Consider the following 57,671-nt stretch of genomic DNA (forward strand, 5'->3'; position numbering starts at 1 on the left):
TACAAGTTATTTAATACACACACTTTTGGGGGTGGGTCAATTTAAACAAGAATAGGTGGGTCAGTTTAAATAGGATTTACTGGGTCAATATAATAGGAATAGGTGGGTCAGTTTGGCAAGAATTTCCAGATACAAAAGGCATTTTAAAAAATACGTTGAAGAAAACTATAAAAACCGTATTGATACGTCTGTAGAAATTATCCTTGATGAAAATTTTGTAAAGGCAAAAGACTTCACTTCTGAAACTAAAATAAACGGAACTGAACTTAAAGAATTAATTGAAACAAAAAACCATTTCTTTATAAAATTGACAACCGATTTATCACTTATAGTTCCAAAACATTCGATTAAGGATAAAGCTGAATTTAAAAGACGTCTGGCAGAATTGGGAACCGAATATATTGACGAACTAAATTGGGAATGGAAATAAAAAAGTACTAAGGATAATATACCGTTAGAATGAATCAAAGAACAAGCAACATACTTTTCAATATTGGAATTGCATTTCTAATATTAGGTGGAATTGGATTGACCTTTATGGCTTTTTTTACTTTTATCGGATTACCCATTTTTATTATTGGGATAATTCTCATTTCACTGAGTAAAAAAAAATTAAAAACAAAAATCATATGGATTTTTTCTATGATTACTCTTGTAATTTTATTTTGGCCCATTTGGATTAAAATTAATACTGAAAAACCAGAAACCTACCTCATACCAGAGAATTATTCTGGAAAAATAATAATAGTTTACGGAGAAGATTGTGGAATAGAACCTTTAATAGAAAATGGACGTCGAGTTTTAGAAATACCTAATAACGGAATTTTAATTATTAAGCCTGAATTTGAAGGCGGAATTATTGACCACAAATACTACTTTGTCAACAAAAATAAAGAAAGAACAAAAATTGAACGATATGAGAATGATTCAGATAGAACTCAACATGTTCCGGGAATTCGATTGATCGGTTCTGGAGGAATTGGCGGAATCATGATTGATGGAAGTTCTTCAACAGAATCACCTTTAGCAATACGTTATACAGAATTTGAAGTCTATCAAGACACTCTAACTGATTATAATTCTAAGGAAGAACAAAAGTTTGATTCTTTAATGAAAGATATTGTAAATGAGTGTCGAAACTAAAAATTTGGATATTCATGAATCATAAAAAGATTTACCGATATACTAATATTGAATTGTTTGACCTCATCAAAAATGGAGTCAATAAAAATGACGTTAAAAAAGCTGAATTAGAATTAGAAACTCGGAATCTGACTCAAAAACAGTTATCAGAAGTTGAGATTGGGTACATCAAGTATAAAAAATTCCAAAATGATCGCAAAACTGCTCCTTTGACAACGAGAGAATGGATTCCCCTTTTCTTTTTACCATTTTTTATTCTTATGCAAAGATGGAGAAAGTATGATCATTTTTCAACGTCAGAATTTGAACGATATGAAAAGTATGGATATGAAGAAAAGGCACGAGAAGCTAGAAAAGTTCGATGGTATGGAACTTTATTCTGGATTTTAATTATAATAAATATCGTGTTTATTCATAATTACCTCACAAGATAAAAAGAGGTAAAAAACACATAATATTGTCGCCAATTAAGTAACAATTTACACGACTACGACACATATATTAAACATTACCTGTACGCCATAAACCATTAATAAAGTTAAATGAAACAAGCAATTTTACTATTTACATACCTAATTATTTCAATCTCATTTTTATCATGTAAATCAGAATCAGAGAAAAAAGATAATCAAATAAGGCAATATACTCCAGCGAACAAGAATTTATTCAATGAAATATTAGCTATGGATAAAGAGTTTTTTGACGCCTACAATACTTGTGATTTAAAAAAGCAAGCAGACATTTATAGTGATGATATAGAATTCTTTCATGACAAAGGTGGATTAATGACCTCAAAACAAGATATTATTGATGGAACCAAACGTAATATTTGTGGAAAAGTAACAAGAACACTATTAAAAGAAAGTGTTGAGGTATATCCGATTCACGATTATGGAGCAGTACAAATAGGTTTTCATAAATATTACAACAATCAAGAGCCGGATGCTGAATCAATACCTATGAAGTTTATATTAATCTGGAATAATCAAAATGGAAAATGGAAAATTAAGAAAGTAGTAAGTCTTCATTAAGAAAACTAATTTTAAAAAAAACAGTGGGTAACAATGTATCAAAACACATAAGGTTTTTATACTTAATCTAAAATATATGAATAGAATTATAATCCTATTATCGTTTTTGACAATTGCATTTATATCCTGTAAAACTTCTAAAGAAGAAATTGATCAACTTGAAATTGCAAAGCAATACTTTAAGGTTCTTGACAATTCTGATTATACTGGAATAAAGATTTGGTTTGCAGATAGTTTAATTACCAAAGAAGGAGAATATAAACAGGTTTATTCTCAAAACGAATACCTGGAGTTTCTAAAATGGGATTCTGTTTTTGATCCTAACTATGAAATACTGGAAATAGAGCAACAAGACGGAATTATTAAAGCAAAGATTTCAAAAATGGATAAAAGAATCTTTTTCCTTCATGAAGAACCGTTTATAACTAATCAAAGTATAAGGTTTCAAAAAAATAAAATAGTTACTGTAGAAATAGATTACGTGAATTTTAATGAAAAAACTTGGGAGAAAAACAAAACTAAACTCTTAACCTGGATTGACGAAAATCATCCTGAATTAAATGGATTTATATACGACCAAACAGAAACTGGAGGAATAAAGTTCTTAAAAGCAATTGAACTGTACAAAAACAGAAAATAACGTCCTAAATTACTAGGTATTATGTCATAGTGATTAAGGGATAGCTAGATGTTTTTTGTATATTTAATATGATACTATGCTTGCAAAATAAAAGCTAGTGAGTAGAAAAATCTACTAATCTTACAAGAGATCGTTGATTAACAACAAAAAATAGATTCTAAATAAAAACGATTAAGAAAACATGACAAATTATATCGACGGATTCGCCCTTCCCATTCCGCAAAATCATCTGGACGAATACAAACATGTTGCCGAAACTGTTGCAAAGATTTGGAAAGAACATGGTGCACTAGCATATTTTGAGTATGTTGGTGAGGATTTAAAGTTTGAAGGGACACGTACTTTCCCAGAACTCTTAGATGCAAAAGAAGATGAAGTCATTGTATTTGGATGGGTTGTATTTGATTCAAAAGCAACACGTGACTTAGCAAATCAAAAGGTCGCTAAAGACCCGAGAATGAATAACTTAATTTCCCCATTAACAGATCCTTCAAAAATGATCTTTGATGCCAAACGAATGGTATATGGTGGATTTCAACCTCTCGTCCAATAGATTAACAAGGGGTCTTGATCAGTTATTGACAAAAAATTACAACCGATTTTCTATAACTCACCATGAACAAACTGTTATGTACATCGTCTTAAATTAACTGGTACTAAATGAATGATTTCACAAAAATTGATTATTTAAAATCTGGAAATAAACGTCAACGACAAGCTTATAAAGTGTTGAAAAAAATTAAGATTTTAGATCACCTTAGAAGTTATAACCCAATTTTAACAGGAACAATTCCAATTGATATTGATTTAACCAACAGCGACCTGGATATCATTTGTGAATGTAAAAATTATGAAGAGTTCTATATACTTTTAACTGAATTATTTGCAAACGAAAAGGATTTTCAAATCAGAACCATAAATTGTAATAATGTGAAATCAATACTAGCAAAATTTAGAATCGAAAGTTTTGAAATCGAAATTTTTGGGCAGAATATTCCTACTCAAGAACAAAACGCATATAAACATATGATGATTGAGTATAAAATTTTGAAAAAAATGGGAGCAAAATTTAAGACTGACATTAGGAAACTAAAAAAAGAAGGATTAAAAACTGAACCTGCTTTTGCTAAATTACTAGGGTTAACTGGTAATCCCTATGAAGAATTGTTAAAGGTTCAAATATAAAAACAAAGTATACAATAAGGAAAGTTTATAACCCTTAAAATAGTTCAGGATATTATTTCAAATTTTGTCACTCTTTGTCCTTTTTTGCTAACTTAGTTCACTAGCGTCATATGTCAAACACGAATATCTCATAACAACTTAATGAATACCTTAATCAACCACATCGTTGAACAACTAATTGAAGTCCAGAATGGAAAATTATGGATTGGGAATAATTTTAATACTAAATTGAATCAAATTGATGAAAATTTGTTTTTCACAAGACCAATAAAAGGTTTGCATAGTATAGCAGAAATAATTTCTCATTTAACCTTATGGAGACAAGAAACCATATTAAAGATTCGAACCGGAAAAGGAAGTAAAACAGACGATTGTGAAGAAAATTGGCTGAATAATCAAAGATTAGAACCAATGGGTTGGCAAAATATCATATTAAAATATAACAAAACCCTAACCGAATTAATAAACCTGCTAGAATCAAAAAGTGATACGTTTCTTGAGGAAGAGTACTATGATACAGATTTTAAAGATTATTATAAATATAGCTTTGTAATCAACGGAATGTTACACCACGATTTATATCATTTAGGCCAAATAGGAATAATCATCAAATATTTGAAAGAAAGTTACAACCAATGACTCATTGCATGTTGTTTACTTGTATGGGACTAAACCTTTATAAATTGAATTAAAAACAATAGAGTAAAAAAATAAACGTCATATTAATTAGAAAAAAAATGACAAAAAACATCTATTATGTTAGTGGATTAGGTGCAGATGAAAGAGTTTTTACTTTTTTAAAAATTGAAAATGCTAATGAAACTTTTATTAAATGGTTAGAACCAAATAAAAAAGAGTCACTTGACTCCTATTCAAAAAGGCTGATTGATCAAATTGATAGATCAAAACCAATTATACTTATTGGAGTTTCTTTTGGAGGAATTGTTGTACAAGAAATAGCTAAACATATACAGGTAGAAAAACTTATAATAATTTCAAGTGTCAAAAGTTTTAAAGACTATGGGCTTAATCTAAAGCTAGCAAGTTTTACGAAAATATATAAGATTGTACCTTCATTTATCCTCAAATGGTCTAATAAATTAACTGCCGATTATTATTTTGGTACAGAGTCAAAAGAAGAATCTAAACTATTAAATGCAATTATCAATGATACTGATGAAAGATTCATGGTCTGGGCTATTGATAAGATTATGCAATGGAAAAACTTCTCCCAGGCAAAGTATAATATTATACATATTCAAGGTAGTAAAGATAGAATTTTTACAAATAGAAATATAGATAATACAATTTGGATTAAAGGAGGTGGTCATTTTATGATCGTAAATAAAGCAAATGAAATATCTGATATTATTAATCAATCTCTAGCCAAGATGTAAAAACATGGTAAATATTAAGAAGTAAATGACTGAAGATTGAAAATAACTAAAGAACAATTTTATCTAAAAAAAGGAGATGAATCTAATAGAGATACCTCATTCTATTTCACTTTGATGAATGTGAATGAACAAGAATTATCATATTTAGTAATTTAAGTCAATAGGAACAATAAAATGGATTACAAAAACATTGCAAAAAGAATAATTGAATTAAAAAATGCGGACCTTGAACTTAGGGACAAGCTGATACAAACTGGACAACTCGATGAAGGATATAACAAAGAAATGGAGAAATTGCACAACAAAAATGCTGAAGCTTTAGATGAAATAATAGATGCAATCGGTTACCCTACAATTGATAAAGTTGGTAAAGAAGCCAATGAAGCAACTTGGTTAATTATACAACATTCGATCGGGCAACCTTCTTTTATGAAAAAGTGTGAGAAACTATTAGAAAAGGCTGTAAATGATAATAAAGCAAATCCAAAAAATCTAGCGTATCTAACTGACCGAATAGCTGTATTTGAAGGTAATCCACAACGTTATGGAACTCAATTTGATTGGGATAAAAACAAAGAGTTAAGTCCATATAATTTTGACGATTTGACCAAAGTAAATCAAAGAAGAAAATCAATTGGACTTAATACACTTGAAGAACAAACAGAAATTATAAGAACACAAGCTAAAAATGAAAATCAATCACCACCAATTGATTTTGAAAAAAGGAAACAAGAAATTAAAAAATGGCAAAAAAAGGTTGGATGGACAAAATAAAAACCATCAATAACCAACCTGTTTGAATTGAAAAAAGAAATAAGAGAAAATTACTGTTATGGTTTTAGTAGTAAAAGATTAAAAAGAGTACAGAAAAATCACTAAATGAGTAACGTTTTGCTTTGTTATTATACCTATTTATTATGAAATCTAAATTATATATGAAAAGATATTTTTTATTGGTCATACTCTCGTTGGGGTTCTTTCTTAATGTATCATGTCAAGAAACCACATATAAACCCGTTAAGTATCCAAATAATTATAAAGCCCAAATTGACGTAGTCTATACCAAAATAGAGCATTGGGAAGGTCGTATGGATATATATACTAATCCGATTTCAGAAAAACCAACTCCCATTGTTATTAATATTCATGGCGGAGGATGGAATCATGGTGTTAAAGAGTCACAAACTGGTTTTGGATATTTTTTTAAGAAAGGATTTGCTGTTGCCAATGTAGAATATCGTTTGGTAGACGTTTCTCCAGCCCCTGGAGCGATTGAAGACCTTCGATGTGCGCTAATATATTTGTATAAACATGCTAAAGCATTAAACATTGATACTAACAAGATCGTTGTAATGGGAGGTTCTACAGGAGGTCATTTGGCTCTTATGACCGGTTTATTGGGTAATAATAGAAAATTTGATACGAACTGTGAATATGATACTAAAATTAAAATAGCTGCAATTATTGATAAATACGCACCATCAGATTTAACATTAATGATAAAGGGATCTGTTAAAAGATGGCTGGGTGATGCTTATAAAAACAAAGAATTTATAGAATCTGTTTCACCATTTTATTATGTAGATAAAAATAGTCCCCCAATACTAATTATACATGGTACCAAAGATCCATATGTTCCATATCAACAGTCTGTGCTTCTTTATGAAAAATTAAAAGCAAATAACATTAAAACAGAATTAGTAACTATTGAAGGAGGAGGTCATGGAAAATTTTCAAAAGAACAAAGATTAATGTTAAATGAAAAAATATGGAGATTCTTAAACGAATTAGAATTGACAAAGGGCTAAGTGTAAATTAAATTTTAGTTGATCTCATAAATACAATTAAAAGTTTACTGCTTTAATCCTGTGCTAATATCATCGTCGAAATGTTGTAGATAATTTTAAATCTAAATAAAATTGAATATACGCAAAGCAACAGAGCTTGATTATAATCAAGTTTGGGATATCTTTTCAAAGGTTATTGCAACAGGAGACACATATGTTTTCGATCCAAAAACACCTAAATCTGATTTAAAAAAATATTGGTTTGCAGATTATATGCAAACTTTTATCATTGAAGAAAATAAAACTATTCTCGGAACATACGTTATCAAACCTAATCAAATAGGTTTGGGAAATCATATTGCAAATTGTAGTTATATGGTAAGTCCTAATGCTCAAGGAAAAGGAATTGGAAAAAAACTTTGTGAACACTCTATAAAAACAGCTAAAGAAAGTGGATATAAAAGTATTCAATTTAATATTGTTGTTAGCACAAACAAAGGTGCTGTAGAATTATGGAAACGATATGGATTTAAAATAATTGGAACTACTCCAAATGGATTTAGGCACTCAAAATTAGGATTTGTTAATACTTATATTATGTATAAAGATCTTAGCTAAGAACGAAAAGAAGCACATAAATATCAATATTAAGTGAAATTTAAAAAATTTTATAAAGTGTAGTTACTATACGTCCTTTATTGTCATCTAAAATAACAGACAATAATTGTTTTTCTTCTATTACTTTAAGATTAAATGGTGGAGCCAATAAGTCTAAGCCACTTTGCTTCTTCAGTCTAATTCCTTGTCCAGAAATAATTTCTTTATTAGGCACAAAATCTCCTTTAGGTAAATGTTCTGTTACAATAACATATTTATAATCGATTAATTTATTTACTATACTTTGTACTTCAGTATTGGATAAATGTTGTAGTACTTGTCTTAATAAAGCACAATCTCCAGAGGGTAAATCATCTTCTGCAAGATCCAAACAATAGAATTCTAAATTCGCATCTTTAAATCTTTCTTTATTATATTCTATCAGGTCTTCTACTATATCTACCGCAATATATTTTTTGGTATGCTTTACCAATTCTTTTCCTACATTAAAATCTCCACAACCTAAATCACATACCACAAGGTTTTTTTTGAAGGATGATAAGAATGATGTCAAAACATCAATATATGGATGTACCAATTCGGGGTGATGTGACCCCATACCCGAGTAAAAATTAGTTTTGTTATCACCCCAAAGTTTCATTTCATATACCTGTTCCATAGCATCTTTGGTTGGCCAGGGTTTCTTTATTCTTTTAGTCTCATTTTCTTTCTTCTTCATAAACACTCTATACAAGTTATAAAAGTATGATGATATGTATTCAGATGTAATTATAAAACAAACCTACAAATTATATGTAATAACAGATATTCAATTCTCTATAGCAATCTAATGTGATTTATCCTTTTTGAAGTCAGCAATCCGAATTTATTAGTATTTTAGATTATATAACTAACTGCATTGTTTTATGTACCGCACAAATTCTTACGTTAAGTTTTCAAACCTGAATAGATATGAAAGAACAGCAAAAAAATATGATTGAAAACTATGTTACATCATATAATGAGTTTGACATAGATGGAATGTTGAAAAATTTAGACAGAAAAATTGTTTTTGAGAATATGTCTAATGGAAAAGTGGATTTTAGAACTGAAGGAATACTTGAGTTTAAAAATCAAGCAGAATCGGCAAAACATTATTTTAAACAGCGTAAACAAATCATTCAGTCTTGGAAATTTGATAAACAAAATGTTACTATTGAAATTGACTATAAAGCAATTTTGGCTATAGATCTACCCAATGGATTAAAAACAGGAGAAATTTTAGAGGTGAAAGGCAAATCAGAATTTAAGTTCGAAAATGGAAAAATTAGAAGTATTACAGATAAAAGTTAAATACAAAACACAATAAAACGTATTATTAATTATAACAACGTTTTCATACTACAACAAGCTAAGTACAGTATCAAAAACTAACTGATATTAAGTATCTTTATCCCTGATAAATATTCTCTTATTTCCATTATTAATTCAATACAAATAGTTAAAATCGTATACAAAACATAGTTTTACTCTAAATGCAACACACAACACTTATTATACTCTATTCCATCATCTTTATTGTAAATCTAATTACTCTAAATGGTTTCACCCAAGAGATGAATCATAATGCATTGATGGACTCAATTACAAGATCAACAAAAAATGAAACAGAAACCCAGAAAATTGCAGTATTGATATATCAGGATGTAGTCTTACAAGATTTTGCCGGACCGATTGAGGTGTTTTCCAAAGCAAAAAAATTGACCAAAGGAAAATATGAAATATTTACAATTGCATTAGATACATCGATAATTCGAACAGAAAATAATACCATTAGATTAAAACCAGATTATAGTATTAAAGACATGCCAGATGCTAATTACCTAATAATTCCAGGAGCTAGTATGCCTGTTATTAATACTTTAGTCCAAAATAATACATTTACTAATTTTATAGCAGATTGGAATGCTAAAGAAAAGACAAAAACGGTCTCCATATGCACTGGTTCTTATTTATTAGCAAATACAAACGCCTTAGATCATAAAAAAGCTACTACTCATTATTTTGTAGCAGATGATTTTTCTAAACAATATCCGAAAATAAAGTTGATTAAAGATGTACGATTTGTAGATGAAGGTAAGTTGATTACTTCTTCTGGAATTACCTCAGGAATAGATGCAGCTTTACATATTGTTGGTAAGCATAGTGGAGAAAAGATAAAACAAATGATTTCAAGAGCTTTACAATATAAATTTCACGAAAAAGAAGATTGGCCAATAGCACCAAATGGTATGAAATATAGAAGAAAAACCAAAAGCATGAATCACTAATAATCGATTAGAAAATCTATGATGGGATTGAATAACCGAAGGTTGTCCTGTTTTCATTATGATTTAACAAAATTATCCATGGTAGGGTAACATTTTTCAAAGTTGAGATACATACTTATAACGTTAGTATTAATAAAACACACATGAGACAAATTATTTACTTAATTATTGCGATAACGACTCTAAGTTGTACAAATCAAGAAAAGAAATTACCAGACAACTTTGATTTTGGAAAAACCGAAAATGGTTCATATAAAAATGAATATTTTGATATGGAAATCTCATTTGACCCCAATTGGATTGTTCAAGACAAACAACAGATGAACAATATTATAGAAATGGGTAGTGAATTAACTACAGGAGAGGACAAAAACTTAAAAGCAATCGTTAAAGCATCACAGGTAAATACAGCCTACCTCCTAGCCGTTTTTAAACATGAAGTTGGTTCGGCAGTCGAATTTAACCCTTCATTCATGGTTGTTGCAGAAAATATCAATAATTTCCCTGGGATTAAAAACGGAAGTGATTATCTATTTCACGCAAAGAAGTTATTGGAACAATCTCAAATGTCATATTATTTTGAAAAAGAAGTGTATGAAAAAACAATCGGGAAATCTACTTTTTACATTATGGAAGCTAAGCTTGACCATATGAATAAAACAGTAATTCAACATTATATTTCTACAGTAACAAAAGGATTTAGTCTTTCGTTTATTGTTTCTTTCGCAACTGATAATGGAAAAAATGAGTTATATGAAATCATTGAAAAAATTAAAATATAAAGTGAATACCATTGTATGTAGTAAAAAATCATTCTATGGTTTGGAAGAATGTATTGCTGTTCACAAAATTTGTTAAACCTAAAAACTTATCGTCTTCTATTACCCTACTTGCTACGTACTAACTGCTATCAACAATTAAAATGACACATCCTCTTAGAAAACATATCGAAGAAATCATTAGCCTTACCGATGAAGAGTTTGATTTTGTTTTAAGTCATTTTGAGCAAATCAAAAAGCGTAAACATCAATATATTATTCAAGAAGGAGAGTTCGTTAATAAAGAATATTGGATTATTAATGGTTGTCTGAAAAGCTATTTCGTTGATGATAATGGAAAAGAACACATTATCCAATTTGGAATGGAAAATTGGTGGATTACGGATTATGAATCTTTTGTAAAACAAGTCGCATCTAAAACCTCTATCGATTGTATTGAAGATAGCGAACTTTTATATATCACATATGAAAATAGGGAACGATTAACTGCAGAAATGCATAAGATGGAACGTTTTTGGGCCAAAAAAAGTAAAATTGGTCGAATTGGACTTCAGAATAGAATTTTATCGCTTTTACAAAACTCTGCAAAAGAAAGATATAACTTACTTCTAGAACAATACCCTACCCTTTTACAGCGTGTTCCTAAAAAAATGATCGCAGCCTATTTAGGAGTTTCCAGAGAGACACTTAGTAGGTTAAACTCATAATTTTCTTTTCTTTTCACCTTCAAAATGTGATCTACATCACTTTAAAGAAGTGACATACCTCCTGTGTACTATTCTCATTACCTAGCACCTTTGTATGACTATTAATTTAATAAAAAAATTATGCCATACATTAATATTAAAGTTACTGATGAACAAGTAACATTAGAACAAAAACGTCAATTAATAGCTGGAGTTACTCAGCTACTGGTCGATGTTCTCAACAAAGATCCCAAAACCACTCATGTAGTTATTGACGAAGTACCCATCCAAAATTGGGGAGTTAATGGAAATCAATATTTAGGAACCAAAAAGTAAAGAAAATGAAAAATAAAACAGTAATTATAACAGGAGCATCCACAGGAATAGGTAAAGCAATTGCAAAGCACTTTATAGAAAGAGAAAGTAACGTTATTATGAATTCTTCTAATGAAGAAAACTTAAAAGCTGCGTACAAAGAACTTGGTTCTCCTTCTAATGCAATGTATTTATTTGGTGATATCAGCAAACAAGAAACAGGTAAAAAACTCATTGCTCTGGCATTAGATAAATTTAACGCTGTAGATGTGTTGATTAATAATGCGGGAGTATTTTCTCCAAAACCTTTTTTAGATGTTGAAGAAAAAGATTTAGACCTTTATTGGAATGTAAACCTAAAAGGAACTTATTTCACCTCACAAGCTGCTATTGCAGCAATGTTAAAGCAAAAAAGTGGTTCGATTATAAATATTGGAACTGTTTTGGTAGAACATGCTATAGATGGATTTCCTGCTACAGCACCATTAACAAGCAAAGGCGCAATACATTCTTTAACAAGGCAATTAGCCGCTGAATTTGGGAAAAACAATATAAAGATAAACACAATCGCTCCAGGAATAATCAGAAGTCCCTTGCAAGGAAAAATCGGAATTGAAGATGCTGACAGTTTAGCTGGATTACATTTACTAAATAGAATCGGAGAAGCCAATGAAATTGCCGAAGCAGCTTACTATTTAGCTACTTCAAATTTTGTAACAGGAGAAACAATTAATGTAGCAGGAGGACATACCGTTGGCCACGCTATCTAAAAAAAACAAACGATGTATAAAGAAAATATAAAACAAGTCGAAACTCTAATCGATAATTACTTTCAAGGCATTTTTAACGGAGATGTAACCAAGCTTGAATCTTGTTTCCACAAAAATGTAAATATATATGGAGATATCAATGGTGCTGATTATCTAAAAAGTATAAGCGAATATCTTGAAGGTGTAAAAAATAGAAAAAGTCCTAAAGATTTAAATGAAAGTTTAAAGATGAAAATCATAGGAATTGACATTATTGGTAAAATTGCCATGGTAAAACTACACGTTCCTATGTTAGGTTATAATTATTATGACTATTTATCTTTGACCAAAATCAATAATGATTGGAAAATTGTAAATAAACTATTTAATCATGTAGAATAAATAAGAAATTATCAATATTTATAAAAATTATAGCGGTTTGGATATTAGTTCAAACCGCTATTTTATCTTAATTTTCAAGCTTTAACATGAACTCTTTAATCTTTTCACCTATCAAATCAGGATTATCCTCCTGAATAAAATGAACTCCCTTACCAATATTCACAGACTCTAAATTTGGTATATTTTCAATAATCCAATTACGAACAGGCTCTGGCATAAATGCTCCTGGTTCTGCATAAAAAAAGAGTTTAGGAATTGAAGATTGTTGTAATTTTTCTCTATAATGTTGTACGATCGAAGCTGTCAATTCAGGTTTTCCGTTTAAGGGGACTTGGGATACAAACTTCCAAATTGGTTTTCTGCTTTCTACAGTCTTAAATGGAGCTTTGTATGCCTCCAACTCCTCTTCTGTCAAAATCCTGGATACCCAGGTAGGTAAAACTTCATTTAAGAATATGTTATCTTCTGCAATCATTTTCCATCCTTCTGGACCTCTTAATGTATTGAAAAACTCAATATTCTCTTTTGGAAAAAATGTTCCTATATCTTGGATTATCCCCTCCATAAAAACAATAGCTTTTACATTTTCAGGATGGTTCGCAAAGTAATTAAAACCAAGTCCAGAGCCCCAATCGTGTAGTACCAAAGTAATATCCTTTAGATTCAATATCGAAATAAGCTTTTCTATATAAGTATATTGCTCCATATACGTATAATCAATAGCTGGTTTATCAGATTTTCCCATGCCGATTAGATCTGGTACAATAATATGATATCCTGTTCCTTCTACATATGGAGTGATGTTTCTCCATAAAAAACTATTAGAAGGGTTGCCGTGTAGAAAAAGTATTGGACTTCCCTCTTCTTTTCCAGATTCGAGTACGTGCATCTTGCTGCCATATACTTTATAATAACTCGATCTTGTTTGACTTTGTTGTACCATTATTTGGATGTTATAGATTATCACTCAAAGGTATAATTCTTGATTATATGAAGAAAATGAATTAATTTTATCATTTCCATAAATTTACTGCATAATGGGTATTTCTTTAAGAAATTTGAAACTAGTTAACGTGATTGTAAAAGAAGGTTCTGTGACCAAGGCTTCAGAGAAATTATTCCTTTCCCAACCTGCACTAAGTCACCAGTTAAAAAAACTAGAAGAAGAAATTGGTTTAAAAGTATTTAATCGCCTGAATAAAAAATTAATACTCACAGAGACCGGACAAGTAATATTCAAAACCTCAGAGAAGCTATTAGCATCTATCGATCTACTTAACTCTGAACTGGATGAAATCAAAAAAGGTAAAAAGAAAAAAATCCGTTTGACTACAGAATGTTATACCTGCTACCATTGGCTTCCAAAAGTCGTTCAGGAATTTAGAAAGGATAACCCCGAAATCAATGTTCAGATCAATATTGAAGCAACAAAAGAACCTCTTCAATATCTCATAAAAGGTAAGATTGATATGGCAATTGTAAGCAATACAGCAAATAATCCATCTATCCATTTTGAACCATTGATTACTGATGAAATGGTTGTAATTCTTTCAAAAGAGAATGATTTGGGTGATTCTAAACATCTTGAATTATCCGATCTTAAAAATCAAAATTTAATTCTCTATGATATTCCCGAAGAAAAAAATTATGTTTTGACCAACATTCTACAAAATAATATCAGTTTGGTAAATTCTATTCAAAAAGTTCAACTAACCGAAGCCATCATAGAATTGGTAAGTGCTAATTTGGGTATTTCAGTTATGGCAAAATGGGCAGTTACTCCATTTTTACAGAATAAGCAGTTAAAAATAATTCCTTTTGAAGCAAATCAAGGGCAAAGAGATTGGTTTATTGCAAGTCTCAATAAAATTTCAGAAACAGAGAGTTTGTTTATCGAGCAAATCAAAAGAGATTTTAAACAATTAAAAAACATCAAACATGGGAATGATTGGAAATATCGTAAGAGTTAGTCAAAATGAATTAAATACATTTCTTGAAAACTCTGAGTTATTTGAAAACAAAATATATAGCGAGGAGAATTATGATGCAGAATGGAATCTTGATTTAGATAAATCGTGGGAAGGAATACAATATTTACTTACCGGAAAAGGAATGGCAGAATTAGAAGAACCAAATATCTTAACCAGAGCATTTTTTAGTTTTCAAATTTTGGATGAAGAACAAGATTTAGGTTATGGACCCGCTCAATATTTGACTTCTGAACAAGTAACAGAAACAAATTCTGAACTTCAAAAACTTGACATCGATAAACTTAAAAATAAGGTGAGTGGGACTGATATGATTGAAAAAGGAATTTATCCAGAAATTTGGACTGAAAGTGAAGCAATGGAATTCTTATTTGATACTTTTAAAGATTTTTTAGATTTTTATAAAAAAGCATCAGAAAATAACGAAGCTATTTTGTCATTTATCAATTAAATTACTCCATAATCAGGACCATGCTACAGCACTGAAGAAACAGTGTTGAAATATTATGATATCATGAAAAAATCCATAACATTTCTAATACTCATCTCTTCTTTTTTAGGATTAAATGCCCAAAATGAATATGATATTTTAATCAATCAAACATTCATTTCAAGTATTGGATCTGTTTGTGAAGAAACTCCAGAACCTGATCCATGTGCTGGTTTAGAAGTCTACTTAATTCTAAAATTCACTAAAGAAAACATTTCAATAGTAGAAAAAGAAATCTCAAGCTGTGGCTCTGAATATATTACCTCTAAGCTTGATTATCATTGGGAATTAATTCAAAATTCTGAAATTAAGGTACATAGTATCCCTAAAGAAATAGAATACAAATTCTTAAAAGATCTAGTCTTAAAAATGGAAAATGGAAAAATCATTGGATATAAAAAATTATGGAACAAAAAAACCAGCAGAATCGAATTTAAGAACACAAAATTGTTATGAAATAGACTTTATTTCTAATAAGAAGAGAATTGAAAAAATGGAAATAATTAATTTACCCGATGACTTAAGGCTACAAGGTTCCTCAACCTTTAAAGTATTTGATTATCAAACTTCCAAAGAATGTTTCAAACAAATGGTATCTCTACAACAGAATACATTTAGTTTTTTAATCGAGGGGAGTAAAGAGGTCTTTTCGGATACGACATCAATTTCAATAGAAAAATCAAACTTCTTATTAATGAAGATGGGGCACTGCTTAATGACAGAAAAACTTCCTAACGCTATAGACAATTATAGAAGTATTCTATTTTTCTTTTCAGATGAATCCCTTTTAGAATGTATCCAAAAGCATAAAATAGAAAATACTGGTAACTATAATCAAGAATCTATTTATTCCTTTCAATATGATGATTTTTTAAAAACGTTTGTAAAAGGGCTCATTGACATTAGTAAACTTAATCTTCAAATTCAGGCAAAACTGCTTAAAATAAAATTTGAGGAATTAATATTATATTTAATTCATATCAAAGGTCCTGATTTTGTTTTTTCATTAATTTCTGATGTTGATAGTCAACTACAACACTTTATTGAAATCGTAGAAACTAATAAATTAAATAAACTCACCATAAAAGAACTTTCATTTTTATCAAATATGAGTGTATCCACATTCAAACGAGAATTTGAAAAACATTTTCATAGTTCACCAAGTAAATGGTTTCAAGATAAAAGACTAGAGTATTCTGCTTTTCTCTTAAAAAACAAATCAAAACGACCATCTGATATATTCGAAGAAATTGGTTATGAAAGTTTATCCAATTTTATACAGGCATTTAAAGCTAAGTTTGGAATCACACCAAAACAATATCAATTAGATTGACCTTTTATCAATACTTTTTGAGCTTAATTACACACAGTATCTTTTACAGTTGTCAATAAATTTGTACTCATAATTAATTAAAAAACATTATGAAAAAAACAACTATTATTTTAGGAATCATATTGATGATATCGAGTGTCATGTTTGCTCAACATACGTTTACCTTAACTAGTAACGACTTGGGCGGGGAAGCAACTATCAACGAAGAGTTTAATGGTTTTGGTTGTACCGGAAAAAATCAATCTCCTCAATTATCTTGGAAAAATGCTCCAGAAGGGACAAAAAGTTTTGCTATAACAATGTACGATCCAGATGCTCCTACAGGAAGTGGATGGTGGCATTGGATTGTATTTGATATTCCATCTAATAAAAACGAATTGGTATCAAATGCAGGAAACCTTAAATTGAATTTAGCTCCAGAAGGTTCAATCCAAAGCATTACAGATTACGGAACAAATGGATATGGTGGACCTTGCCCTCCAGAAGGTCATGGTTTGCATCAATATATAATCACAGTCTATGCTTTAAAAACCAATAATCTTGGGCTAAGCAAAAGTACTAATCCAGCAGTAGTAGGATATTATCTATGGAATAATACGATAGCAAAAGCAAGTATAGTGACTTACTACAAAAGAAGTAAAGTATAACCTATTACTAACAATTATCAAATTAAACGCAAGTTCTTATTACTTGCGTTTTTTATATATTTTCTATTAAAACGTTAACTCATATAAAAAGTAAAAACCAATAAAACTTTACATATTCAGATGTTATGTTTGAATTTCATAACTTTAGAATATGAATAAAACGCTTAAACTACAAGAATTCTACTCTAAAAACTTAAATTGGATTCCTGATAATTTAAAAACTGAAATCGGACATTTTAATGTGTTTCAGACAGAAGAATTTTCTGGTCCAAATCCTAAACCTATGCCCTACAGCAGGAAGGATTATTATAAAATAAGCTTGATACTTGGTAAAAGTAAAGTACATTATGCTGATAAAGTTATAGAAATCAATAAACAAGGACTACTCTTTGCAAATCCTCAAATCCCGTACAATTGGGAACAAGTAGACAAACAACTAAAAGGATACTTTTGTGTTTTTACAGAAAGCTTTTTCAGCCAATTTGGTGACCTAAATAAATACCCTGTTTTTAAATCCGATGGTAACCCTATTTTTGACTTAACATCTGATAATATTACTGAATTTTCAAAAATATTCGAACGAATGTTTACTGAGATAAATTCTGATTATGAATTTAAATATGATGTTTTGAGAAATCTTGTCTTTGAGCTCATTCATTCTGCCATAAAATTAAAACCTACAAACCTTTCAATTAACTATCAATCCAATGCATCCGAAAGAATATCCTCTTTATTCTTAGAACTTCTGGAAAGACAGTTTCCAATAGAAAATGTAAGACAACAAATTAAACTACGAACAGCATCAGAATTTGCTAACCAATTAGGCATACATGTAAATCATCTCAATAGAGCATTAAAAGAAATTACAAATAAATCTACCACTACTATAATTGCTAACAGACTTTTGCAAGAAGCAAAAATACTTTTATCACATACTAATTGGAATATTTCGGAAATAGCAAATTGTCTTGGTTTTGAAGAGACGGCTCATTTTTCAAATTTCTTCAAGAAACATACAACATACTCACCTATTCGATTCAGGAAAGAGTTTATTATTTGATTTTTACAAATATCTATTTGAAACAGGTAACTTTTTCCTTCATATACTCTTGACCTTTGTACTATTAAATAATTAAAAAAACAGTACAAAATGAATCAAAGTAAAATAGCATTAGTAACTGGTGGAAGTAGAGGTTTAGGAAAAGATATGGCGATAAACCTTGCAAAAAAAGGACTGAACGTTATCCTTACCTTTCATTCAAACAAAACAGAAGCAGAAAAAGTAGTTGCTGAAATTCAAAAAATAGGTCAAAAAGCATTTTCTATACAATTGGATGTGTCAGACCACTCCCAATACAAAGCTTTTTTTAATGAAAAATTAACTTCAGTATTACGTAAACAATTTAATACAACCAAATTTGATTTTCTTATAAATAATGCTGGAACAGGAGTTTATGAACCTTTTCAAACCACAACCTTAGAGAATTTTAAAGATATGGTTCATATACATTTAATGGCTCCTTATTTTGTAACTCAAAGTGCTTTAACATATTTAAATGATGGTGGAGGAATCATCAATATTTCATCTGGTTTGACCCGGTTTACTCAAGATGGATTTTCGGCATATGCATCAATGAAAGGGGCAGTTGAGGTGCTTTCAAAATATCAGGCAAAAGAATTGGGAAGTAGAAAAATAAGAGTAAATATAGTTGCTCCAGGTGCTATAGAAACTGATTTTGGAGGTGGAATTGTAAGAGATAATAAAGAATTAAAAAGTTACATTTCGTCAACAACTGCATTAGGAAGAGTCGGTTTACCAACCGATATTGGTCCTGTAGTTGCCTTTTTGTGTACGGATGATTCTAACTGGATAAACGGACAAAGAATTGAAGTCTCTGGTGGAGTTAATCTGTAAAGTTTAGTACCACAGTCAAGAAAGTGCAAGCTTACTAGTTTAGCACTTTTTTAATATATTTATATGATCTGAAAATTTTACATTTATTAAATTTCATTTACAAAACCATAATAATAAGCTTGAAAAATAACTTATTTGGATAAAACGATTAAGAACTTGCATTTAGGTTTATCTGCTACTGTTGTTTTTGGAGCAGCTTTACTTTATGGTTTCAACCCTAATAAGATTCTTCCTTTGATTTTTGAATTTAAGGTAGATAATCTAGAGCTGAAAAACATTTTCAGAGCAATTATGGGACTGTACATTGCATTTGCCATATATTGGGTTATCGGAATCAGAAAATCAGAGCATTGGAGAAATGCTACACTTACTAACATTATCTTTATGGGAGGACTAGCGTTTGGAAGGTTAATAAGTACGATTCTGGATGGAATTTCAATCCAATATACCATCGGCATGATTTTGGAGTTAATTGTAATGATATGGGGAATATATAATCTAAAAAATGAAAGCTACAATGCATAATTAATTATCTATGTAACAATTATGATCTTTTCATCTTTATGAAAACAAAAATGAACTATAACATATTGACCTGTAACAATTTGACCTAAAACAACTCTTATATTTAATAGAATCTCTAAATATATAAGAATATGAATTCTTCAATCAAAAAAATCAAATCACCATCTTATTTACACTTATTTCTTTTCATCTTCTTAATTGCCTCTTCCACTACTCTTTTTGCTCAAAAAGAAGAACTTTGGTTTGGAACTTATACTGATGACAATGGAAAAATACTTCAAGGAAGGTATAACATCATCAAAAAAGGTAGAGCATTAACAAGTATCGTTCTGGCTCCATACGGAAAATCTCCTATAAAATTCACCGTAATCAAAAATGATACAATTCAAAGATTTGTCGAGATTTCGTGGCCAAATAAGCCCCATAGAGTTGCAACGCTTATTCAATATACTGATGGGTATTATGCCGGAAATTTTGAAGATGGAACAAAAATACTACCAATAGTCATTAAAGAATTTAACTTTCAAGATGCTCAATTACAAGGAAATTGGTTCAAACCGAATGAGATTGAAGTAAAAATTATTGATAACACTATTAAATTACTTGACTTTAATGATGATTGGAATAAAAATGATAATAGAATATGTAACTCTAATGATTCTTATAGTCTTTTCTGTGCACTATACACATCATCTATAAGTATGGATGGAGAATATCGGCACTTAAGACCTGCTGTAAAATTTGTTAGGGAAGCTATACAAGAAAAATATCCAAAAAAATACGATCATGTGCTTGTCGATTTCAATAACGCTAAAGAAATTACGCTAACAGAATTACATGGAGTTTTAGAATCAGCAAAAAAAAATCTGATTGCAGCAATGAAAAAAAATTAAAGTTTTAATTTATACTCACCAATAGAACAACTGCTAATCATAAAGTTATATTGTACACAAAATTTAGAGTAATTTAGTCGTAATTAAAAAACTCATGGAAATTGTATGTAAAGAATATAGCAATGAAAATATTTCTGATATCCTTCAAATGATGAAGGATATCAATACTATAGATAGTTACCCTTTTGACGCAAAAATTAGAGAAAAAAACCTAATCGAATTTACAAACAAGCAATCATTAGGGAGATTATATCTAATTAAAAATAGATATAATATCATCGGATACATCCTTTTAATATTTGGATTTAGCTTTGAATATGGAGGACACGATGCATTTATCGATGAATTCTACATTAAAGATGATTTTCGAAATCAAGGCATTGGTAAAATGGTATTAGAATTTATTGAAAAACAATCGCAAAACCTTAAAATTAATGCAATTCATCTGGAAGTAGAACATCATAATAAAAGTGCTAATCATTTATACTTAAAACAAGGGTTTAAAGATAATCAACGTGCACTATTAACTAAGAGAATAAAAACTAGTACTATTAATAATTAGAACCTTTAGATAATCAAAAGTAACATTGAGAGTAATAACAAAGAAATCTGAAATTAAGGAACTCCTTCAAAAATGTCTGTTAGAATATCACTCTGATGGATTAACACAATGTATTTCTAAGCTAAATACTCTAATTCTTTCAAATAAAGTTAAATTTCCATTGTTAGAATACTGCGCAGAAGAATTTTATAAAGAAGTTCCTCAAAATAAGCAGTTATCTTTTTGTGATAAAATTCAATCCCTAAAAACCGAAGGCGGAAATGTAATTTTAGGAATTATGTTACAAAAAAGATTACAGGAAAATTTTACAGAATCTATTAGTAAAGCCACTGCATACATTGCAGATGCAGATATCTGGTATGTTTGTGATATTATTGGAGAACGCGTTTTTGGATTTGCTTTATTACATCAACCAAAATCTACAATATCTCAAATAAAAAAATTATCATCTCATGAGTCCAATTGGGTTATACGTTCCTTAGGAGCAGGCATTCATTATGCGATTAAAAAGGGATTAGATAAAAAGAATGTAAAAACCGTTTTTACATTATTATTATCGATGGCAAATACAAAAGACAAAGAAATAAGACAAGGAGTAGGCTGGGCTGCGAAAACCACTGCAAAATTTCATCCAGATATTATTAAGTTTTATAGACATGAAATTGATAACCCCAATCAAGTGGCGCATTGGTTTAGAACCAAAATTTCAATAGGCTTAAACAGAAATAATTATGCCAAAAGAAATTAAAGTAAAATCGGTTTTAAACAAAACTAAGAGACGAGATTCTTGGTTTTTAGATGACTACACACTTAATCTATATAGTAGTTGTTCTTTCAATTGTTTATATTGTTATATTAGAGGAAGTAAATACGGGACAAATCTTGAAGAAAGCTTATCGGTTAAAACAAATGCAATTGAAATATTAGACCGTCAATTATTTAATCGGGTAAAAAAAGGTCAATACGGAATTATAGTACTCTCATCAGCAACAGACCCCTATCTTAAAGTAGAGAAAGAGTGTCAATTGACCAGAAGCGCTCTTAAAATAATTGCTAAGCATAAGTTTCCTGTACATATCATCACCAAATCTGATTTAATTGAAAGAGATTTTGATCTTTTACATCAAATAAACAAAACCGCTATTCTTCCCAATGATCTCACTCATCGTTTAGATCATGGCGTCATCGTCTCTTTCTCCTTCTCTACACTTGATGATAACGTATCTAAAATATTCGAAAAAGGAGCTCCCAAACCTTCTAATAGACTAATTGCTTTACATAAAACAAAAAAAGAGAACTTCATAACAGGAGTCAGTTTAATGCCTTTGTTACCATTTATTTCAGACACTACAGCACATTTAAACACAATGTTCTCTACCTTTAAAAAAAGTAACATCGATTATATTTTACCTGCAACGATTACTTTGTTTGGTAATAACAAGGCCGATAGTAAAACTCTAGTGTTAAATGCTATAAAAAAGCATTATCCCGAATTAGAAAATCGATATATAAACTATTTCAAAAAGGGTTCCGAAATGCCTGATTATTATAAAAAAGCTTTTTCAAAAAAAATGAATGAACTTTGTAATGAGTATGGCATAAAGAATTGGATAACAAGTAATAATCGTAAATAAAGATGAAAATAACCTTAGATCTTTGTGAAAAATAATGAAATGAACCAATATGTCGCTTTTTTAAGAGGAATTAATGTGAGTGGTTATCATAAAGTTCCTATGATCGAACTTCGTGAAGAAATGCATAAATTAAATTTCAAAAATGTAGCGACAATTTTAAATTCGGGGAACGTAATATTTGACTCTATAAACAATGACTTAAAAAATCTTGAAAAAACAATTTCTGAACATCTAGAAAAGGTTTTTGGGTTTCTGTTCCGACAATCATAAGACAATCGGAAAGGATATATCGTTTGTTAGAGAGTAATCCATTTAGAGATATTGTAAATACAAAAGATATTCGATTGTATATTTCATTTTTGAGAAAAGATATTCAAACTGAATTAGATTTTCCCTGGACTAATAATGACAAATCTTATACAATCCTGGAAAAAAGTAACAAAGAAATAATCAGTATCTTAGATTTTTCTATAGCCAAAACTCCTAAAGGAATGGAAGCTTTAGAAAGGTATTTTGGGAAGGATATCACTACAAGAAATTGGAACACCATTAAACGAATAGAAAAAAAACTCAGGGCTGATTTAAACTAAAGTTATCATAATTTAAAAAACTTAAATTAACCTTAGAATATTACATATAAAGTATTATTACATTTAAAAAATGAATCCAATTTTACTTCTAATTACAGAACTCAATACCCAAAACTTGTGGGATGGAGAAATAGAATTGAAAAGAAATGAGTATTTAAAAGTAAAAGGAAGTATTGATACTAACTGTTATCTGGTTATCAGTGGTAGTTTAAGAATATTTGTACTGGATGAATTTGAAGAGCATACTATTAGGTTTGGGTATAAAAATAACCTCATTGCCGCTCTTGACTCATTTTTAAATGAAAAACCATCAGATTTATATATTCAAGCCCTAAAAAAGACGACTTTAAAAGTAATAAGTAAAACAAAACTCATGAATTTAATATGGGCGTCTTCCCAAAATATCAAAACATGGAATATCATTCTTGAAGATTTTGTTTTACAACAAATGGAAAGAGAACGAGATATTCTAACCATATCTCCCTTAGAAAGATACAATCGTGTATTAAAACGTAGCCCTCAACTCTTTCAGGAAATTCCTAATAAATATATAGCATCATATTTGAGAATGACTCCAGAAACACTTTCCAGAATCAAAAAATCTTAATTTCGATCAATGTTTTAAGAGTTTAGAATATAGACTTTTGTAAAAAAAACAATGGAAATAACATCAAAAGACTTAATACAGGACTTAATAGAAAGAACCCGAAAAAACATAAACGAAGTAGAAAAATTTAATCAGTTATCAATCGAAGTACTTAACTGGAAAAAAACATCTGAATACTGGAGTATATTAGAATGCTTAGAACATTTAAATTTATATGGAAATTTTTATATTCCTGAAATAAAGCAACAAATAGCAATCTCTAAGCACCATGAATCAGAGAACTTTAAAAGTGGATGGTTAGGGAATTATTTTGCAAAAAGTATGCTTCCAAAAGAAAAACTAAATAAAATGAAGACATTCAAATCAATGAATCCTGCTGGGAGTATGCTAAATAAAGATGTATTGAGCACATTTATCAATCATCAATATATGCTCCTTGATGTATTAGATATGTCTAAAAAGGTAAATCTTACTAAAACAAAAACCGGGATCTCGATTTCTAAATGGCTAAAGCTAAGATTAGGCGATACTTTTAGAGTTGTAATCTATCATAATCAAAGACATATTTTACAAGCTAAAAAGGTACTGAAAGAGGTCAATAGAAGAAAAACATTATAGGCATATCAGCCTAATTAATTTATTCTACATTATACAAAACAGAAAAGCCTCACGTAAAGTGAGGCTTTTTGTTTAAATATTGTCAAAACATTACTGAACTACTATTTTTGTTGAAACCGAACGGGTACCATCATTAAGTTCTATACTATACATACCTGATTTTACATCATTTAATTCTATTCTATTTTTTGTAGTTTTTCCAGATTTTATAATTCGACCACGCATATCAGTTAATTTAAAACTAATTTCACGGTTATCTCCAATACCTAAATTGACATAACTGGATGTCGGGTTAGGATATACTTGAGCTGAAAATATCTGGTTTTCATTCTCTAATTTACCATCAATACTAACCTCAGCTAATTCTTTGGTTTTAGAAACTGAAGCTCCAATATTTACTGTATAATCTTCTACTTCACCATAACCAAAAGTTTCACAAGAGGTTGGCGCTCCATTCCATTTCATAGAAACTCGCATTCTAGTTGTACCAGAACTGGCAGAAGTTGGAATCGTAAAATTATATGACAAATTACCTGGATTCGAAGTAGAACCTGTAACTACTTGTTCTGAAGCTTCAAAGGATCCATTTTTATTAAAATCGATCCAAACTGCCCAATGTTCGGTATAAGAAGCACTCACAAATCCAACACTTAACACAATTGTATTATCACCATAATTGAGGTTTCCTACCTGAGAAGTAAAATCACCATAACCTCCATTAGCTTGAGTAGTATTGGCAATACCTCCTATTCCAACATAATCAATAAACTCATAATTTATTGTATTTCCTTTTGATTCACAATAGGATACTATAATATCTTGTGTAGTTACAGTTATCGTATTACTTGATACAGAATTATTTCCTGCAGCATCATAAGCCTGTACTGTAAATGTATATGATGTTCCTGTTGTTAAACCAGACACAATATATGTTGTTGAGCCAGTAGTTGTTAACAATGTACCATCTTGAAATATAGAATACCCCTCAACATTAATATTATCGGTAGCAGCAGTCCAGGAAAGGTTCACACTATTTTCTGTGATATTAGAACCACTAAGGTTTGTAGGAACAGATGGAGCTTCTGTATCAACACTATTACCTCCTCCATTAAAAGTATGCTTTCCCAAATCATCAGTTGTATTTTGAGGGAAAGAATCCCATTCGATAGATTTATACGTAGACGAAGGAGATGAAATATCTGCTTTTCTTCTTAATGTAACATCTTTTGCAAAATTCGATGATCCTCCATTAAAATTTCCAATAATATCTATCAAAACATTATTTTTAAACAGACCTACAGGGTCATTACCATTAAAAGTCATCTCTGAAGCCCCAGAAGTTAAATCTGCAACATTTTTGATTGTATTAGAAGCTGAACTATTTGCTATAACAAAAACATCATTATTGGCTATACTTCCTGATAAATTTAATCCTCCGGACCAAGATCCAGAACCGTTAGTTTGTCGTTTTATTGTATATCCAGAAAGATTAACCAATGCTCCTGTATAATTTGCTATTTCTAATGCTTTATTATTTGATGATCCCTCTATATATTCTGAAAAAAATAATGCGGTTGCGTTACCTCCAGAAGAAGCGCTTTGAGTAGTTACCGTTATGGTGCTACTAGAAGCTGATATATTACCAGCAGCATCTTTTGCCCTTACAGAAAATGAATACGTTGTATTTGCTGTCAATCCTGAAGCACTATAACTAGTCGTTGTAGCCGAGGCCAAAAATGTATTGTTTCTATAAATATCATACCCGGTAACACCAACATTATCTGTAGATGTATTCCAAGATAGTACTGTAGAAGTTTGTGTTGTAGAATTAGATACTAAGTTACCCGGCACACTAGGAGCTTGAGTATCATTACCTCCCCCTACATTTCCGAACCTATCTTCTGCTTGTGGTCCTCCCCAAATTTGTGTCGCAAATGCCGGGTTATCGATAAATGGATTCCGGTTTCCTTGAATTCCTTCTAAGATTGGGTTACGCTGTAATTCTAATTGCGATACCGGATCTTCTGCATTCCACTCAAGAAATAATTGAAGCATATTACTATCACTTGTTGCAGGAGAACCAATACCAACATTTTTTGGTAAACAACGATCACCATAATGGATATACATATACATCATCATACGCGCTACGTCACCTTTAAATTCATCTCCAGGATACCAATGTCCTTGAGCCGTGGTTCCTGAGTTTCCAGAACCGTCTGCAAATTTTCTATTTCCTCTGGATGAATTACGTTGTACATCAGAAGGTCTTAGATGATGAGCATCAGAACCTGGGCCTGAAGAACCAAGATTTGGGTTTCCTAAAGATCTTGGATAGACATGTTCTCTATTCCAATCGGTAGATCCTCCTCCGTTATTATTCACTCCTCGAGTTCTGTCTGTTGTCGTATTTCCATCAGTATCACTAAATCCATAAATCAAAATTACATTAGAAGAGTCAGAAGGATCCAGGTCTGTTTGTTTTAGAGCATCCCAGACTCCTGGAGTATATGTAAGAAAAGTGGTATGTGTATTTATAACTTTATTACCCAATTCATTTTGTAGAGCGTTTCCAGATAAATTAAGATTAACATCATTATAATATGATGGTATTTGACTATAACCAATAATTGGAATAGCCAATAATAAAAGAATTATTTTTTTCATTGTGTTGTGAGTTAGTTTATTATGTGTGATTATGCGGATTCGAAACTAAAGTTATTTTCTTAGACTTACTATAGTCAAACGTTATCAAAACGTTACCTAGTATGTTGACAATCTAGGAATTAAAAAAAACATTTAATTCAAAATATTAAAAATCAAACCTTTACAAACCTTAACACTTGTTAATAAGTTATTTCTTACAACACAAAACCAATAAGAAGACCTTACATATTCGGTGGTTTTTATGTAACTGTTATTCAGTATTTTAAACTAAATTTAAGTACTAACATTTAAATATACACATCATGAAAAAAATCTTAAACCTAACAGGAGTTCAGAAGCTATCCAAGGAACAACAACAAGAAATAAAAGGTGCTTTTGGGCGCGCTACTTGTTGTCCTAATGGACGAGGATGTCTTATCAGTTTTGGTAACCAAAGTTTTTGCGAACCAGGATATTGTGATCGTTGGGGGCGATGTATTTTTGCCTAATCTCGATACTAATCATACAAAAAAGACAAACTTTAGGTTTGTCTTTTTTATTAGTAAATAATTCTAATTGGAATACCATTATAAGTCAAAAATTGAATTATTAACTTTTAAATATACACATTATGAAAAAAATCTTAAATCTAACAGGAGTTCAGAAACTATCTAAAGAACAACAACAAAATATTAATGGATCAGCTTCGAGAGGAGTTTGTTGTCCAAGTGGCAGAGGTTGTCTCATTGCCGGACGTTTTTGTGAACCAGGTCGTTGTAATCCTTGGGGAGGATGTGTCTTTTACTAAAAACATAAACAAAACACACATAATCAACACCTTAACCTGTTTAACCCTTTTAATTTAATACCCCAAATTTATAAATATCATGAACATAAACTTGTATTCCCAATAAACGTCTTATAACTTTAGAATACATATTTATACCTGAATTTTAATTACTAACTTTTAAATATTTACACAATGAAAACAATATTGAAGCTAACAGGAGTGCAAAAACTAAGTAAAAAAGAACAACAGGATGTAAATGGAGCCAATTTTTCCAGACCTTATTGCAATGGCCCTAATAGATGCTGTGTAAGAACTCCAAGTGGAATAGAATTTTGTGACTATGGATACTGTGTTAGTGGCAGATGTATCTGGGCATAATAAAATATAAATAATGAAAAGAGGATGACTTTATTGCATAAGGTGATCCTTTTTTGGTTAGAAAGCATATCTCAATTCGTATTAACTTTAAATTAAATATATAATGAAGAAAATCTTAAATCTAACAGGGGTTCAGAAATTATCCAAAGAACAACAAGGTCAAATTAAAGGTGCAGCTTTCGCTGGTTGTTGTAGTCCAAACAGGTGCCGAGTAAGCTTTCCAGGAGGAAGTTTTTGTGAGCCTGGACGTTGCACAAGTTTTGGTTGTATCTTTTACTAAGAACGCAATTAGTATAAAAAGACAAACTTTAGGTTTGTCTTTTTTATTAGTGAATAATTCTAATTGGAATACTATTCTAAATCAAAAATTGGATTATTAACTTTTAAATATATACAAAAATGAAAAAAATTTTAAATCTTACAGGAGTTCAGAAATTATCTAAAGAACAACAACAAGAAATAAAAGGTGCTATAAGAAATTACGGTTGTTGCAATAGTCAACAATGTCGTGTAAAACTAGCGGGTGGTGCTTTTGGTTGTGAATATTCACTTTGTATTGATGGTTTTTGTCAATACTTGTATTAAACACTAATCGTAAAAATTATTCTTGTTAAAAAAATCTTAGAATTAAGTAGAGTTCAGAAATTATTCAAATGAACATTAAGGAAGAATTAAAGGAACCAGAAGAAATCCAGGATACTTTAATATTCAATGTGATCTAAGAGGTATAGGTAATTCTCTTTGTCTAAATAGTATATGTACAAATCTCTATTACAAAATTCTAAAACAACCTCTTATTTCAAAAAACAAGAGGTTGTTTTTAAGTCATTATGAGGACAGCACTTCAAATGATTGCTTAGCAATCTCTAATTCTTCATTTGTTGGGATAACCAATATTTTTACTTTTGAAGAAGGTAAGTTAATCTCTCGAATCTCTTTTGATCGTATCTCGTTTTGTTTTGTATCTAATTGAATCCCAAGGAACTCTTGATCATTACACACTAACTCTCTAATAACACTAGAGTTCTCCCCTATTCCTGCAGTAAATACAATAGCATCTAAACCGTTCATTACCGATGCATAAGCACCAATAAATTTTTTGATTCGATATGCATTCATCTGTAATGCCAATTTACAATCTGAATTTCCTTTTTCTGCTTCGGCTTCAATATCTCTTAAATCACTATATCCTGTTAACCCCAGCATTCCACTTTCTTTTTGTAAGAGGTTATTTACTTCATCTAATGAATACCCTAGCGAGTTTACCATATAAAAAATAACCGCCGGATCAATATCACCGCATCGTGTCCCCATAATTAAACCATTCATAGGTGCAAACCCCAAAGTATGATCAATACTTTTACCATCTTTGATCGCTGTCATACTACATCCATTCCCTAAGTGAATCGTAATAATTTTTGAGTTCTTTTTCTTTTCCAAAAACGCTATTGCTTTTTCTGAAACATATTTATGACTAGTTCCATGAAAGCCATAAACCCTAATATTATTCTCATCCAAAAATGTATTGGGAATTGCGTATTTATAAGCATCAACAGGCATGGTTTGGTGAAAGGCTGTATCAAATACTGCAACTTGTTTTGCCTCAGGAAAAATTTCTTCAGCTACCAGGATTCCTTCAAGATTAGCAGGATTATGCAATGGAGCTAATACTGATAGTTTTTCTATTTTTTGTTTTACTTCTTCAGTAATTTCAACTGTTTCAGCAAAAGTACTCCCTCCATGAACCACCCTATGCCCTACGGCTTCAATTTCTGAAGCTGCCTGAATAACGCCTATTTCTTTATCCATTAAATAACTTGCAATAAATTGCAAACCATCCTTATGATTATTAATTATCTCTGTCGCTTCAATTTTATTGATATCTGACCGATAGCTAATTTTTGCATTATCCAATCCAATACGTTCTACCAATCCAGAGCAAATAACTTTTGCCTCTGGCATGGTAAATAATTGAAACTTTATCGATGAACTTCCTGAGTTTAATACAAGTATTTGCATGATCTTCTTTTCTCTTTTTTTTATAATCCTTGAGCTTGAATTGCAGTAATAATCACCGTATTGTATACATCATCTACAGTACATCCCCTACTTAGGTCATTTACGGGTTTATTTAACCCTTGTAACATTGGACCTATTGCTAATGCACCTGTTTCTCTCTGCACAGCTTTGTATGTATTGTTTCCTGTGTTTAAATCTGGAAAAATTAAAACACTGGCCTGACCTGCAACTTCGGATTCCGGAAGTTTACTTTGTCCTACTCTCATGTCTACCGCAGCATCATATTGTATCGGACCTTCTATTTTAAGATCAGGACGCTTCTCTTTAACAATCGAAGTTGCAGTTCTTACTATTTCTACATCCTCACCTTTACCAGAATTCCCTGATGAATATGACAGCATTGCAACCTTTGGTTCGATCCCAAAAGCAGCAGCAGACTCTGAAGAAGAAATTGCTATTTCTGCTAATTCTTCGGCGTTTGGATTTGGATTTATCGCGCAATCACCAAATACCGAAACTCGATCTTCGAGACACATAAAAAATACAGAAGAAACCACTTTTACTCCTGGTTTTGTCTTAATAAACTGTAGTGCTGGACGAATAGTATGCTGAGTAGTATGAACTGCTCCCGAAACCATTCCGTCGGCATGTCCCATATAGATCATCATTGTACCAAAATATGATACATCTGCCATCATATCTTTAGCCATATCCAGGTTTACATTTTTATGCTTTCTCAATTCATAAAATGTCTGTACATAATCATCATAATGAGGAGATTCTGTTGGGAAAACAATATTTACTTTACTAAAATCAATTGGGATATCGAGTTGTGTAACTTTATTTTTTATTTTTTTTTCATTTCCGATTAAGGTAATGTCTACAACTCCGGAAGCTAATAATCTTGAAGTTGCCCTTAAAATTCTTTCATCGGATCCTTCAGGAAGAACAATATGCTTTTTATGCTTTAATACACGTCTTAATAAATTATACTGAAACATACGTGGTGTTAACCCCTCTGATTTAAAAGTAATCATTCTATCTGCCAGGCGATCTTCATTAGCATATTTCTCGAATGTACTTATAGAGGTGTTTATTTTTTGTAAATTATCCAAATAAACTTTTGATTTAATAGCTCCTATCCTATTCGCAATAGAAAATGTGCCACTTGGAACGGCTATAATCGGAAATGATAAAGAAACCCCTTCTATAAGTTTAAGAATTGATTGTTCAGGAATTATTCCCCCTGTTAATATAATTCCTGAAATCTTAGGGTAGTTATCAGAAATATTTGCCTGTAACACTCCCAAAATAATATCTGCACGATCCCCAGGTGTAATCACCAGACTATTATCCTTAAGATGAGTTAAATAGTTTCGTAATTGCATGGCTCCCACTCCAAAACTACCTGCTTGATTATTTAAATATTCTTTACCAAACAAAACATTTCCATCTAACTCATTGACAATCTCTTTGATTGTTGGATTTAATAAAGAATTGATCTTAGGAATTACAATTCGATCTACCTCATTAGTGAAATCATTTTCAAAAACACGTTCTAATCCATCTTCATTCCCTTGGGTAACTTTGTTTGCAACAACGGCCAAAACTTCAACATCTTTACTATTAAAAGTATCATAGGCGAGCTTTAAATTACCTACAATTTCTTTATTGGTCTTATCCAATCCACTGGCTACTATTACTGCCGGAATTCCTAAATTTTTTGCTATAACAACATTTATGTCAAACTCAATAATACTGCCTTCATCAGAAAAGTCGGTTCCTTCTACAAGGACAAAATCGAATTTTTCTTCAAGATTTTTATATTTTGTTATAATACCATCTATAATCTCTCCTGCCTTACCTTCATTATACTTCTGAAGCACTTCACTTCTGGTATACGCATATGCTTTTTTGAAATTAATATCTAACTCAAAATGAGAAATTACAGTATTGATATGGTTATCTACTTCTCCTGCTGCAGGATCATCAATTATTGGTCTAAAGTATCCTACCCGGGCAACCTTGCCCAGAAGCATACGCATCATCCCTAAAACAACAATAGATTTACCACTATTCGGTTCGATAGTAGCAATATAAATGGCTTTACTCATGTACATAAATTTGGTGTATACAAAGATACGGTAATGCACTAATGTACCATAAAATCATATGATATTAAAACTGTTTTCTACGATACTATTATGTTATTAACAGTTTGATTTTAATTTCAATAAAAAAAGGTTTAGAAAAACTCTAAACCTTCTTTAAAAAACTATAAATTTTGATTTTTTTTAATTTATATCTTCTCCTTTTTTAAGTTTCTCAAGAGCAGCCGTTAACCTTGGTTTAAATCTTTCTGGTGCTTTTGTCATTGCTATATTTAAAGATTTTACGGCATTTTTATAATCTCCTTTTGCAGAATATGCCCTTGCCAAACCAAAATTTGAAGGCCATGCACCGTTATTATTCTTTACATTATCTTTTAAAATAGCTAACGCTTTATCATTTTGTTTTTGGCTAATCAATCCGGTTCCTAATTGAAAAACCTGACTTGCATTACCTAATTTAGCTGCTTTATCAACAAGTGTCATAGCATCATTTGTTTTTCCTTGTTTTACTAAGATCTGTGATTTAAGAGATAAATTTGAGAATGTTTCTTTGCTAAAAAAGTTCCCGCTAATAGAACCATTAATCCACTCTAAAGCTTTGTCTAATTCACCTGCATTAAAAGCATAATTTGCTGCATTATCCCAATTTGATTGAGTAAACCCTGAAGTATTACGAAGGTCATTTTTAATTCCCGCCATTACTATGCTCTTTACATCTACTTCTATTTTAAACGGAATTTCTTTTTTCTCCCATCGTAGAGCCGCTACAGTACTATTGGCTTCAATTATAGGGAACGAAAAGCTCAAAATTTCTGTGTGTGGTGCCTCTTTAGTTTTGACATCTACTCTTAAAGCATCTTCTTTTTCATCATAAAAATAACTTCCCCAAGAAGTAGAATTATTAGAAAATATTATGGTAGCTCCTCCATCTTCTTTTAATGCTATATGTAAACCATAGATTCCTGCCTTAATATCTTTTCCTTCTACCTTTACGTCATTTGTAAATTCAATAGTTGTATTAAGATTAGCTCCGGCTCTCCAAGGTGCTGCCTTTGATGTACCAAAACCAAGGTCATTATAACCATAAGGTACTAATTTGCCCCATATTTCGCGTTCTTTTACACTAGGTCTTCCATAATCAATTGTAATATTAGTAATTCCCACACGTTGCATTACCTGTGCACGTTGGCTTCCCTCGGGCGTCTTTAATTGTGCCTTCGTATCAATTGTGAATAGCATCATTGCTGCCGCAATACATGCGATAATAAGGTTGGAGTTTTTCATGACTGACTTTTTGATTTAATAATTATTTACAAATAGAAATCGATCTCGATTTCTACCCCAAAACAATGTAAGAGGTAATTATTAATCCTAATGTTACGATAGTGTTAAACTCAATAAAAAATTAATAATAGATTGTTAAACCACTCTTTACTTAACAACTAATTAACAAAACTATATTGCTATTATTTTTAAGGACATGCTTTAGCTTCTTAAAAATTAACCCCTAATTCCAATTCAAAACCAAAATCTGTTTTATATACTTTGGATGTTTGAACTTGTTGAAATATATTAGCTCCTATAACAATCCCAAAGTCTTTAAAAGGGATAAGTTTTATCCCTTGTTTTGCGTTTATACCTATCAAAAAATTAGTCCGTTTCCTGTTTTCTGTGTTTCTTGTAACTTCAACACCTATTGGCACTCCAATACCTAAACCAACATATACTCCCGGGAACATTTTAAAATATCCATCAAAACCTGCTCCTAGTGCAAAATAATCAACAGATTTGTATCCTTTATTCCTCAATGACTCTGGCTTTATTTTATAGGTACTATACGATAATACAAACGGTAAAATAAAACGATCTTCACTATCTGAAAATCCTATATAACTAATGTTATACCCTTCTCTATTTTTACTAAAAAGTTGTTTATATGTTAAAATATCAAACCACTTACCCAATTTGGGTACTGTAGCCAAAGAAATTGGTTCTTTGGATGCCCTAAACTCTAATGTATCCTTTTCAGAAGTTTTATTTTCTTTATAGTTTTTTACAAAAAGTTGCATGCAATATTCTAATGTTGCTCTAATATTCTTTTCATGACTTTCAAATATTCCCGATGTATTCGATATGTCAAAAATCTGATCTTCGTAATGATTAATATTAAAAATTTCTTTTAATGAATTTTCTTTTTTTTCAAAGAAAATTAGATGCGCATATGCTCTTGTTGTTACAGTATTTATAGCACTTTGTGATTGCTGTATTTCTAATGCTTTAATTTTAATATAAATTGGCGTAGCTTCTTTTGAAAAAGGAAAAGAAACATCCATAAATTCCTGAATTGCTTTTGACGCATTTGGATTTAATATTACTGTACTTTGTTTTCCTGAGCTATTATCTACATTACCTAATGACTTTTCTTTTCTTTCGTCCCTTATATCCTTTACATATATTGATATATTATCTGTTTCAAAGAGAACTGTATTAAGACGAATCCTTTCTTGAGCGAATGTTGTAAAGGATATAACTAAAAGCAGTATTGTGCATTTATATTTCATAATCCCTCAATTTTATAAATGACTATTATACACAACTTCGACTTCTTTAATCTCTGCTACGTCAAAGCGCAGTATTAAGTTCTCAAAACTTAAACTTACGATATAGGCTTTTATCGTTTCATTGTTATCATCGATCATCAAAATATAACCACCATTATTATTTAATATCCAGGTTCCGGTTTCTATTGTATTTTCTGACTTAGAAACAAATGTTCCATCTTCCTTAAAATGTATATAATCATTCTTTTCTTTTTTGGATGGTGAATACTCTTTGCTCTTAATTTTATAACTATTCAAATGCCAGATTTCAAACAAATTAGTCTTGTCTATTTTTTGAGCATTGATAGTATTGATAAAAAAGATTAATCCTATTCCTATTAAAGCAAAGGCCATTTTGATTTTATATTCCATATCGTTATTCTAATGTTTTGAACAAAAATATAGATCGCAAAAAGTATGGTGTTTGTTCTTTTTGGACAAAAACAAAAAATTGATTTTGTTAAGAAAACTTAAGTTTAAAATGGATCAGAAAACTATAAGGTTACTTTTATAGATAGTAGTGTTATGCAGAAAATTGAGCCTTAATGTATTGTATCTTTAGCTATGTATCAGTAAAACTCTACCAGCATGATACTATCACGATGGTAGAGTTTTATCTATTTAATATACTTATTCTTTTGATAATTGATCAACAAATTCTTCAAATTCCTTTTTGAAATCAACATATTTTTGACCTGTCGCGGGCCCATTAAAACCTGTATGGATTTTACGTACTTTCCCCTTTTTATCTATAAAAATGGTCGTAGGATAGGATAACACATGATTAAGCATAGGTAATTTCTCTTGTGCCTTTTGTTTGTCTGAGGTACCATATTGAGCAAGAAGAATTGGATATTCTACATTTAATTTTTCTTTCAGTCTCTTTATTGACTTAAAGGCCTTTTCTTCAGTTTTTGCATATTCAAAAGCTAAGGCGACAAGCTTTACATCTTCAGAAGTGTTACGATTATAAAAATCTACATAGTACTTAGTTTCATCCATACAATTTGGACACCAGGTACCCATAATCTGCACTACTACTACTTTGTTTTTAAACTGTTCATCCTGAAGTGAAACTTCTTTTCCATTGGTATCAGGAAAACTAAACGTCAAACTATCATACCCTTCTCTTAAGAACGTTAATGAATCTTCAGACGGTAATTTAAAGTGCTCATTTCTTTTGGCAACAAACGGTTCTTTCCAATGGTTTCCAGAATAGAAAGAGCCATTAAGGGTACTATCTGTTACTTGCGCTGTAAACAGAAATGCATGCGCACCATCAAAAGTAGATAATTGCAACTCATTATTATTCATTACTCCTTCTAAGTAACGGTAGTCCCCGGTGGTTGTTCTAAATGTTCCTGTAACAATATTTCCATTTTGTTTAAAAATCCCTTTAGCAATATATCTATCTTCTTTATTGTCTTCACTAAAAACAGCCTCCCAATTCCCTGTAATATTGTATTCTTCCTTTGATTCAATATCAAATCTATCCTGTTCTCCATATTTTGCTTCAAATGGTACTACTCTATCCAAACTTTCTTTAATAAAACTACCCGAAATAGTCACAGAATCCACAAATTTTGCTGCAACATATCCTTCAAATACAGGAAACTTGATGGTAATTGAATCTCCACTGACCACAACTTCATCAACATTTATAGTTTCTTCTGCATTAAAAATCTTTAAAGTATGATCTTCCATAACCTCCATTAAAAAAGGCAGTTTTTTATTGTCCTGAACTTCTAACGTTGCTCTCCAAGGACCACTTTTAAGATGCATTATTTTGCTGGTTTGATCTTTCTTACAAGAAGAAACAATAACTAAAGAGAATAAGATAAGTGTGATAATTCTTTTCATTATAGAAATTTTATAAAGAGTCCGGAAAGTTACTTAAAACTTACCGAATTATTTCAGTTCATTTTATATAAACATTTTGGTATCTGTTTATTTTAACAGGCAGATTCAATATATTATCTTTACCGACTGAATTAAGAAAGATCACAAATGAAGATTTCATATAACTGGCTAAAACAATTTGCTAACCTAGATTGGGATGCAGAAAAAACGGGTGAACTCCTTACTGATTTAGGACTAGAAGTTGAAGGAATAGAAGCTTACCAAAGTGTAAAAGGAGGTTTAGAAGGAGTTGTTGTAGGGCAAGTTCTTAACTGTGAGAAACATCCAAATGCAGATAAACTAAAAATCACAAAAGTTGATTTAGGAAATGGAGAACCTGTTCAGATTGTATGTGGAGCACCTAATGTATCTGCTGGCCAAAAAGTACCAGTTGCAACTATCGGAACTAAGCTTTATGACGATAAAGGTGAAGAATGGACTATAAAAAAAGGAAAAATCAGAGGCGAAGAAAGTCATGGAATGATTTGTGCCGAAGATGAATTAGGATTAGGAAAAGGTCATGACGGAATCATGGTTCTTAATTCTGACATTCCTGTTGGGACAAAGGCTGCAGAAATATTTGATATCGAAAATGACTATGTTTTTGAGATAGGACTAACTCCAAATCGTGCTGATGCAATGAGTCACTGGGGTACAGCAAGAGATCTAAAAGCTGGTCTACTTCAAAAAGATCTTAATATAGAACTTATTACTCCGTCTGTGAGTAATTTTAGAGTAGAAAATCGATTAAAGAAAATCGATATCGAAGTTACTAATCAAGATTTAGCACCTAGATATTGCGGTTTAACAATTTCTGATATTAAAGTAAAAGAATCTCCATCTTGGTTACAACATAGACTAAAAGCTATCGGAATAACCCCTAAAAATAATGTAGTCGATGTCACCAATTATGTATTACATGAGCTGGGACAGCCTTTACATGCATTTGACGCACATTATATTGAAGGTGATAAAATTGAAGTAAAAACAGTAGAGGCAGGAACAAAGTTCACAACTCTTGATGAAGTAGAAAGAGAATTACACGAGGAAGATTTAATGATCTGTGATGCTGTTAAACCTCTTTGTATTGCAGGAGTATTTGGAGGAATGAACTCTGGAGTTTCAGAAACAACGACTTCTATTTTCTTGGAAAGTGCATATTTTAACCCCGTTAGTATTAGAAAGACGGCAAAAAGACATAGTCTAAATACAGACGCTTCTTTTAGATTTGAACGCGGTATTGATCCCAATATTACAGAGTACGCATTAAAAAGAGCCGCACTACTAATACAGGAACTTGCTGGTGGAAATATCTCTAGTGAAATACTAGATCTATATCCTAAAAAAATCGAAGATTTTCAAGTGTTTTTGTCTTTTGAAAACGCAACCAAACTTATTGGAGAAGAACTTCCTCAAGAAACTATAAAACAGATTCTAACCTCGTTAGATATCAAAATTAATAGCGTTACAGAAAGTGGGATTGGTCTTACCATTCCTTCTTATAGAAATGACGTACAAAGAGAAGCCGATGTTATAGAAGAAATTCTAAGAGTATACGGGTATAACAATATTGCATTTACTCAAAAATTAAATGCCTCGATCTCTAATATTGATAAATTTTCAGATCATAATGTGCAAAACATAATATCAAATCAACTGGCAGGGCAGGGATTTAATGAGATGATGGCAAACTCGCTTACTACACCAGAATATATTCATTTAAGCGAACAGTTAAAAACTGAAAATAATGTAGAAATGCTTAATCCGCTTAGTAATGATTTAGCAGTAATGCGACAGTCTATGCTCTTCTCTGGTTTAGAAGCTGTATCTTATAATAGTAACAGAAAAAGAGCAGATCTTAAATTTTTTGAATTCGGTAAAACTTATCATCATTATCAAGAAGATAGTAGAATAGAAAACAAGCATTTAAGTATCATTATTACAGGAAACCGGTCTAAAGAAAGTTGGAGAATTAATAACAGCTCCCAAGTTAGCGACTTCTTTTATTTAAAAGGTGTTGTATTATCTGTATTGGAACGCCTAAGTATAAACAGATTAAAAACAACTCCAATAAAAAACGATATATTTTCTGAAGGGATTTCATTAACTGTCGGAAAAGCTAAAGTTGTTGATTTTGGAATTATTAAAAAATCAATTCTTAAGCATTTTTCTATTGCTCAAGAAGTACTTTATGCTGATTTTAATTGGGATGCTGTTTTAGAGTATGCAAAACATAATAAAGTAAAGTATTCTGATATTTCAAAATTTCAAGAGGTACGTCGGGATTTTGCTCTTCTTTTGGATAATGATGTAAAATTTGAAGAAATTCATACCATTGCCAAACAGACCGAAAAACAACTATTAAAAGATATAAATTTGTTTGATGTTTATCAAGGTAAAAATCTACCTAAAGGTAAAAAATCATATGCAGTAAGCTTTACTCTACTTGACGAAAAGAAAACACTTACAGATAAACAAATTGACAAAATTATGAACAAACTACAACATAATTTTGAAAATAAGCTAGGTGCAGAACTTAGATAAAACAACTTAGGATACGCTTTAAAAGCGCATCCCAAGTTGTTTAGAACTTCTAATTTGATACGACAAATTTGTGGATAATCATATTTTGTTGCATTTTTGGCGTGCCTAAACTTATTTTTTCTAACTAAACACTCAACCAAATGAAAAAAATCTATGTCATTTTTCTGGCAATTTTATCAATTAGTTTTGGATATTCACAAGACAAACTTTGGGAAGTTGATCTCAAAGAAACACTATACGAAGTAGGTTGGATCAAGCAATCTAATGATGGTCTTATTATCGCTTCTGGTGCAAAAGGTTTATTAGCCATGAACAACACCACTGGAGAAACCGTATGGCATAATAAAGAACTTAAAGCTGTTGATAAAAACACTTTTCTTACCATTGATGGTTTACCTCTTTTTTATGTTGAATATATACCACTAGCTGGTAAAACAAGAGGTATTATTATTAACTCTAGTAATGGAGACATTGTTTTTGATACTAAAGATGATGGTTATAGAATAAAAGACTTTACCATATTACAAAATAATGGTGTAATCCTTTTTGAACTGACTAAAGACAAAGAACGCTATCTTATGAGTTTCAGTCTAAAAACTTGGAAAAAAGAATGGATAACAGCGCTTGGAGAAAGTAAGGGCTTCATTAAAAGCCTTATTTCAAAAAGAAGTTTTATAGATCATGGACCATATTTTAACAAAGAGAATAATTTGATTATCGGTATCAAAAATCAAATATTTACTATAAATGGTACTAATGGAGAAATTGTATGGAAACACGAAGCTGATAAGCGAATTAAAGCATTGGTATATTCTGACATTAATAACAGCCTTTATCTTGGTATCAAAAAATCCAATAAACTTACAGTACTAGACCCCATAAATGGAAGTGATATAACTCCCGGTAAATTAAAACTACGAGGAACACTAATAGATGTACGTCCAGATGAAGCTAACAATCTAATTGTTGTAGAAACAGAAGGTTTTAATATTATTGATCCAAAAACAAATGTGTTTAAATGGAAAAAAAGCTTCAAAATAGATTTTCTAGACGAAGTAATTCCTCATCCAAAAGGTTTTATTGCCATTGGTAAGCATGAAAAAGATGGTACTATAGCTCTAGTTAATCCCGAAGGAGATAAAATCTGGGATAGTAAAGTTAAAGGATATGCATATTATGTGACTCCTACAGAAAAAGGTATTATGTATGTATCTACTGAAAGATCAAATATTCTTGATTTTGTAAAAGGAAAAGATGTATGGGATAAAGATGTGAAATTTAAATCAATCCCGGCAGTTACTTATGATGAAAAGGAAGAAAAAGTAGTACTTTTTGAGAATAAAAAGGGATACAAATTTGATTTAAAATCTGGACAAATAGAATTATTTGCAGAAGATATCGCTCTAGAAAATGTGAAAAAGAAAACCCCACTTGTTGCAGAATATGTAAAAGATGGCGGATATCTATTATTTACCGAACAACATATCTCCTTGTTATCTCCTACAGGAACCTTAAAGTATACTCAGTATTATGAACCTGCATCTAGTCTAAAAGGTTTTGCACAAATGGCTGAAATAGGATTAGCAGTGGCTGGTGTAGATCTTGATATTGGTGGAGCTTTGGAAAATATTGATCAACTTTCTGCCTTGTCTAGCGGTGTTTACAGAAGATCAACAGATCAAAATGATGGTACAGCTACAGAATCTATGGTAGCTGGCTTATATGTTGGAGACGGTCAAAATATGGCTACTGTTTTTGAAATTACAAAAACCAGATACTCTAATTCAAAAAGTATTAAGGACCATCAATTTATAGTAGCAAAAATAAAAAGCGACACTGCTCCTACAAAGCATTCTATAAATATGATTAACAAAAAAACCGGAGCAATTGATAAACAAATTGATCTTTTAGATAAAACACCAAACTATCTAATAGATGTGATCGATGATGTTATTTTCATTAATGAAAAAAATCATTTGATTTCTTCATATAAGTTTTAGAGATACTAAAATTTAAAACTTAATTTCAAAAGAGGCTGTTTTATGAAACAGTCTCTTTTTTTTGATTTATTTGTATTTGACTTTTTTTGAAATTAATCACCATCCTATCGTACACAAATTAGTTCTAAAACTTATATCTTTATCCTAAAGCAGTAGATAAAACAGTAAATGACATATAGGTGACATAGATATGTCGTAACAAAAATCGTGAGCTCTTGATAGCTTTGTTCTAAACAAAAATCAAAATTATGGAAGATCGATCAATAGCAAAAAACTTAGTATATCAACGTAAGTTAAAAGGATACACTCAAGAAGAACTCTCAGAACGAACTCACGTTACCATTCGAACTATACAACGTATTGAAAAAGGTGAATTAAATCCACATTTACAAACTGTCAAACTTCTTGCTACTGCGTTAGAAATCGAAGTTGATGACCTATTAATCTTAGAGGATCCAAAAGAAGAGACGATTCAGAAAAAATGGCTATTACTAATGCACGGAATTCCTATTTTAGGATTAGGTATTCCCTTATGCAATATACTGATTCCTTTATTTTTATGGATTCATAAAAGAGAGGATCATAAAATTTATGATATTCATGGAAGAGCAATTGTTAATTTTCAGATCACCATTACGATCCTATTTGTATTATCTCTTATCGCATTAGTAACCATACCTGGTGCCTTTTTCTTTTTTATTGCGGTTATCCCATTTAGTATTATTGTAATGATTAAAAATGTAATATCTGCTATAAATTCTCAAAAATGCTATTATCCACTCTCTATTCCTTTTATTAAAAAATAAAAAAATCAATAAAAATACTAAGCATTATATTTCTTTTGTACGTCATAAACTTCTCTAATAGTCATACTATACGAATCTCCTTATGAATTTGGAGTATTTAAAAAAATCCATAGTGATCGTCTCATACCCATTTGATCGTATTTCAGAAAACAGGAAAAGGAGTGATGATAATACTAGATAAATTATTCTTAAAGAACTTCTTAAAATTGTATTACATGACATTTATATTCCTTGGAAATGAAAAAAATTATATGATATACAAAAAATAAAACACATATAATATTCTAATAAAAAAAGCCAGAATCGAATGATTCTGGCTTTTATATTTTCATAAGCTTTTAGTAATCTAGTTACCTCCTTCTAAAGCTTTTAATTTACTTTTCATTTCATCAGCTTTTGGATTGTCAAGCTGATAATAGATATTCATCAAAGTACGGATAGCCTCTACATTGTCTGGCTTACTTTTTAAGGCTCCTTCAAGATAAGGGACAGCATTTTTGTATATATTCTGTCTTTCTACCTTAAGTTCCTCATATCTTTTATTGTCTTTTGAAGATGTACCCAGACCATTCATTTCATCAACAATCTTAGTTTCTCCACCTAGGATAATAGAAGCAATATTAATTTGAGCTGCAGTATAATCTGGCTTCAATTCTAATGCTTTTTTATAATATCCTAATGCTTGGTCATTATCTCCAAGACGAGATGCACTAACACCTAAATTATAAAGTAAGTCTGGATTCTCAGGATCATTAGCAACAATCTGCTCCATAATTTCTTTATACTTAGCGATGTTTCCTAACTTATAATATACATCAGCTTCAGCTTGCATTAAAGCTGCATCATTAGGATTTTCTTTTTTTGCATCACTTATAGCAGCTACAGCTTCTTCATCTTTTCCTTGACTCATATAGATCAATGCTATATTTTTAGCAATCTCTCCTTTTTTAGATTCAGAAGTGCGAGTTTCTGGTTTGATGTATGAACCAGATTTCACAGATGCATCTCTAATCAATTTTGAATCAAAAGGCTCTACTTTACCTGTTGCTTTATCTGTTGCAACAAATTCAGTTTTAATACCACTAAAATTAAGTTCTTTTAACTCTTTGTAGTATAATAATGCTTTATCATAATCTTTTGCATTAACAGAATTACCAGCAGCATAATATAAATATGTTGTATCTGCTTTATTGGTTTTATATCCTAAATATAATTTTTCTGCTGCACCTTTATAGTTTTTAGCATTTTGATCTTTAATTGCATTTTCTATTAAAGCTTGACGCAATAACTGCAATTTTTGGCTAGCATCTGCAGTATACTTAGATCCACCTGCCGTTTTTTCAATCTCTATTGATTTATTATAAGCATCTGCAGCAGCTTCTACTTTCTCTAAAGATTCTCCAGACGAAGATGCCAAGACCTGACCTTTAAAGAAATAAAATTGAGCTTTCATTTTTTCATCAGCCATATCTAACTGCCCCTCTGCAGCTTTCAATGCATCACTAGCAACATCCATATTTCCGGATTTAAGCGCCTTTGCAGCAGCTTTTAATGCTTGTTTTTGAGAAAATCCAATAGCACTAACTGCTAAGAACAGTACTACGATAAATTTAGTCTTCATTACTTGAGTTTTTAAAATGGGATTTAATTATTGTTTCGTTTTATCATCAATATTCGTGCCATCTGAAGCATTATCAGCATCTGTCATAGGAGAATCTACATCTTCTACAATTTCTGCATCATCTATATCGTCTTCATCATGCATAACTTTTGCTACTGCCGCAATAGAATCTTTACCTTTTAAGTTAATTAAACGTACTCCCTGAGTTGCACGTCCCATCACTCGCAAATCTTCTACGGCTAACCTAATAGCTATTCCTGATTTATTTATAATCATCAGATCATCAAGATCAGTAACATTTTTAATAGCTACCAGATTACCTGTTTTGTCGGTTACAGAAATAGTCTTAACCCCTTTACCTCCTCTATTCGTAATTCGATAATCTTCTAGCTTTGAACGTTTTCCGTATCCGTTCTCTGAAACCACTAAGATATTACTTTCCATCTCATTTACAGCAACCATACCAATTACTTCATCTTTTTCATCTGCTAATCGTATACCTCTTACACCTGAAGCACCACGTCCCATAGGTCTCGTTTTCTCTTCTTCAAAACGAATAGCCTTACCTGATCGTACTGCTAGCATCACCTGACTTTTACCATCTGTTAGCTTAGCCTCTAGAAGTTCATCATCATCTTTAATGGTAATTGCGTTTATACCATTTGTTCTTGGTCTGGAGTATTGTTCTAAAGATGTCTTTTTGACCTGACCTTTTTTCGTTGCCATAATGACATAATGAGAATTAATGTACTCTTCATCTTTAAGATCTTGAGTACAAATAAAAGCTTTCACTTTATCATCACTATGAATATTAATCAAGTTTTGTATCGCTCTACCTTTTGATGTTTTACTTCCTTCTGGTATTTCATATACTCTCATCCAGAAACATTTTCCTTTTTGTGTAAAGAATAACATATACTGGTGATTAGTCCCTACAAACAAATGCTCAAGAAAATCTTCATTACGTGTAGTACTTCCTTTTTGTCCTACTCCTCCTCTATTTTGTTTCTTGTATTCATTAAGAGATGTTCTTTTGATATAACCTGCATGCGAAATCGTAATTACTACTTTTTCATCAGGAATCATATCTTCAATACTTAAATCTCCTCCAGCATATTCTATCTGAGAACGACGTTCATCACCGTATTTTTCTTTTATTTCGGCAAGTTCTTCTTTGATAATTGTCATTCTACGATCTTTCTTCTCCAAGATATCCTTAAGATCTTCGATAGTCTTCATCAAATCTTCATACTCTGCACGTAACTTATCTTGCTCCAGACCAGTTAACTGACGTAATCGCATCTCTACGATTGCTTTAGCCTGTATCTCAGATAGCTTAAAACGTTCAATAAGCTTTTCACGAGCCTCATCAGCATTAGAAGAAGCACGGATTAAAGCAATGACTTCATCAATATTATCAGAAGCAATGATTAAACCTTCTAAAATATGAGCTCTTTCTTCTGCCTTTCTTAATTCATATTTTGTACGACGAACAACAACCTCATGTCTATGTTCTACAAAATAATGAATCATTTCTTTTACATTCAACAACTGTGGCCTTCCATTAACAAGTGCAATATTATTAACACTAAAAGAAGACTGTAATGCGGTATATTTGTATAAAAGATTTAAAACGATATTAGGTATAGCATCACGTTTTAATACGTATACAATACGCATCCCTTTTCTATCAGACTCATCTCTGATCGTAGAAATACCATCTATCTTTTTGTCATTAACCAGATCTGCAGTCTTTTTAATCATATCTGCTTTATTGACCTGATAAGGAATTTCAGAAACAATGATACATTCTCTACCATTTACTTCTTCAAAACTTGCTTTTGCCCGGATAACAATACGTCCTCTACCTGTTTTAAAGGCTTCTCTAACCCCATCATATCCATAAATTGTACCTCCTGTAGGGAAGTCAGGAGCCTTTATATGCTGTATTAACTCATCTATTTCGATGTCGTTATTATCGATATAAGCTACCGTACCATCTACAACTTCAGTCAAATTATGAGGAGGCATATTTGTGGCCATACCAACCGCAATACCAGAAGCTCCATTAATCAAGAGTCCTGGAACCCTTGTTGGTAAAACTGTAGGCTCTTGTAGTGTATCATCAAAATTAAATGTATGATCTACGGTTTCTTTTTCTATATCTGCAAGCATATCTTCAGATATCTTTCTCATTCTTGCCTCTGTATAACGCATAGCAGCAGGACTATCTCCATCTACAGAACCAAAGTTACCTTGACCATCAACTAACATATACCTTAAACTCCATTCCTGAGCCATACGTACCATTGTGTCATATACCGAGGTATCTCCATGAGGGTGATATTTACCAAGTACTTCACCTACAATTCTTGCAGACTTCTTATGGGCACTACTGGCTTTAACACCCAGTTCATACATACCATATAATACACGCCTATGTACAGGCTTAAGACCGTCTCTAACATCTGGAAGTGCACGAGAAACAATAACCGACATTGAGTAATCAATGTAGGCAGATTTCATCTCATCCTCGATGTTGATGGGTATAAGCTTTTCTCCTTCAGCCATAAAAAATTTATTTTATTCTAAAATTGATTAATTAAACGGGCTAATTTAAGTAAATTAAGACGGTTTTAACAGCTATTGACCTATGTAATATACGTAATTTATTAACAATGATCAGGATGTATATGGTTAATAAGTCTACTATCTTAGGTTTTGATTATTAAAGCTTTTTTTGTCTATTTACCATTAGAAGTGAAAAACATTAACAAAAACTACTTGTTTGAGTGACTGTTTTTGAAAGAAAGGAATTACATGACAAAATTTCCTATTCAGTATAGATATATGTTAATCATCGATTAAAAGGAATAGTTTTTGTCAATGTAATTCTAAAAATTACTATTTTAGTTATAAAGAAAAAGAAAGAGTATAATTTATGGATGATAATTTTTCACCCAGAGTTAAAGATGTTATTGCTTACAGTAAAGAAGAAGCTCTGAGATTGGGGCACGATTTTATTGGTACAGAACATCTTATGTTAGGATTATTACGTGATGGAAGTGGGAAAGCAATTAGTATCCTTGATGCGTTAGATATAGATTTGACTAATTTAAGAAGAAAAGTTGAAATCCTTAGCCCTGCAAATCCTGATATAGCGGTGGCCTCAAATGAAAAAAAGAATTTACATTTAACTAGACAAGCAGAAAGAGCATTAAAAACTACTTTTTTGGAAGCAAAACTATTTCAAAGTTCTTCTATTAATACTGCTCATCTTCTGTTATGTATTCTAAGAAATGAAAATGACCCAACTACAAAGCTTTTAAATCGTTTAAAAGTGGATTATGATAACATTAAAGACCAATTTAAGTTTATGATAACGAACGAAGAAGAATATATAGATAACCCAAAAGCAGAATCTTTCTCTGAAGATGATGATGATTTGACAGGAGATGCGTCTAAAGAAAACCCTTTTAATTCTCCATCTGGAGGAAATAAAGCGGGTAAAAAATCAAAAACTCCTGTTCTAGATAATTTTGGAAGAGACCTTACTGCAATGGCAGAAGAAGGTAAATTGGATCCCGTTGTCGGTCGATCAAAAGAAATAGAACGTGTTTCCCAGATTCTTAGTAGACGTAAGAAAAACAACCCTTTATTAATAGGAGAGCCTGGAGTTGGTAAATCCGCTATAGCTGAAGGACTTGCCCTAAGAATTGTACAACGAAAAGTCTCTAGAATATTATTTGACAAAAGAGTAGTTACTCTTGACTTAGCTAGCCTTGTTGCCGGAACCAAATACAGAGGTCAATTCGAAGAACGAATGAAGGCTGTTATGAATGAACTAGAAAAGAATGATGATATTATTCTTTTCATAGATGAAATTCACACTATTGTAGGTGCCGGAGGAGCAACCGGAAGTCTTGATGCTTCAAATATGTTCAAACCTGCTTTAGCAAGAGGTGAAATTCAATGTATAGGAGCCACAACTTTAGACGAATATCGACAGTATATCGAAAAAGATGGAGCTTTAGAAAGAAGGTTCCAAAAAGTAATTGTAGAACCTACTAACATAGAAGAAACTATAGAAATCCTTAATAATATTAAGGAGAAATATGAGGAGCATCACAATGTTAGCTATACACCAGAAGCTATAAAAGCTTGTGTGAAGCTAACCAATAGATATATGACAGATCGTTTTCTTCCAGATAAAGCTATAGATGCTCTGGATGAAGCAGGCTCCAGAGTTCATATTACTAATATCGACGTTCCTAAGAAAGTTTTAGATTTAGAAAAAAAATTAGAGGAAGTTAGAGAACTCAAAAATAGTGTTGTCAAGAAACAGAAATATGAAGAGGCTGCAAAACTTAGAGATGATGAGAAAAATCTTGAAAAAGAACTAGGAGTTGCTCAAGAACAATGGGAAAAAGAATCGAAACTGCATAAAGAAACAGTAGATGAAGAAAATGTTGCTGATGTAGTTTCTATGATGACAGGAATTCCTGTAAATCGTATTGCCCAAACAGAAAGCAATAAACTAGCGGAGTTACCAAGCCTTATTATGGGTAAAGTTATTGGGCAAGACGAAGCTGTTACCAAGGTCGTAAAAGCAATACAACGTAATCGCGCAGGACTTAAAGACCCAAACAAACCGATTGGATCCTTTATATTTCTTGGACAAACAGGAGTTGGTAAAACTCAATTAGCAAAAGTATTAGCTAGAGAACTTTTTGATAGTGAAGATACACTCATTCGTATAGACATGAGTGAATACATGGAAAAATTTGCTGTTTCAAGGCTTATAGGAGCTCCTCCGGGATATGTTGGCTATGAAGAAGGTGGACAACTTACAGAAAAAGTAAGAAGAAAACCATATGCTGTCATTTTATTAGATGAAATCGAAAAAGCACATCCTGATGTTTTTAACATGATGCTTCAAGTTTTAGATGATGGATATTTGACAGATAGTTTGGGTCGTAAAATCGATTTTAGAAACGCTATAATTATAATGACCTCTAATATTGGAGCTCGTAAATTAAAAGATTTTGGACAAGGAGTAGGATTCGGAACTACAGCCAAGAAATCTCAGGCAGAAGATTATGCAAAAGGAGTTATCGAAAATGCTTTAAAAAAGGCATTTGCTCCCGAATTTTTAAATCGAGTAGATGATGTTGTAGTTTTTAATGCTTTAGAAAGAGAAGATATTCATAAAATTATTGATATCGAACTTGATAAGCTATACGGAAGAATCAAAAGCCTTGGATATGATTTATCCCTTAGTGAAAAAGCTAAGGATTACATAACAGAAAAAGGGTTTGATAAACAATACGGAGCAAGACCACTAAAAAGAGCTATTCAGAAATATATAGAAGATGCTTTGGCTGAAGAGATTATAAATGCTCAACTACAGGAAGGTGATAGTATTTTCATGGATATGGATGATGATTCTGGAGAACTTACAATAACCATTAAGAAAGCCGAAAAATCAGCTGAATCTTAAAAACAAACTGAATTATAATTAAAAAAGACTACTATAGCTATATAGTAGTCTTTTTTTTACTTAATCTATTGACGACTAAAAATTTATAATTTTTTAAGTTTATCTTTGTTAGACTAACAAATCAATTTAATGATTACATCTTTTGATTTCAACTTTGGTATAGTTGAAGTACATAATGACTATATTTTGTCAGTCATGAAAGAAGGAGTCACTGTTTTCTCAAAATACAATGACCTTCTAAAAATGGGAGCTAATCAATACTACAAAAACAAGCCTTTTGTATATATAACAAATAGAATAAATTCATATTCTGTAGATCCCGCTATCCATATGGAGATGTCTAAAATAAAAAATTTGATTGGAGTTGCTGTAATATCTAGCGATCCTAGACAAAAAATGCAAACCAAATTAGAAAAATCACTTTTCAAAAAAGAATTCAAATTATTCGAAACTCTGGAACAAGCTTTAGAGTGGAAAAATGAAATTTTGAAAAAGCATATTCGTGATTCAAAAGATGTTAATTAAACAAAAACTCTACTATTTTTAATATATTCGTCATTCACAATAAGGGAAAAACACTTTTTTTTCATCTTATTTAAAGATTAAACTCATATCTTTAAAAAGCTAAGGCATACTAAATGGTTACTTCATATAATTTTGATTTTTGTCATATAGAAATTTATAATGACTATATAAAAGCTGTAATGAAAGCTGGAATTACAGTTTCTCCTGAGCACAATACCATTTTATTACAAGTTGTAGAAAAACATTTTAAAAATAAACCTTTTGTATATCTTACCCATAGGATTAACTCCTATGCTGTAAATCCAACCATATATTTAGAGACGGCTAAAATCAAAAACTTAGTAGGATTTGCTGTTGTATCAAACGATCCGAAACAAATCATGCAAACTAAAGTTGAAAAAATATTTTTCGGAAAGGAATTTAAACAATTTGACACTATAGAAGCTGCATTAAACTGGAAAAATGAAATCATTAAAAAATATAAGGATTAATCAACCCATATCAAAAAATATATAAATACAAAAAGAGCAGTTATCTATAATGACTGCTCTTTTTTTATATTAGATTTCAAGCTTATTTACTTAGCTATATTTACCGCTCTTGTTTCTCTTATCACTGTTACTTTTACCTGACCTGGATATGTCATATCTGTTTGGACTTTTTGAGAAATTTCAAATGAAAGACTAGCTGCTTTTTCATCATTTACCTTTTCGCTTTCTACAATTACTCGTAATTCTCTTCCTGCTTGAATTGCATACGCTTTTTTAACTCCATCAAATCCAAAGGCTATACCTTCTAAATCCTTTAGTCTTTGTATATAAGAATCTAACACCTGACGTCTTGCTCCTGGTCTTGCTCCACTAATCGCATCACAAACCTGAACTATTGGAGAAATCAAAGAAGTCATTTCTACTTCATCATGGTGAGCACCAATCGCATTACAAACTTCTTTCTTTTCACCGTATTTTTCTGCCCATTGCATTCCTAATATAGCATGCGGCACCTCGGTTTCAGTATCAGGAACTTTCCCTATGTCATGAAGCAACCCTGCCCTCTTCGCTAGTTTAGGATTTAATCCTAATTCTGCAGCCATTACTCCACATAATTTTGCTACTTCTCTAGAATGCTGTAAAAGATTCTGCCCATAAGAAGATCTGTATTTCATTCTTCCTATAGTCTTAATTAACTCTGGATGTAATCCATGTATTCCAAGATCGATTACGGTACGTTTTCCTACTTCGATGATTTCTTCATCAATTTGTTTTCTGGTTTTTCTTACGACCTCTTCAATTCGCGCTGGATGAATCCTTCCATCGGTTACTAATTTATGTAAAGATAAACGAGCTACTTCTCTCCTTACAGAATCAAAACATGATAAGATAATAGCTTCTGGGGTATCATCAACTATAATTTCTACTCCGGTTGCAGCTTCAATTGCTCTGATATTTCTTCCTTCTCGACCTATAATTCTACCTTTTACATCATCACTTTCGATATTAAATACAGAAACACAGTTCTCTATTGCCTCTTCTGTCCCAATTCTTTGAATTGTATTAATAATGACTTTTTTAGCTTCTTGCTGCGCAGTTAATTTAGCTTCTTCTATGGTGTCTTGAATCACGGCCATGGCATCAGTTTTTGCCTGTCCTTTTAAAGATTCTACCAACTGTTCTTTTGCCTCTTCTGCAGACAAACCTGATATCACTTCTAATTGCTGTACCTGGCTTTTATGTAATTTTTTAAGTTCACTTTGTTTCTTTTCTAAATAATCTTGACGTTGTTGTGTCTCTTTTATTTTTTCTTCTAACTCTGTGTTTAGCTTTTTACTTTTTGATAATTCATTAGAAACTTGAGATTCTTTATCTCTAGTTCTCTTCTCGGCTTCTGCAATTTTTTTATCTCTGGATAATATTACTTTTTCATGTTCAGATTTTAACTCTATAAATCTTTCTTTAGCTTGTAAAATTTTATCCTTTTTAATGGTCTCCCCTTCGCTTTTTGCGTCTCTTATTATGCTTTCAGAAGTTTTCTTAGCACTTTTAATCATTTCTGATGCTTTGCTGCGCTCCAAGACTTTAGCGATGATAAATCCTATCACCAATCCTGCGATCCCGGCAACTATCAAAAATATAATATTATTATCCATAATTTGTGTTAGTGTTTGTATATAAAAAAAGCCTGCACTAGCAAAGGTTCTGTATAAACTCTGTAAAAACAGGTTTAGGGCTAACAAATTGCTCAAGAATCCGCTCTATGGCGGCGCGCTTTTACAACTTAAACTCACCCTTTTTAAATAATTCTTGTTGAGTTTATCAAAATAACAACTAGTGCAGGCAGTAACCTTTATTTATTTTAAAGAACGTTATGATAAATGATCATGTAGCAAATCGTTTAATTCATTCAATCTATTTGCCACATTAATCATATCATCATCTTTATCTATAGTCTTTTGTTCTACTTGTGCAGCAAATTGCAAAGCACACATTGCTAATACATCTTGCTTATCTCTAACCGCATAACTTTGCTCAAATTGCTTAATCATAACTTCTATCTTTTTTGCAGCCTTCCGTAAACCTTCCTCTTGATCAGGGTTAATTGTCAATGGATACACTCTGTCTGCAATAGATAATTTAATTTTAAGCTTATCTGCCATACTTTATTTACTCAGAGAGTTGAGCAATACACATATCAATCTCTCTTATTAAAGCGTTTATTTTGAGCTTTGTTTCTCTTTTATGTTCGTCACTGCCTAGCATTGCATTAGCATTTTTGAGGGCACTGAATTTTTCTTCCCAATGCTTTAATTGATCTGCCTGATCCTCTGAATTGGACTCTAATGCAACAATTTTCTCTTTTAGATCTGTATTTTGTTGTTTCAATAATTCATGCTTATGAAGCAACTTACTTATTCTATTTTCAAGAGAATCAATAATTTCAATTAAATCACTCATTGATAACTTTTACACAATACTTCGTTACACAAAGTTAACATACCAATTGAAAAAACCCAATAGTTTTTAAACTAATTTTAATGCTATCCCTTATTATACTTCAATCTTTAATATTTCTTCTACTTTAGTCAAGGATGATGCTATTATCTGATGCATATCATAGTAACGATATTCTGCTAATCTTCCGCCAAAAATAACATGTTTAGATTTCTTTGATTCTTCTTTGTACTTCTTAAACACATCTTGATTCCTATCGTTATTAATTGGATAATATGCTTCTTTACCTCTATCCCAACTTTCGGGGTATTCTCTTGTTATGATTGTTTTATCCTGTTTTCCAAATTCAAAATGTTTGTGTTCTATAATCCTAGTAAACTTGTACTCTGAATCATTATAATTAACAACTGCATTTCCCTGATAATTTTCTACATCATGCAATTCATGCTCAAATCGTAATGACCTATATTCTAATTGTCCATACTTATAATCAAAAAACTCATCTATCTTACCTGTATAAACCACTTTATCTGCCAAAGATTCTAACGCTACTCTATCTTCAAAAAAATCAATGTTAGTTTTTGTTTCGATACCTTCCAATAAACCATTAATGATAGTATTGTAACCTCCAATTGGTATGCCTTGATAAATATCATTAAAATAATTATTATTATATGTATATCTAACTGGCAACCTTTTAATAATAAAAGCCGGTAAATCTGTGGCTTTAGTCCCCCATTGTTTCTCTGTATACTCTTTGATAAAGGTTTCATAAATATCTTTACCTATTAATGATAAGGCTTGTTCCTCAAGATTTTTAGGAGATTTCACACCATATTCCTTTATCTGCCCATCAATTATCTCTTTTGCTTCCCGAGGTGTTTTGGTCCCCCATAATTGATAAAAAGTATTCATGTTAAACGGTAAGTTATATAACTTTCCTTTTGACAATGATAGAGGAGAATTTATATAATTATTAAATGTTGCAAATTGATTTACATAATCCCAAATTCGCTTATCATTTGTATGAAAAATATGAGCCCCATACTTATGTACATTAATTCCTTCTTTTTGTTCACAATATACATTGCCTCCAAGATGTTCTCGTTTATCAATTACCAAACATTTTTTATTGTGTTTGGTCATTTCGTGAGCAAAAACACTTCCAAATAATCCTGCCCCTACAATCAGATAATCATATTTTTTTTCTTTCACTCTACTTGTTTTTTCTTAAGAAGCTTCTATTTCAATTTCAATTTTCAAAACTAATACATTTATAGCTAATTTACGTGCATATTTATAAGATGAAAAAATCACAACTTGATAATCCTTATATGATAGGGTATAAAAAATAAAATGTATGTATCTTTCAAGCCACAAATCGATATATTTATATGATGGGATATTTTATTTCCAGAAATTACAAATCTCTTTTTAATGCTGCTGGAAAAGCAAAAACAGATTGTGAGTCTATTCTTGCGCAAATGGGATTCAAAAATCTCGGATTCAAACAATCTTCAATACCAAATTCTGCAATAGGTACTATCAAAAACTTTTTAGGCATAACATATGCTTTATTAAGATTACCATATAAAAGCACATTATGCACTCAATACCCATTAAATAAATTTAGAGGGTATGTCTTATTCATGGCAAAGCTCAAAAAGTGTAAAATTATTACTATAGTTCATGATGTTCGATTTTTAAAAGGAAGAACTGGTAATGCAGATAAAGAATTAAAGAAAATTATTACATCCAATGCCATTATTGTTCATAACGATGCTATGAAAAACTGGTTTCTTGAACAAGGTGTTAAAATACCTATTATTGTACTCGGTATCTTTGATTATATTCTCAAAGATGGACTTCCTGATCAAAATGATAATAACCAGGGAGAAAAACCTCATGAAATAGTGTATGCAGGTGGATTTGGTGAAGGTAAAAACTCTTACATATACGATCTTGATACTCTTAATGAAAAGAATTTTAAGATGAACCTATACGGTATAGGTTTTGATTATCAAAAACTAAAAATTTCTAAAGAAGAATCTGTTCTATCCTATGAAGGTGCATTTCCTTCTGATGTCGTGGCCTATCATATCAAAGGTTCATTTGGGCTAGTCTGGGATGGTATTTCAACAGAAGAATGTAGTGGACAATATGGACAGTATCTCAAGTACAACAATCCACACAAAACTTCCTTGTATATCTTATGCGGATTGCCAGTTATTGTTTGGGATCAAGCAGCTATCAGTTCATTTATTAAAGAAAATAATATTGGCTTTACGATATCTAATTTAGATCAATTGAGTGATATTCTTGATAATTTATCAGTAGAAGAATATAAAGAAATGAAAAGTAACGTTAATAATGTTAGAACCAAAATCATTTCTGGTGGGTATTTAAACGACGCAGTTAATCAAGCATTAAAAATTACCTAACCTACCAAAAAAATAAGTAGTTTTATAGACAATTGACAAACATTCATATATTTTCCCCTTATATGTATAAATTTTTAATTTTCAGTTTACTAAGTTTCTCCCTTTGTTATGGGCAAAAAGATCTTCCAAAAGATTATTTCATTCACCCATTAGAAATCCCTATTACAGCATCAGGTACGTTTGGAGAATTAAGATCCAATCATTTCCATTCTGGACTAGACATGAAAACCCTTGGAGAAGAAGGACTTAACGTTTATGCATCTGCGTCTGGTAGAATAAGTAGAATTAAGATTTCACATGGAGGATATGGAAAAGCTTTATATGTTGTTCATCCAAATGGATATACCAGTGTATATGCTCATTTAAAAAAGTTTTCACCAGAAATAGAGGCTTTTGTAAAAGAAAGACAATACGCTAAAGAATCTTATGAAATAGAGCTTTTTCCTAAATCTGGTTCTTTACTCGTAAAACAAGGCGATATTATTGCATATAGCGGTAATACCGGAGGAAGTTCTGGACCACACCTTCATTTTGAAATTAGAGATCCAAGATCAAGACCAATGAATCCTATGATTTTTGGCATAGAAGTAAAAGACACAAAAAAACCCATTATAAATAGTCTATGGGCATATAGTTTGGATAAAAACACTCATATTAATGGCGTCCAAAAACCCGTAAAATTAAAATTAACTCCTCAAGAAGATGGAAATTTTAAAGCAGAAAATGTAAATGTTTTTGGAAAAATTGGATTCGGAATTTCTACCATTGACAAACAAGATTTGGCAACAAATAGTAATGGTATCTATGAAATTGTAACAGAAATTAATGGAGAAAAGAATTTAAGATTAGAGATGAATCGATTTTCTTTTGCCGAAACACGATATGCAAATCGACTTATAGACTATGCTTACTATAAAAATCATCGTAGTAGAATAACCAAACTATTTATTGAAAAAAATAATCCTTTAACCATTTTTAAAAGTAGTATTAATAAAGGTATACTTACAGCTGAAGATGGATTGTCCTATAATTATAAAATCCATGTAAGAGATTTTAAAAACAATAAAGTAACCATATTAGTTCCTCTACAAGGGAAAAAAGTTGACCCTATTATCAAGAAAGAGATCATTACAACGCCAGACTTTGCTAAAACAAGCGAAAATTTCACTTATAGTAAAGGTATTTTTGATCTATTGATTCCAAAAGGCAGTCTGTATGAAGATACCTATCTTGATATTTCAGTTAATGGCGAAAAAGCAAAAATTCATAATAACGCGACCCCATTACATAAAAATATGACATTAGTTTTTGATGTATCTCGTTATACTGAAGAAGACAAAAAGAAACTTTATATCGGAAGAATAAATGGTTCTAAGAAGCCATACTATTCCAGAACTTCAAAAAAAGGAAACCGTTTTTCTACAAGAACAAGAACTTTTGGGACGTATTCCTTATTTTCTGATCAACAAAAACCAACAATAGTCCCCATCAATGTTGCCAATAAGAAATGGATATCTAAGGCAACTCACCTTAAAATAAAGATTAATGATTCTGAATCAGGAATAAAAAATTATAGAGGAACTATAAATGGAAAATTCATTTTATTAGAATATGACTATAAAACAGGAATGTTGGTTTATGATTTCAATGATAAAATTATCACAGATTCAGAAAATAATTTTAAACTTGTGGTGTTAGATAATGTAGGAAATAGAGCAACATTCGAAACCACATTTTTTAGAAAACCTTAAAACCTAAATACTTTTTGAAAAATCAATTTTTCTTCCTTCTGATTTCGCTGATTTTAATCAGTATTTCAACTTCGGCTCAAAATGCTACGATTAAAGGTGTAGTTCTAGATGAAAATAATATTCCAGTTCAAGGTGCTAATATCACTTACGATAATTCGGGTACTCTGTCTGATAAAAATGGGGTATATCAACTTAGAATACCTGCCAATCAAGATGTTGAAATCAATATATCGCACATAAGTTTAAAAA

Annotated in this window: 64 protein-coding genes and 1 other RNA gene (1 of these 65 running past the window's edge); 49 read left to right on the forward strand and 16 right to left on the reverse strand. The window is 31.0% G+C overall.

Annotation, left to right across the window (positions count from 1 at the left end):
• Positions 1-112 precede the first annotated feature (112 nt).
• The 12 genes from FOF46_RS11915 (at position 113) to FOF46_RS11970 (ending at position 7,801) form a co-directional block, all read left to right on the forward strand.
• The gene (locus FOF46_RS11915; RefSeq protein WP_167571814.1) at positions 113-430 is read left to right on the forward strand and encodes a YcxB family protein; all 318 of its coding nucleotides are present in this window, start codon (positions 113-115) and stop codon (positions 428-430) included.
• A gap of 29 nt (positions 431-459) precedes the next feature.
• Positions 460-1,143, forward strand: a complete 684-nt coding sequence (locus tag FOF46_RS11920; RefSeq protein ID WP_109435350.1) for a DUF6843 domain-containing protein — start codon at positions 460-462, stop codon at positions 1,141-1,143.
• A gap of 14 nt (positions 1,144-1,157) precedes the next feature.
• Positions 1,158-1,577 (forward strand): hypothetical protein, encoded by a 420-nt coding sequence (locus FOF46_RS11925; protein WP_143916603.1) that lies wholly within the window; start codon positions 1,158-1,160, stop codon positions 1,575-1,577.
• A gap of 108 nt (positions 1,578-1,685) precedes the next feature.
• Positions 1,686-2,174: a nuclear transport factor 2 family protein gene (locus FOF46_RS11930; protein WP_167571815.1), complete on the forward strand. Its 489-nt coding sequence runs from the start codon at positions 1,686-1,688 to the stop codon at positions 2,172-2,174.
• A 76-nt stretch (positions 2,175-2,250) separates the two neighbouring features.
• Complete coding sequence (locus FOF46_RS11935; RefSeq protein ID WP_109435347.1) at positions 2,251-2,814, forward strand: hypothetical protein; 564 nt, start codon at positions 2,251-2,253, stop codon at positions 2,812-2,814.
• A gap of 181 nt (positions 2,815-2,995) precedes the next feature.
• Positions 2,996-3,367, forward strand: a complete 372-nt coding sequence (locus FOF46_RS11940; protein WP_143916604.1) for a DUF1428 domain-containing protein — start codon at positions 2,996-2,998, stop codon at positions 3,365-3,367.
• A 107-nt stretch (positions 3,368-3,474) separates the two neighbouring features.
• Entirely contained in the window at positions 3,475-3,999 is a 525-nt protein-coding gene (locus FOF46_RS11945; RefSeq protein ID WP_109435345.1) for a DUF4269 domain-containing protein, read from the forward strand.
• A 141-nt stretch (positions 4,000-4,140) separates the two neighbouring features.
• A complete protein-coding gene (locus FOF46_RS11950) occupies positions 4,141-4,638 on the forward strand; it encodes a DinB family protein (RefSeq protein WP_143916605.1) in 498 nt (165 codons plus the stop codon).
• Between the two features lie 98 nt (positions 4,639-4,736).
• Positions 4,737-5,396, forward strand: a complete 660-nt coding sequence (locus FOF46_RS11955; RefSeq protein ID WP_143916606.1) for an alpha/beta hydrolase — start codon at positions 4,737-4,739, stop codon at positions 5,394-5,396.
• Between the two features lie 174 nt (positions 5,397-5,570).
• Positions 5,571-6,170: a DUF6624 domain-containing protein gene (locus FOF46_RS11960; RefSeq protein WP_143916607.1), complete on the forward strand. Its 600-nt coding sequence runs from the start codon at positions 5,571-5,573 to the stop codon at positions 6,168-6,170.
• Between the two features lie 161 nt (positions 6,171-6,331).
• Positions 6,332-7,204: an alpha/beta hydrolase gene (locus FOF46_RS11965; RefSeq protein ID WP_143916608.1), complete on the forward strand. Its 873-nt coding sequence runs from the start codon at positions 6,332-6,334 to the stop codon at positions 7,202-7,204.
• 111 nt (positions 7,205-7,315) lie between these two features.
• Complete coding sequence (locus FOF46_RS11970; protein ID WP_109435339.1) at positions 7,316-7,801, forward strand: GNAT family N-acetyltransferase; 486 nt, start codon at positions 7,316-7,318, stop codon at positions 7,799-7,801.
• A 40-nt stretch (positions 7,802-7,841) separates the two neighbouring features.
• Here FOF46_RS11970 and FOF46_RS11975 read toward each other — a convergent pair whose 3' ends face one another.
• On the reverse strand, positions 7,842-8,519 hold the full coding sequence (locus FOF46_RS11975; protein WP_143916609.1) for a class I SAM-dependent methyltransferase: 678 nt from the start codon (positions 8,517-8,519) through the stop codon (positions 7,842-7,844).
• A gap of 233 nt (positions 8,520-8,752) precedes the next feature.
• On the opposite strand from FOF46_RS11975, the gene FOF46_RS11980 reads away from it, so the two are divergent.
• The 7 genes from FOF46_RS11980 to FOF46_RS12010 all read left to right on the forward strand — a co-directional run bounded on the left by FOF46_RS11980 (position 8,753) and on the right by FOF46_RS12010 (position 13,041).
• The gene (locus tag FOF46_RS11980) at positions 8,753-9,133 is read left to right on the forward strand and encodes a nuclear transport factor 2-like protein (RefSeq protein ID WP_143916610.1); all 381 of its coding nucleotides are present in this window, start codon (positions 8,753-8,755) and stop codon (positions 9,131-9,133) included.
• 182 nt (positions 9,134-9,315) lie between these two features.
• Positions 9,316-10,110 carry a DJ-1/PfpI family protein gene (locus FOF46_RS11985; protein WP_143916611.1) on the forward strand — a complete coding sequence of 265 codons (795 nt, stop codon included), beginning with the start codon at positions 9,316-9,318 and terminating at the stop codon, positions 10,108-10,110.
• Between the two features lie 143 nt (positions 10,111-10,253).
• Positions 10,254-10,892, forward strand: a complete 639-nt coding sequence (locus FOF46_RS11990) for a hypothetical protein (protein WP_109435335.1) — start codon at positions 10,254-10,256, stop codon at positions 10,890-10,892.
• 140 nt (positions 10,893-11,032) lie between these two features.
• Complete coding sequence (locus FOF46_RS11995; RefSeq protein WP_109435334.1) at positions 11,033-11,596, forward strand: Crp/Fnr family transcriptional regulator; 564 nt, start codon at positions 11,033-11,035, stop codon at positions 11,594-11,596.
• Positions 11,597-11,716: 120 nt separating this feature from the next.
• Entirely contained in the window at positions 11,717-11,911 is a 195-nt protein-coding gene (locus FOF46_RS12000; protein ID WP_143916612.1) for a tautomerase family protein, read from the forward strand.
• 5 nt (positions 11,912-11,916) lie between these two features.
• Positions 11,917-12,660 (forward strand): SDR family NAD(P)-dependent oxidoreductase, encoded by a 744-nt coding sequence (locus FOF46_RS12005; RefSeq protein ID WP_143916613.1) that lies wholly within the window; start codon positions 11,917-11,919, stop codon positions 12,658-12,660.
• A gap of 12 nt (positions 12,661-12,672) precedes the next feature.
• A complete protein-coding gene (locus FOF46_RS12010; RefSeq protein WP_143916614.1) occupies positions 12,673-13,041 on the forward strand; it encodes a nuclear transport factor 2 family protein in 369 nt (122 codons plus the stop codon).
• Between the two features lie 67 nt (positions 13,042-13,108).
• Here FOF46_RS12010 and FOF46_RS12015 read toward each other — a convergent pair whose 3' ends face one another.
• Positions 13,109-13,984 (reverse strand): haloalkane dehalogenase, encoded by an 876-nt coding sequence (locus FOF46_RS12015; RefSeq protein WP_143916615.1) that lies wholly within the window; start codon positions 13,982-13,984, stop codon positions 13,109-13,111.
• Positions 13,985-14,078: 94 nt separating this feature from the next.
• Between FOF46_RS12015 and FOF46_RS12020 the strand changes: the two genes are divergently transcribed.
• From FOF46_RS12020 to FOF46_RS12095, 16 genes are all read left to right on the forward strand, one after another.
• Complete coding sequence (locus tag FOF46_RS12020; RefSeq protein ID WP_143916616.1) at positions 14,079-15,011, forward strand: LysR family transcriptional regulator; 933 nt, start codon at positions 14,079-14,081, stop codon at positions 15,009-15,011.
• Complete coding sequence (locus tag FOF46_RS12025) at positions 14,980-15,480, forward strand: YfbM family protein (protein WP_143916617.1); 501 nt, start codon at positions 14,980-14,982, stop codon at positions 15,478-15,480. The genes FOF46_RS12020 and FOF46_RS12025 overlap by 32 nt, the downstream gene beginning before the upstream one ends.
• 63 nt (positions 15,481-15,543) lie before the next feature.
• Positions 15,544-15,975 carry a hypothetical protein gene (locus FOF46_RS12030; RefSeq protein WP_143916618.1) on the forward strand — a complete coding sequence of 144 codons (432 nt, stop codon included), beginning with the start codon at positions 15,544-15,546 and terminating at the stop codon, positions 15,973-15,975.
• Positions 15,896-16,852: a helix-turn-helix domain-containing protein gene (locus FOF46_RS12035; protein WP_333925588.1), complete on the forward strand. Its 957-nt coding sequence runs from the start codon at positions 15,896-15,898 to the stop codon at positions 16,850-16,852. The genes FOF46_RS12030 and FOF46_RS12035 overlap by 80 nt, the downstream gene beginning before the upstream one ends.
• Positions 16,853-16,941: 89 nt before the next feature.
• Positions 16,942-17,499: a YbhB/YbcL family Raf kinase inhibitor-like protein gene (locus FOF46_RS12040; RefSeq protein WP_143916619.1), complete on the forward strand. Its 558-nt coding sequence runs from the start codon at positions 16,942-16,944 to the stop codon at positions 17,497-17,499.
• A gap of 151 nt (positions 17,500-17,650) precedes the next feature.
• Positions 17,651-18,559 carry a helix-turn-helix domain-containing protein gene (locus tag FOF46_RS12045; protein WP_143916620.1) on the forward strand — a complete coding sequence of 303 codons (909 nt, stop codon included), beginning with the start codon at positions 17,651-17,653 and terminating at the stop codon, positions 18,557-18,559.
• Positions 18,560-18,649: 90 nt separating this feature from the next.
• Positions 18,650-19,414: an SDR family oxidoreductase gene (locus tag FOF46_RS12050; protein WP_109435323.1), complete on the forward strand. Its 765-nt coding sequence runs from the start codon at positions 18,650-18,652 to the stop codon at positions 19,412-19,414.
• Positions 19,415-19,549: 135 nt separating this feature from the next.
• Positions 19,550-19,939, forward strand: a complete 390-nt coding sequence (locus FOF46_RS12055) for a DUF4345 domain-containing protein (protein WP_109435322.1) — start codon at positions 19,550-19,552, stop codon at positions 19,937-19,939.
• 131 nt (positions 19,940-20,070) lie between these two features.
• Positions 20,071-20,832, forward strand: coding sequence for a hypothetical protein (locus tag FOF46_RS12060; protein WP_143916621.1), 762 nt, complete (start codon positions 20,071-20,073; stop codon positions 20,830-20,832).
• A 94-nt stretch (positions 20,833-20,926) separates the two neighbouring features.
• Entirely contained in the window at positions 20,927-21,394 is a 468-nt protein-coding gene (locus FOF46_RS12065) for a GNAT family N-acetyltransferase (RefSeq protein ID WP_143916622.1), read from the forward strand.
• Between the two features lie 25 nt (positions 21,395-21,419).
• Positions 21,420-22,142 carry a DNA alkylation repair protein gene (locus FOF46_RS12070; RefSeq protein WP_143916623.1) on the forward strand — a complete coding sequence of 241 codons (723 nt, stop codon included), beginning with the start codon at positions 21,420-21,422 and terminating at the stop codon, positions 22,140-22,142.
• Positions 22,126-23,028 carry an SPL family radical SAM protein gene (locus FOF46_RS12075; protein WP_143916624.1) on the forward strand — a complete coding sequence of 301 codons (903 nt, stop codon included), beginning with the start codon at positions 22,126-22,128 and terminating at the stop codon, positions 23,026-23,028. The genes FOF46_RS12070 and FOF46_RS12075 overlap by 17 nt, the downstream gene beginning before the upstream one ends.
• A gap of 39 nt (positions 23,029-23,067) precedes the next feature.
• On the forward strand, positions 23,068-23,298 hold the full coding sequence (locus FOF46_RS12080; RefSeq protein ID WP_143916625.1) for a DUF1697 domain-containing protein: 231 nt from the start codon (positions 23,068-23,070) through the stop codon (positions 23,296-23,298).
• Positions 23,299-23,321: 23 nt separating this feature from the next.
• Positions 23,322-23,618, forward strand: a complete 297-nt coding sequence (locus FOF46_RS12085; protein WP_143916626.1) for a hypothetical protein — start codon at positions 23,322-23,324, stop codon at positions 23,616-23,618.
• A gap of 70 nt (positions 23,619-23,688) precedes the next feature.
• Positions 23,689-24,225 (forward strand): Crp/Fnr family transcriptional regulator, encoded by a 537-nt coding sequence (locus tag FOF46_RS12090; RefSeq protein WP_109435316.1) that lies wholly within the window; start codon positions 23,689-23,691, stop codon positions 24,223-24,225.
• Positions 24,226-24,276: 51 nt separating this feature from the next.
• The gene (locus FOF46_RS12095) at positions 24,277-24,843 is read left to right on the forward strand and encodes a DinB family protein (RefSeq protein WP_143916627.1); all 567 of its coding nucleotides are present in this window, start codon (positions 24,277-24,279) and stop codon (positions 24,841-24,843) included.
• A gap of 90 nt (positions 24,844-24,933) precedes the next feature.
• Here FOF46_RS12095 and FOF46_RS12100 read toward each other — a convergent pair whose 3' ends face one another.
• Positions 24,934-27,510 (reverse strand): endonuclease, encoded by a 2,577-nt coding sequence (locus tag FOF46_RS12100; protein WP_143916628.1) that lies wholly within the window; start codon positions 27,508-27,510, stop codon positions 24,934-24,936.
• A gap of 302 nt (positions 27,511-27,812) precedes the next feature.
• Here FOF46_RS12100 and FOF46_RS12105 point away from each other — a divergent pair, with 302 nt between their 5' ends.
• The 5 genes from FOF46_RS12105 to FOF46_RS12115 all read left to right on the forward strand — a co-directional run bounded on the left by FOF46_RS12105 (position 27,813) and on the right by FOF46_RS12115 (position 29,242).
• Entirely contained in the window at positions 27,813-27,998 is a 186-nt protein-coding gene (locus tag FOF46_RS12105) for a hypothetical protein (RefSeq protein ID WP_109435313.1), read from the forward strand.
• Positions 27,999-28,120: 122 nt separating this feature from the next.
• A complete protein-coding gene (locus FOF46_RS31515; protein ID WP_160114085.1) occupies positions 28,121-28,297 on the forward strand; it encodes a hypothetical protein in 177 nt (58 codons plus the stop codon).
• Between the two features lie 174 nt (positions 28,298-28,471).
• Positions 28,472-28,657 (forward strand): hypothetical protein, encoded by a 186-nt coding sequence (locus tag FOF46_RS12110; protein WP_143916629.1) that lies wholly within the window; start codon positions 28,472-28,474, stop codon positions 28,655-28,657.
• Between the two features lie 103 nt (positions 28,658-28,760).
• The gene (locus FOF46_RS31520) at positions 28,761-28,937 is read left to right on the forward strand and encodes a hypothetical protein (RefSeq protein WP_160114084.1); all 177 of its coding nucleotides are present in this window, start codon (positions 28,761-28,763) and stop codon (positions 28,935-28,937) included.
• Positions 28,938-29,056: 119 nt separating this feature from the next.
• A complete protein-coding gene (locus tag FOF46_RS12115) occupies positions 29,057-29,242 on the forward strand; it encodes a hypothetical protein (RefSeq protein WP_143916630.1) in 186 nt (61 codons plus the stop codon).
• Positions 29,243-29,485: 243 nt separating this feature from the next.
• On the opposite strand, the gene FOF46_RS12120 is transcribed toward FOF46_RS12115, so the two are convergent.
• From FOF46_RS12120 to FOF46_RS12145, 6 genes are all read right to left on the reverse strand, one after another.
• Entirely contained in the window at positions 29,486-30,676 is a 1,191-nt protein-coding gene (locus tag FOF46_RS12120; RefSeq protein ID WP_143916631.1) for an acetate/propionate family kinase, read from the reverse strand.
• Positions 30,677-30,696: 20 nt separating this feature from the next.
• On the reverse strand, positions 30,697-32,790 hold the full coding sequence (gene pta / locus FOF46_RS12125; protein ID WP_143916632.1) for a phosphate acetyltransferase: 2,094 nt from the start codon (positions 32,788-32,790) through the stop codon (positions 30,697-30,699).
• A gap of 180 nt (positions 32,791-32,970) precedes the next feature.
• Entirely contained in the window at positions 32,971-34,071 is a 1,101-nt protein-coding gene (locus FOF46_RS12130; protein ID WP_143916633.1) for a DUF2911 domain-containing protein, read from the reverse strand.
• 209 nt (positions 34,072-34,280) lie between these two features.
• Positions 34,281-35,348, reverse strand: a complete 1,068-nt coding sequence (locus tag FOF46_RS12135) for a hypothetical protein (RefSeq protein WP_143916634.1) — start codon at positions 35,346-35,348, stop codon at positions 34,281-34,283.
• Positions 35,349-35,360: 12 nt separating this feature from the next.
• Positions 35,361-35,759, reverse strand: a complete 399-nt coding sequence (locus FOF46_RS12140; RefSeq protein ID WP_143916635.1) for a lipocalin family protein — start codon at positions 35,757-35,759, stop codon at positions 35,361-35,363.
• Between the two features lie 258 nt (positions 35,760-36,017).
• Positions 36,018-37,247 carry a peroxiredoxin family protein gene (locus tag FOF46_RS12145; RefSeq protein WP_143916636.1) on the reverse strand — a complete coding sequence of 410 codons (1,230 nt, stop codon included), beginning with the start codon at positions 37,245-37,247 and terminating at the stop codon, positions 36,018-36,020.
• 147 nt (positions 37,248-37,394) lie between these two features.
• On the opposite strand from FOF46_RS12145, the gene pheT reads away from it, so the two are divergent.
• The 3 genes from pheT to FOF46_RS12160 all read left to right on the forward strand — a co-directional run bounded on the left by pheT (position 37,395) and on the right by FOF46_RS12160 (position 42,636).
• Positions 37,395-39,830, forward strand: coding sequence for a phenylalanine--tRNA ligase subunit beta (pheT, locus tag FOF46_RS12150; protein WP_143916637.1), 2,436 nt, complete (start codon positions 37,395-37,397; stop codon positions 39,828-39,830).
• 140 nt (positions 39,831-39,970) lie between these two features.
• Positions 39,971-41,830, forward strand: coding sequence for a PQQ-binding-like beta-propeller repeat protein (locus tag FOF46_RS12155; protein WP_109435303.1), 1,860 nt, complete (start codon positions 39,971-39,973; stop codon positions 41,828-41,830).
• 248 nt (positions 41,831-42,078) lie between these two features.
• The gene (locus FOF46_RS12160) at positions 42,079-42,636 is read left to right on the forward strand and encodes a helix-turn-helix domain-containing protein (RefSeq protein WP_143916638.1); all 558 of its coding nucleotides are present in this window, start codon (positions 42,079-42,081) and stop codon (positions 42,634-42,636) included.
• A 346-nt stretch (positions 42,637-42,982) separates the two neighbouring features.
• On the opposite strand, the gene FOF46_RS12165 is transcribed toward FOF46_RS12160, so the two are convergent.
• Together FOF46_RS12165 and gyrA are read right to left on the reverse strand one after the other, a co-directional pair.
• Positions 42,983-44,257, reverse strand: coding sequence for a tetratricopeptide repeat protein (locus tag FOF46_RS12165; protein WP_109435301.1), 1,275 nt, complete (start codon positions 44,255-44,257; stop codon positions 42,983-42,985).
• 27 nt (positions 44,258-44,284) lie between these two features.
• The gene (gyrA, locus tag FOF46_RS12170) at positions 44,285-46,828 is read right to left on the reverse strand and encodes a DNA gyrase subunit A (RefSeq protein WP_109435300.1); all 2,544 of its coding nucleotides are present in this window, start codon (positions 46,826-46,828) and stop codon (positions 44,285-44,287) included.
• A gap of 370 nt (positions 46,829-47,198) precedes the next feature.
• Between gyrA and FOF46_RS12175 the strand changes: the two genes are divergently transcribed.
• The 3 genes from FOF46_RS12175 to FOF46_RS12185 all read left to right on the forward strand — a co-directional run bounded on the left by FOF46_RS12175 (position 47,199) and on the right by FOF46_RS12185 (position 50,773).
• Positions 47,199-49,757: an ATP-dependent Clp protease ATP-binding subunit gene (locus FOF46_RS12175; RefSeq protein ID WP_143916639.1), complete on the forward strand. Its 2,559-nt coding sequence runs from the start codon at positions 47,199-47,201 to the stop codon at positions 49,755-49,757.
• A gap of 129 nt (positions 49,758-49,886) precedes the next feature.
• The gene (locus FOF46_RS12180; RefSeq protein WP_143916640.1) at positions 49,887-50,282 is read left to right on the forward strand and encodes a hypothetical protein; all 396 of its coding nucleotides are present in this window, start codon (positions 49,887-49,889) and stop codon (positions 50,280-50,282) included.
• A gap of 113 nt (positions 50,283-50,395) precedes the next feature.
• A complete protein-coding gene (locus FOF46_RS12185) occupies positions 50,396-50,773 on the forward strand; it encodes a hypothetical protein (protein ID WP_109435297.1) in 378 nt (125 codons plus the stop codon).
• Positions 50,774-50,859: 86 nt separating this feature from the next.
• On the opposite strand, the gene rny is transcribed toward FOF46_RS12185, so the two are convergent.
• The 5 genes from rny to glf form a co-directional block, all read right to left on the reverse strand.
• The gene (gene rny / locus FOF46_RS12190; RefSeq protein ID WP_109435373.1) at positions 50,860-52,428 is read right to left on the reverse strand and encodes a ribonuclease Y; all 1,569 of its coding nucleotides are present in this window, start codon (positions 52,426-52,428) and stop codon (positions 50,860-50,862) included.
• A 55-nt stretch (positions 52,429-52,483) separates the two neighbouring features.
• A non-coding RNA gene (ssrS, locus tag FOF46_RS12195) (6S RNA) lies at positions 52,484-52,591 on the reverse strand.
• A 53-nt stretch (positions 52,592-52,644) separates the two neighbouring features.
• Entirely contained in the window at positions 52,645-52,935 is a 291-nt protein-coding gene (locus tag FOF46_RS12200) for a cell division protein ZapA (RefSeq protein ID WP_109435296.1), read from the reverse strand.
• A gap of 7 nt (positions 52,936-52,942) precedes the next feature.
• Entirely contained in the window at positions 52,943-53,233 is a 291-nt protein-coding gene (locus FOF46_RS12205) for a hypothetical protein (protein WP_109435295.1), read from the reverse strand.
• Positions 53,234-53,326: 93 nt separating this feature from the next.
• On the reverse strand, positions 53,327-54,445 hold the full coding sequence (gene glf / locus FOF46_RS12210; RefSeq protein WP_109435294.1) for a UDP-galactopyranose mutase: 1,119 nt from the start codon (positions 54,443-54,445) through the stop codon (positions 53,327-53,329).
• 179 nt (positions 54,446-54,624) lie between these two features.
• Between glf and FOF46_RS12215 the strand changes: the two genes are divergently transcribed.
• The 3 genes from FOF46_RS12215 to FOF46_RS12225 form a co-directional block, all read left to right on the forward strand.
• Complete coding sequence (locus tag FOF46_RS12215; protein ID WP_143916641.1) at positions 54,625-55,671, forward strand: glycosyltransferase; 1,047 nt, start codon at positions 54,625-54,627, stop codon at positions 55,669-55,671.
• 62 nt (positions 55,672-55,733) lie between these two features.
• The gene (locus FOF46_RS12220) at positions 55,734-57,422 is read left to right on the forward strand and encodes a M23 family metallopeptidase (protein ID WP_143916642.1); all 1,689 of its coding nucleotides are present in this window, start codon (positions 55,734-55,736) and stop codon (positions 57,420-57,422) included.
• 14 nt (positions 57,423-57,436) lie between these two features.
• Positions 57,437-57,671 carry the start of a TonB-dependent receptor gene (locus FOF46_RS12225; RefSeq protein ID WP_143916643.1) on the forward strand. The gene runs 2,234 nt beyond the window's last position, so the window shows 235 of its 2,469 coding nt (coding positions 1-235); its start codon is at positions 57,437-57,439; its stop codon lies off the right edge, out of view.

This window comes from Aquimarina algiphila (assembly GCF_007489275.1).
In the GTDB taxonomy this organism is placed as follows: Bacteria; Bacteroidota; Bacteroidia; order Flavobacteriales; family Flavobacteriaceae; genus Aquimarina; species Aquimarina algiphila.

Excerpts from the sequence above, each read along its gene's own strand:
- FOF46_RS11920 (WP_109435350.1), top strand. The coding sequence starts at position 460 with ATGAATCAAAGAACAAGCAACATACTTTTCAATATTGGAATTGCATTT.
- FOF46_RS11925 (WP_143916603.1), top strand. The coding sequence starts at position 1,158 with ATGAATCATAAAAAGATTTACCGATATACTAATATTGAATTGTTTGAC.
- FOF46_RS11930 (WP_167571815.1), top strand. The coding sequence starts at position 1,686 with ATGAAACAAGCAATTTTACTATTTACATACCTAATTATTTCAATCTCA.
- FOF46_RS11935 (WP_109435347.1), top strand. The coding sequence starts at position 2,251 with ATGAATAGAATTATAATCCTATTATCGTTTTTGACAATTGCATTTATA.
- FOF46_RS11940 (WP_143916604.1), top strand. The coding sequence starts at position 2,996 with ATGACAAATTATATCGACGGATTCGCCCTTCCCATTCCGCAAAATCAT.
- FOF46_RS11945 (WP_109435345.1), top strand. The coding sequence starts at position 3,475 with ATGAATGATTTCACAAAAATTGATTATTTAAAATCTGGAAATAAACGT.
- FOF46_RS11950 (WP_143916605.1), top strand. The coding sequence starts at position 4,141 with ATGAATACCTTAATCAACCACATCGTTGAACAACTAATTGAAGTCCAG.
- FOF46_RS11955 (WP_143916606.1), top strand. The coding sequence starts at position 4,737 with ATGACAAAAAACATCTATTATGTTAGTGGATTAGGTGCAGATGAAAGA.
- FOF46_RS11960 (WP_143916607.1), top strand. The coding sequence starts at position 5,571 with ATGGATTACAAAAACATTGCAAAAAGAATAATTGAATTAAAAAATGCG.
- FOF46_RS11965 (WP_143916608.1), top strand. The coding sequence starts at position 6,332 with ATGAAAAGATATTTTTTATTGGTCATACTCTCGTTGGGGTTCTTTCTT.
- FOF46_RS11975 (WP_143916609.1), bottom strand. The coding sequence starts at position 8,519 with ATGAAGAAGAAAGAAAATGAGACTAAAAGAATAAAGAAACCCTGGCCA.
- FOF46_RS11980 (WP_143916610.1), top strand. The coding sequence starts at position 8,753 with ATGAAAGAACAGCAAAAAAATATGATTGAAAACTATGTTACATCATAT.
- FOF46_RS11985 (WP_143916611.1), top strand. The coding sequence starts at position 9,316 with ATGCAACACACAACACTTATTATACTCTATTCCATCATCTTTATTGTA.
- FOF46_RS11990 (WP_109435335.1), top strand. The coding sequence starts at position 10,254 with ATGAGACAAATTATTTACTTAATTATTGCGATAACGACTCTAAGTTGT.
- FOF46_RS11995 (WP_109435334.1), top strand. The coding sequence starts at position 11,033 with ATGACACATCCTCTTAGAAAACATATCGAAGAAATCATTAGCCTTACC.
- FOF46_RS12000 (WP_143916612.1), top strand. The coding sequence starts at position 11,717 with ATGCCATACATTAATATTAAAGTTACTGATGAACAAGTAACATTAGAA.
- FOF46_RS12005 (WP_143916613.1), top strand. The coding sequence starts at position 11,917 with ATGAAAAATAAAACAGTAATTATAACAGGAGCATCCACAGGAATAGGT.
- FOF46_RS12010 (WP_143916614.1), top strand. The coding sequence starts at position 12,673 with ATGTATAAAGAAAATATAAAACAAGTCGAAACTCTAATCGATAATTAC.
- FOF46_RS12015 (WP_143916615.1), bottom strand. The coding sequence starts at position 13,984 with ATGGTACAACAAAGTCAAACAAGATCGAGTTATTATAAAGTATATGGC.
- FOF46_RS12020 (WP_143916616.1), top strand. The coding sequence starts at position 14,079 with ATGGGTATTTCTTTAAGAAATTTGAAACTAGTTAACGTGATTGTAAAA.
- FOF46_RS12025 (WP_143916617.1), top strand. The coding sequence starts at position 14,980 with ATGGGAATGATTGGAAATATCGTAAGAGTTAGTCAAAATGAATTAAAT.
- FOF46_RS12030 (WP_143916618.1), top strand. The coding sequence starts at position 15,544 with ATGAAAAAATCCATAACATTTCTAATACTCATCTCTTCTTTTTTAGGA.
- FOF46_RS12035 (WP_333925588.1), top strand. The coding sequence starts at position 15,896 with ATGGAAAAATCATTGGATATAAAAAATTATGGAACAAAAAAACCAGCA.
- FOF46_RS12040 (WP_143916619.1), top strand. The coding sequence starts at position 16,942 with ATGAAAAAAACAACTATTATTTTAGGAATCATATTGATGATATCGAGT.
- FOF46_RS12045 (WP_143916620.1), top strand. The coding sequence starts at position 17,651 with ATGAATAAAACGCTTAAACTACAAGAATTCTACTCTAAAAACTTAAAT.
- FOF46_RS12050 (WP_109435323.1), top strand. The coding sequence starts at position 18,650 with ATGAATCAAAGTAAAATAGCATTAGTAACTGGTGGAAGTAGAGGTTTA.
- FOF46_RS12060 (WP_143916621.1), top strand. The coding sequence starts at position 20,071 with ATGAATTCTTCAATCAAAAAAATCAAATCACCATCTTATTTACACTTA.
- FOF46_RS12065 (WP_143916622.1), top strand. The coding sequence starts at position 20,927 with ATGGAAATTGTATGTAAAGAATATAGCAATGAAAATATTTCTGATATC.
- FOF46_RS12075 (WP_143916624.1), top strand. The coding sequence starts at position 22,126 with ATGCCAAAAGAAATTAAAGTAAAATCGGTTTTAAACAAAACTAAGAGA.
- FOF46_RS12080 (WP_143916625.1), top strand. The coding sequence starts at position 23,068 with ATGAACCAATATGTCGCTTTTTTAAGAGGAATTAATGTGAGTGGTTAT.
- FOF46_RS12090 (WP_109435316.1), top strand. The coding sequence starts at position 23,689 with ATGAATCCAATTTTACTTCTAATTACAGAACTCAATACCCAAAACTTG.
- FOF46_RS12095 (WP_143916627.1), top strand. The coding sequence starts at position 24,277 with ATGGAAATAACATCAAAAGACTTAATACAGGACTTAATAGAAAGAACC.
- FOF46_RS12100 (WP_143916628.1), bottom strand. The coding sequence starts at position 27,510 with ATGAAAAAAATAATTCTTTTATTATTGGCTATTCCAATTATTGGTTAT.
- FOF46_RS12105 (WP_109435313.1), top strand. The coding sequence starts at position 27,813 with ATGAAAAAAATCTTAAACCTAACAGGAGTTCAGAAGCTATCCAAGGAA.
- FOF46_RS31515 (WP_160114085.1), top strand. The coding sequence starts at position 28,121 with ATGAAAAAAATCTTAAATCTAACAGGAGTTCAGAAACTATCTAAAGAA.
- FOF46_RS12110 (WP_143916629.1), top strand. The coding sequence starts at position 28,472 with ATGAAAACAATATTGAAGCTAACAGGAGTGCAAAAACTAAGTAAAAAA.
- FOF46_RS31520 (WP_160114084.1), top strand. The coding sequence starts at position 28,761 with ATGAAGAAAATCTTAAATCTAACAGGGGTTCAGAAATTATCCAAAGAA.
- FOF46_RS12115 (WP_143916630.1), top strand. The coding sequence starts at position 29,057 with ATGAAAAAAATTTTAAATCTTACAGGAGTTCAGAAATTATCTAAAGAA.
- FOF46_RS12120 (WP_143916631.1), bottom strand. The coding sequence starts at position 30,676 with ATGCAAATACTTGTATTAAACTCAGGAAGTTCATCGATAAAGTTTCAA.
- pta (WP_143916632.1), bottom strand. The coding sequence starts at position 32,790 with ATGAGTAAAGCCATTTATATTGCTACTATCGAACCGAATAGTGGTAAA.
- FOF46_RS12130 (WP_143916633.1), bottom strand. The coding sequence starts at position 34,071 with ATGAAAAACTCCAACCTTATTATCGCATGTATTGCGGCAGCAATGATG.
- FOF46_RS12135 (WP_143916634.1), bottom strand. The coding sequence starts at position 35,348 with ATGAAATATAAATGCACAATACTGCTTTTAGTTATATCCTTTACAACA.
- FOF46_RS12140 (WP_143916635.1), bottom strand. The coding sequence starts at position 35,759 with ATGGAATATAAAATCAAAATGGCCTTTGCTTTAATAGGAATAGGATTA.
- FOF46_RS12145 (WP_143916636.1), bottom strand. The coding sequence starts at position 37,247 with ATGAAAAGAATTATCACACTTATCTTATTCTCTTTAGTTATTGTTTCT.
- pheT (WP_143916637.1), top strand. The coding sequence starts at position 37,395 with ATGAAGATTTCATATAACTGGCTAAAACAATTTGCTAACCTAGATTGG.
- FOF46_RS12155 (WP_109435303.1), top strand. The coding sequence starts at position 39,971 with ATGAAAAAAATCTATGTCATTTTTCTGGCAATTTTATCAATTAGTTTT.
- FOF46_RS12160 (WP_143916638.1), top strand. The coding sequence starts at position 42,079 with ATGGAAGATCGATCAATAGCAAAAAACTTAGTATATCAACGTAAGTTA.
- FOF46_RS12165 (WP_109435301.1), bottom strand. The coding sequence starts at position 44,257 with ATGAAGACTAAATTTATCGTAGTACTGTTCTTAGCAGTTAGTGCTATT.
- gyrA (WP_109435300.1), bottom strand. The coding sequence starts at position 46,828 with ATGGCTGAAGGAGAAAAGCTTATACCCATCAACATCGAGGATGAGATG.
- FOF46_RS12175 (WP_143916639.1), top strand. The coding sequence starts at position 47,199 with ATGGATGATAATTTTTCACCCAGAGTTAAAGATGTTATTGCTTACAGT.
- FOF46_RS12180 (WP_143916640.1), top strand. The coding sequence starts at position 49,887 with ATGATTACATCTTTTGATTTCAACTTTGGTATAGTTGAAGTACATAAT.
- FOF46_RS12185 (WP_109435297.1), top strand. The coding sequence starts at position 50,396 with ATGGTTACTTCATATAATTTTGATTTTTGTCATATAGAAATTTATAAT.
- rny (WP_109435373.1), bottom strand. The coding sequence starts at position 52,428 with ATGGATAATAATATTATATTTTTGATAGTTGCCGGGATCGCAGGATTG.
- FOF46_RS12200 (WP_109435296.1), bottom strand. The coding sequence starts at position 52,935 with ATGGCAGATAAGCTTAAAATTAAATTATCTATTGCAGACAGAGTGTAT.
- FOF46_RS12205 (WP_109435295.1), bottom strand. The coding sequence starts at position 53,233 with ATGAGTGATTTAATTGAAATTATTGATTCTCTTGAAAATAGAATAAGT.
- FOF46_RS12215 (WP_143916641.1), top strand. The coding sequence starts at position 54,625 with ATGATGGGATATTTTATTTCCAGAAATTACAAATCTCTTTTTAATGCT.
- FOF46_RS12220 (WP_143916642.1), top strand. The coding sequence starts at position 55,734 with ATGTATAAATTTTTAATTTTCAGTTTACTAAGTTTCTCCCTTTGTTAT.